At 61.6% G+C, this 55,758-nt stretch carries 56 protein-coding genes (2 of these 56 cut by a window edge); 24 read left to right on the top strand and 32 right to left on the bottom strand.

The genetic code is table 11. The annotated features are described in order from the left end of the window. Positions 1–261, bottom strand: partial view of a hypothetical protein gene (locus tag G6M89_RS06885; RefSeq protein ID WP_165161055.1) — the 5' portion only. It extends 30 nt beyond the left edge of the window; the window shows 261 of its 291 coding nt (coding positions 1–261); the start codon lies at positions 259–261; its stop codon lies off the left edge, out of view. Positions 262–392: 131 nt separating this feature from the next. Here G6M89_RS06885 and thrC point away from each other — a divergent pair, with 131 nt between their 5' ends. Both thrC and G6M89_RS06875 read left to right on the top strand, forming a co-directional pair. Further along, positions 393–1,658, top strand: coding sequence for a threonine synthase (gene thrC, locus G6M89_RS06880; RefSeq protein ID WP_165161054.1), 1,266 nt, complete (start codon positions 393–395; stop codon positions 1,656–1,658). A gap of 92 nt (positions 1,659–1,750) precedes the next feature. Beyond that, positions 1,751–2,071 carry a hypothetical protein gene (locus tag G6M89_RS06875; protein WP_165160533.1) on the top strand — a complete coding sequence of 107 codons (321 nt, stop codon included), beginning with the start codon at positions 1,751–1,753 and terminating at the stop codon, positions 2,069–2,071. A 23-nt stretch (positions 2,072–2,094) separates the two neighbouring features. Here the strand turns inward: G6M89_RS06875 and G6M89_RS06870 are convergent, their stop codons facing one another. The 4 genes from G6M89_RS06870 to G6M89_RS06855 all read right to left on the bottom strand — a co-directional run bounded on the left by G6M89_RS06870 (position 2,095) and on the right by G6M89_RS06855 (position 5,935). Continuing rightward, positions 2,095–2,850, bottom strand: coding sequence for a type 1 glutamine amidotransferase (locus G6M89_RS06870; RefSeq protein WP_165161053.1), 756 nt, complete (start codon positions 2,848–2,850; stop codon positions 2,095–2,097). 160 nt (positions 2,851–3,010) lie between these two features. Further along, positions 3,011–4,351: an AMP-binding protein gene (locus G6M89_RS06865; RefSeq protein ID WP_343162626.1), complete on the bottom strand. Its 1,341-nt coding sequence runs from the start codon at positions 4,349–4,351 to the stop codon at positions 3,011–3,013. A gap of 96 nt (positions 4,352–4,447) precedes the next feature. Beyond that, entirely contained in the window at positions 4,448–5,233 is a 786-nt protein-coding gene (locus G6M89_RS06860; protein ID WP_165161052.1) for an alpha/beta fold hydrolase, read from the bottom strand. A 69-nt stretch (positions 5,234–5,302) separates the two neighbouring features. Continuing rightward, a complete protein-coding gene (locus G6M89_RS06855) occupies positions 5,303–5,935 on the bottom strand; it encodes a DUF1684 domain-containing protein (protein ID WP_165161051.1) in 633 nt (210 codons plus the stop codon). A 236-nt stretch (positions 5,936–6,171) separates the two neighbouring features. On the opposite strand from G6M89_RS06855, the gene G6M89_RS06850 reads away from it, so the two are divergent. Both G6M89_RS06850 and G6M89_RS06845 read left to right on the top strand, forming a co-directional pair. After that, positions 6,172–7,170, top strand: coding sequence for a CPBP family intramembrane glutamic endopeptidase (locus G6M89_RS06850; RefSeq protein WP_394352362.1), 999 nt, complete (start codon positions 6,172–6,174; stop codon positions 7,168–7,170). An 86-nt stretch (positions 7,171–7,256) separates the two neighbouring features. After that, on the top strand, positions 7,257–9,641 hold the full coding sequence (locus G6M89_RS06845; RefSeq protein ID WP_165161049.1) for an ATP-dependent DNA helicase: 2,385 nt from the start codon (positions 7,257–7,259) through the stop codon (positions 9,639–9,641). A gap of 202 nt (positions 9,642–9,843) precedes the next feature. Here the strand turns inward: G6M89_RS06845 and G6M89_RS06840 are convergent, their stop codons facing one another. From G6M89_RS06840 to G6M89_RS06820, 5 genes are all read right to left on the bottom strand, one after another. Beyond that, positions 9,844–10,383, bottom strand: a complete 540-nt coding sequence (locus G6M89_RS06840; RefSeq protein ID WP_165161048.1) for an SHOCT domain-containing protein — start codon at positions 10,381–10,383, stop codon at positions 9,844–9,846. Between the two features lie 93 nt (positions 10,384–10,476). Beyond that, the gene (locus G6M89_RS06835; RefSeq protein ID WP_165161047.1) at positions 10,477–10,914 is read right to left on the bottom strand and encodes a GNAT family N-acetyltransferase; all 438 of its coding nucleotides are present in this window, start codon (positions 10,912–10,914) and stop codon (positions 10,477–10,479) included. A gap of 1 nt (position 10,915) precedes the next feature. After that, complete coding sequence (locus tag G6M89_RS06830) at positions 10,916–11,491, bottom strand: redoxin domain-containing protein (protein ID WP_165161046.1); 576 nt, start codon at positions 11,489–11,491, stop codon at positions 10,916–10,918. Between the two features lie 80 nt (positions 11,492–11,571). Further along, the gene (locus tag G6M89_RS06825; RefSeq protein ID WP_165161045.1) at positions 11,572–11,802 is read right to left on the bottom strand and encodes a ubiquitin-like small modifier protein 2; all 231 of its coding nucleotides are present in this window, start codon (positions 11,800–11,802) and stop codon (positions 11,572–11,574) included. A 58-nt stretch (positions 11,803–11,860) separates the two neighbouring features. Next, a complete protein-coding gene (locus G6M89_RS06820; protein ID WP_165161044.1) occupies positions 11,861–12,997 on the bottom strand; it encodes a polymer-forming cytoskeletal protein in 1,137 nt (378 codons plus the stop codon). A 168-nt stretch (positions 12,998–13,165) separates the two neighbouring features. On the opposite strand from G6M89_RS06820, the gene G6M89_RS06815 reads away from it, so the two are divergent. Next, positions 13,166–14,161 carry a replication factor C small subunit gene (locus G6M89_RS06815; protein WP_165161043.1) on the top strand — a complete coding sequence of 332 codons (996 nt, stop codon included), beginning with the start codon at positions 13,166–13,168 and terminating at the stop codon, positions 14,159–14,161. Between the two features lies 1 nt (position 14,162). On the opposite strand, the gene G6M89_RS06810 is transcribed toward G6M89_RS06815, so the two are convergent. Beyond that, positions 14,163–14,333, bottom strand: coding sequence for a hypothetical protein (locus tag G6M89_RS06810; protein ID WP_165161042.1), 171 nt, complete (start codon positions 14,331–14,333; stop codon positions 14,163–14,165). Positions 14,334–14,412: 79 nt separating this feature from the next. After that, the gene (locus G6M89_RS06805) at positions 14,413–16,758 is read right to left on the bottom strand and encodes a GAF domain-containing protein (protein WP_165161041.1); all 2,346 of its coding nucleotides are present in this window, start codon (positions 16,756–16,758) and stop codon (positions 14,413–14,415) included. Positions 16,759–17,173: 415 nt separating this feature from the next. Here G6M89_RS06805 and alaS point away from each other — a divergent pair, with 415 nt between their 5' ends. Beyond that, positions 17,174–19,948, top strand: coding sequence for an alanine--tRNA ligase (gene alaS / locus G6M89_RS06800; protein ID WP_165161040.1), 2,775 nt, complete (start codon positions 17,174–17,176; stop codon positions 19,946–19,948). Between the two features lie 159 nt (positions 19,949–20,107). On the opposite strand, the gene G6M89_RS06795 is transcribed toward alaS, so the two are convergent. Continuing rightward, positions 20,108–20,788: a class I SAM-dependent methyltransferase gene (locus G6M89_RS06795; RefSeq protein WP_165161039.1), complete on the bottom strand. Its 681-nt coding sequence runs from the start codon at positions 20,786–20,788 to the stop codon at positions 20,108–20,110. 280 nt (positions 20,789–21,068) lie between these two features. Between G6M89_RS06795 and G6M89_RS06790 the strand changes: the two genes are divergently transcribed. From G6M89_RS06790 to G6M89_RS06775, 4 genes are all read left to right on the top strand, one after another. Beyond that, positions 21,069–22,235: an extracellular solute-binding protein gene (locus G6M89_RS06790; RefSeq protein ID WP_165161038.1), complete on the top strand. Its 1,167-nt coding sequence runs from the start codon at positions 21,069–21,071 to the stop codon at positions 22,233–22,235. Between the two features lie 166 nt (positions 22,236–22,401). Beyond that, positions 22,402–24,024, top strand: coding sequence for an iron ABC transporter permease (locus tag G6M89_RS06785; protein WP_165161037.1), 1,623 nt, complete (start codon positions 22,402–22,404; stop codon positions 24,022–24,024). A gap of 86 nt (positions 24,025–24,110) precedes the next feature. After that, positions 24,111–24,689 (top strand): hypothetical protein, encoded by a 579-nt coding sequence (locus G6M89_RS06780; protein WP_165161036.1) that lies wholly within the window; start codon positions 24,111–24,113, stop codon positions 24,687–24,689. 26 nt (positions 24,690–24,715) lie between these two features. Further along, positions 24,716–25,033: a nucleoside triphosphate pyrophosphohydrolase gene (locus tag G6M89_RS06775; RefSeq protein ID WP_165161035.1), complete on the top strand. Its 318-nt coding sequence runs from the start codon at positions 24,716–24,718 to the stop codon at positions 25,031–25,033. A 12-nt stretch (positions 25,034–25,045) separates the two neighbouring features. Here G6M89_RS06775 and G6M89_RS06770 read toward each other — a convergent pair whose 3' ends face one another. The 4 genes from G6M89_RS06770 to G6M89_RS06755 all read right to left on the bottom strand — a co-directional run bounded on the left by G6M89_RS06770 (position 25,046) and on the right by G6M89_RS06755 (position 28,292). Further along, positions 25,046–25,828, bottom strand: coding sequence for a hypothetical protein (locus G6M89_RS06770; protein WP_165161034.1), 783 nt, complete (start codon positions 25,826–25,828; stop codon positions 25,046–25,048). Between the two features lie 164 nt (positions 25,829–25,992). Further along, positions 25,993–27,240, bottom strand: a complete 1,248-nt coding sequence (locus G6M89_RS06765; RefSeq protein WP_165161033.1) for a Zn-ribbon containing protein — start codon at positions 27,238–27,240, stop codon at positions 25,993–25,995. Positions 27,241–27,246: 6 nt separating this feature from the next. After that, positions 27,247–27,648, bottom strand: a complete 402-nt coding sequence (locus G6M89_RS06760) for a DUF2073 domain-containing protein (RefSeq protein WP_165161032.1) — start codon at positions 27,646–27,648, stop codon at positions 27,247–27,249. A 5-nt stretch (positions 27,649–27,653) separates the two neighbouring features. Then, positions 27,654–28,292, bottom strand: coding sequence for an Era-like GTP-binding protein (locus G6M89_RS06755; protein ID WP_165161031.1), 639 nt, complete (start codon positions 28,290–28,292; stop codon positions 27,654–27,656). 859 nt (positions 28,293–29,151) lie between these two features. Between G6M89_RS06755 and G6M89_RS06750 the strand changes: the two genes are divergently transcribed. Next, positions 29,152–30,879 carry an AAA family ATPase gene (locus tag G6M89_RS06750; RefSeq protein WP_165161030.1) on the top strand — a complete coding sequence of 576 codons (1,728 nt, stop codon included), beginning with the start codon at positions 29,152–29,154 and terminating at the stop codon, positions 30,877–30,879. Between the two features lie 142 nt (positions 30,880–31,021). On the opposite strand, the gene G6M89_RS06745 is transcribed toward G6M89_RS06750, so the two are convergent. After that, the gene (locus G6M89_RS06745) at positions 31,022–31,948 is read right to left on the bottom strand and encodes a S26 family signal peptidase (RefSeq protein ID WP_165161029.1); all 927 of its coding nucleotides are present in this window, start codon (positions 31,946–31,948) and stop codon (positions 31,022–31,024) included. A gap of 103 nt (positions 31,949–32,051) precedes the next feature. Here G6M89_RS06745 and G6M89_RS06740 point away from each other — a divergent pair, with 103 nt between their 5' ends. After that, on the top strand, positions 32,052–33,623 hold the full coding sequence (locus tag G6M89_RS06740) for a DNA-directed DNA polymerase II small subunit (RefSeq protein WP_165161028.1): 1,572 nt from the start codon (positions 32,052–32,054) through the stop codon (positions 33,621–33,623). Between the two features lie 31 nt (positions 33,624–33,654). Here G6M89_RS06740 and G6M89_RS06735 read toward each other — a convergent pair whose 3' ends face one another. Beyond that, the gene (locus G6M89_RS06735; protein ID WP_165161027.1) at positions 33,655–33,981 is read right to left on the bottom strand and encodes a winged helix-turn-helix domain-containing protein; all 327 of its coding nucleotides are present in this window, start codon (positions 33,979–33,981) and stop codon (positions 33,655–33,657) included. Between the two features lie 96 nt (positions 33,982–34,077). On the opposite strand from G6M89_RS06735, the gene G6M89_RS06730 reads away from it, so the two are divergent. Further along, a complete protein-coding gene (locus G6M89_RS06730) occupies positions 34,078–34,830 on the top strand; it encodes a DUF6293 family protein (RefSeq protein ID WP_165161026.1) in 753 nt (250 codons plus the stop codon). 2 nt (positions 34,831–34,832) lie between these two features. Here the strand turns inward: G6M89_RS06730 and G6M89_RS06725 are convergent, their stop codons facing one another. Continuing rightward, the gene (locus G6M89_RS06725; RefSeq protein WP_165161025.1) at positions 34,833–35,276 is read right to left on the bottom strand and encodes a hypothetical protein; all 444 of its coding nucleotides are present in this window, start codon (positions 35,274–35,276) and stop codon (positions 34,833–34,835) included. A gap of 143 nt (positions 35,277–35,419) precedes the next feature. Here G6M89_RS06725 and G6M89_RS06720 point away from each other — a divergent pair, with 143 nt between their 5' ends. Continuing rightward, positions 35,420–36,598 carry an aspartate kinase gene (locus G6M89_RS06720; protein ID WP_165161024.1) on the top strand — a complete coding sequence of 393 codons (1,179 nt, stop codon included), beginning with the start codon at positions 35,420–35,422 and terminating at the stop codon, positions 36,596–36,598. A gap of 252 nt (positions 36,599–36,850) precedes the next feature. Next, positions 36,851–38,203, top strand: a complete 1,353-nt coding sequence (locus G6M89_RS06715; RefSeq protein WP_165161023.1) for a tryptophanase — start codon at positions 36,851–36,853, stop codon at positions 38,201–38,203. Between the two features lie 23 nt (positions 38,204–38,226). Here G6M89_RS06715 and G6M89_RS06710 read toward each other — a convergent pair whose 3' ends face one another. Together G6M89_RS06710 and G6M89_RS06705 are read right to left on the bottom strand one after the other, a co-directional pair. Beyond that, positions 38,227–38,592, bottom strand: a complete 366-nt coding sequence (locus G6M89_RS06710) for a hypothetical protein (RefSeq protein WP_165161022.1) — start codon at positions 38,590–38,592, stop codon at positions 38,227–38,229. A 104-nt stretch (positions 38,593–38,696) separates the two neighbouring features. Further along, positions 38,697–39,938, bottom strand: a complete 1,242-nt coding sequence (locus G6M89_RS06705) for a thiamine ABC transporter substrate binding subunit (RefSeq protein ID WP_165161021.1) — start codon at positions 39,936–39,938, stop codon at positions 38,697–38,699. A gap of 88 nt (positions 39,939–40,026) precedes the next feature. On the opposite strand from G6M89_RS06705, the gene G6M89_RS06700 reads away from it, so the two are divergent. Then, a complete protein-coding gene (locus G6M89_RS06700; protein ID WP_206335455.1) occupies positions 40,027–41,190 on the top strand; it encodes an AI-2E family transporter in 1,164 nt (387 codons plus the stop codon). 54 nt (positions 41,191–41,244) lie between these two features. Beyond that, entirely contained in the window at positions 41,245–41,985 is a 741-nt protein-coding gene (locus G6M89_RS06695) for a DUF5518 domain-containing protein (RefSeq protein WP_165161020.1), read from the top strand. Here the strand turns inward: G6M89_RS06695 and G6M89_RS06690 are convergent, their stop codons facing one another. From G6M89_RS06690 to G6M89_RS06675, 4 genes are all read right to left on the bottom strand, one after another. After that, complete coding sequence (locus G6M89_RS06690; RefSeq protein ID WP_165161019.1) at positions 41,986–43,203, bottom strand: PQQ-binding-like beta-propeller repeat protein; 1,218 nt, start codon at positions 43,201–43,203, stop codon at positions 41,986–41,988. It abuts the gene before it with no gap. Further along, complete coding sequence (locus G6M89_RS06685; RefSeq protein ID WP_165161018.1) at positions 43,200–44,534, bottom strand: PQQ-binding-like beta-propeller repeat protein; 1,335 nt, start codon at positions 44,532–44,534, stop codon at positions 43,200–43,202. Before G6M89_RS06685 ends, G6M89_RS06690 begins: the two co-directional genes overlap by 4 nt. 66 nt (positions 44,535–44,600) lie before the next feature. Further along, the gene (locus G6M89_RS06680; RefSeq protein ID WP_165161017.1) at positions 44,601–45,929 is read right to left on the bottom strand and encodes an ABC transporter permease; all 1,329 of its coding nucleotides are present in this window, start codon (positions 45,927–45,929) and stop codon (positions 44,601–44,603) included. After that, positions 45,929–46,753 carry an ABC transporter ATP-binding protein gene (locus G6M89_RS06675; RefSeq protein WP_241175228.1) on the bottom strand — a complete coding sequence of 275 codons (825 nt, stop codon included), beginning with the start codon at positions 46,751–46,753 and terminating at the stop codon, positions 45,929–45,931. The genes G6M89_RS06680 and G6M89_RS06675 overlap by 1 nt, the downstream gene beginning before the upstream one ends. 85 nt (positions 46,754–46,838) lie before the next feature. Between G6M89_RS06675 and G6M89_RS06670 the strand changes: the two genes are divergently transcribed. Next, positions 46,839–47,558 carry a S26 family signal peptidase gene (locus tag G6M89_RS06670; protein ID WP_165161016.1) on the top strand — a complete coding sequence of 240 codons (720 nt, stop codon included), beginning with the start codon at positions 46,839–46,841 and terminating at the stop codon, positions 47,556–47,558. Positions 47,559–47,561: 3 nt separating this feature from the next. Here the strand turns inward: G6M89_RS06670 and G6M89_RS06665 are convergent, their stop codons facing one another. Then, positions 47,562–47,969 (bottom strand): DUF5788 family protein, encoded by a 408-nt coding sequence (locus G6M89_RS06665; RefSeq protein WP_165161015.1) that lies wholly within the window; start codon positions 47,967–47,969, stop codon positions 47,562–47,564. A gap of 102 nt (positions 47,970–48,071) precedes the next feature. Here G6M89_RS06665 and rpiA point away from each other — a divergent pair, with 102 nt between their 5' ends. Further along, a complete protein-coding gene (rpiA, locus tag G6M89_RS06660) occupies positions 48,072–48,779 on the top strand; it encodes a ribose-5-phosphate isomerase RpiA (RefSeq protein WP_165161014.1) in 708 nt (235 codons plus the stop codon). Between the two features lie 23 nt (positions 48,780–48,802). Here the strand turns inward: rpiA and G6M89_RS06655 are convergent, their stop codons facing one another. Both G6M89_RS06655 and G6M89_RS06650 read right to left on the bottom strand, forming a co-directional pair. Next, positions 48,803–49,702 (bottom strand): DUF5518 domain-containing protein, encoded by a 900-nt coding sequence (locus G6M89_RS06655; RefSeq protein WP_165161013.1) that lies wholly within the window; start codon positions 49,700–49,702, stop codon positions 48,803–48,805. Positions 49,703–49,756: 54 nt separating this feature from the next. Next, positions 49,757–50,164: a hypothetical protein gene (locus tag G6M89_RS06650; protein WP_165161012.1), complete on the bottom strand. Its 408-nt coding sequence runs from the start codon at positions 50,162–50,164 to the stop codon at positions 49,757–49,759. Positions 50,165–50,294: 130 nt separating this feature from the next. Here G6M89_RS06650 and fni point away from each other — a divergent pair, with 130 nt between their 5' ends. Continuing rightward, a complete protein-coding gene (gene fni / locus G6M89_RS06645; protein WP_165161011.1) occupies positions 50,295–51,350 on the top strand; it encodes a type 2 isopentenyl-diphosphate Delta-isomerase in 1,056 nt (351 codons plus the stop codon). A 157-nt stretch (positions 51,351–51,507) separates the two neighbouring features. Here the strand turns inward: fni and G6M89_RS06640 are convergent, their stop codons facing one another. After that, entirely contained in the window at positions 51,508–51,675 is a 168-nt protein-coding gene (locus tag G6M89_RS06640) for a DUF1931 family protein (RefSeq protein WP_004267503.1), read from the bottom strand. Between the two features lie 255 nt (positions 51,676–51,930). Here G6M89_RS06640 and larB point away from each other — a divergent pair, with 255 nt between their 5' ends. The 3 genes from larB (at position 51,931) to G6M89_RS06625 (ending at position 53,305) form a co-directional block, all read left to right on the top strand. After that, positions 51,931–52,704 (top strand): nickel pincer cofactor biosynthesis protein LarB, encoded by a 774-nt coding sequence (gene larB, locus G6M89_RS06635; RefSeq protein WP_165161010.1) that lies wholly within the window; start codon positions 51,931–51,933, stop codon positions 52,702–52,704. 94 nt (positions 52,705–52,798) lie between these two features. Beyond that, on the top strand, positions 52,799–52,948 hold the full coding sequence (locus tag G6M89_RS06630; RefSeq protein ID WP_165161009.1) for a hypothetical protein: 150 nt from the start codon (positions 52,799–52,801) through the stop codon (positions 52,946–52,948). A gap of 84 nt (positions 52,949–53,032) precedes the next feature. After that, positions 53,033–53,305 (top strand): GIY-YIG nuclease family protein, encoded by a 273-nt coding sequence (locus G6M89_RS06625; RefSeq protein WP_165161008.1) that lies wholly within the window; start codon positions 53,033–53,035, stop codon positions 53,303–53,305. Here G6M89_RS06625 and G6M89_RS06620 read toward each other — a convergent pair whose 3' ends face one another. Beyond that, on the bottom strand, positions 53,306–53,896 hold the full coding sequence (locus G6M89_RS06620; protein WP_165161007.1) for an NADPH-dependent FMN reductase: 591 nt from the start codon (positions 53,894–53,896) through the stop codon (positions 53,306–53,308). Between the two features lie 131 nt (positions 53,897–54,027). On the opposite strand from G6M89_RS06620, the gene G6M89_RS06615 reads away from it, so the two are divergent. Beyond that, positions 54,028–55,425 carry a phosphoglucomutase/phosphomannomutase family protein gene (locus G6M89_RS06615; protein ID WP_165161006.1) on the top strand — a complete coding sequence of 466 codons (1,398 nt, stop codon included), beginning with the start codon at positions 54,028–54,030 and terminating at the stop codon, positions 55,423–55,425. 33 nt (positions 55,426–55,458) lie between these two features. On the opposite strand, the gene G6M89_RS06610 is transcribed toward G6M89_RS06615, so the two are convergent. Continuing rightward, positions 55,459–55,758, bottom strand: the 3' portion of a protein-coding gene (locus tag G6M89_RS06610; protein ID WP_165161005.1) for a response regulator. The gene runs 159 nt beyond the window's last position; the window shows 300 of its 459 coding nt (coding positions 160–459); its start codon lies beyond the right edge, outside the window; the stop codon is at positions 55,459–55,461.

The following is a 55,758-nucleotide window of genomic DNA, read 5'->3' as shown; positions in this document are numbered from 1 at the left end:
ATCGCTCGAGACCCACGTCACGTCGCGTTCGTCCGCGAGTTGGGCAAACTCCCAGACAGAGAGTCCGGCAGTATCAGCAGCCTTCGAGAGTGTCGTCTCGCCCGCGGCGAGTCGCTCGAGTGCACGCTCGCGCCGCCAGTCGTCGAGGCCCTCCGAGAGCAGTTTTCGGACGGCTGTACTCCGGTCGAGTCGCTCCTCCTCGAGGTACTCCTCGAGTTCCGACTCGAGGTCATCAGGCACGCGGGCTGAAATCGTCCCCATGATGTATACATTGTGTACAACGCATACAAGTCTTTGCCCGCGGCGGGATGGATTGTCCTCTCGAGCAGGGGACGCTCCGAACGGGAACCAATCCACGTGCTTTTTGCCACTCGCCCACTTCTCGCTCGACAATGAGTCTCAATCTCTCGGCCGACCAGCCGACCGTGCCCGACGACGCCGACGACGGCGTCTGGCTCGAGTGCATCGAGTGCGGTGAAACGTTCGCGCCCTTCGACGACGTCCGTTACACCTGCGACGAGTGCGACGGCCTCCTCGAGGTCCGCTACGCCGATCTCCCCACGCTCGAGGACTACGAGGGGCAGGGCCAGGGTGTTTGGCGCTACGCCGACGCACTCCCGCTCGAAGAGGGCGTGACGACCCAGGAAGGCGCAACGCCGCTGTATGAGGTGCCACGGCTCGAGGAGGATATCGGCGTCGAGGCGCTGCGGATCAAACACGAGGGGATGAACCCGACGGGGTCGTTCAAGGACCGCGGCATGACCGTCGGCGTCGCGGTCGCGAAAGAACTCGGCGTCGGGCGACTCGCCTGTGCCTCGACCGGAAACACGAGCGCCGCGCTCGCGGCCTACGGCTCCCGCGGTGGGATGGAGACGCTCGTGCTCCTGCCAGCAGGGAAGGTCGCCGCCGGAAAAATCGCACAGGCCAGTTTGCACGGCGCGCGCATTCTCGAGGTCGACGGCAACTTTGACGCCTGCCTCGACATCGTCCAGGAACTCGCCCAGCAGGGCGAAGCCTACCTGCTGAACTCGCTGAACCCGTTCCGACTCGAGGGCCAGAAGACGATCGGCCTCGAGATTCTCGAGGGCTTTCTCGCGGACTACGACACCGTGCCGGATCGGATCATCCTCCCCGTCGGCAACGCCGGAAATACGTCGGCGCTGTACAAGGCCTTCCGCGAACTCGTCCAGGTGGGCTCGCTCGAAGAAGATGAGGTACCGAAACTGACGGGCGTCCAGGCCGAGGGCGCAGCGCCGATGGTCGAAGCAATCGAGAACGGCGCGGACGAAGTTCGGCGCTGGGAAGATGTCGAGACGCGCGCGACGGCAATCCGAATCGGGAACCCGGTCAACGCGCCGAAGGCGCTGCCGGGCATTCGCGAGACGGGCGGGACCGCGATTTCGGTCTCGGACGAAGAGATTACTGCAGCGCAGCGCGATCTCGCAGGCGAAGGGATTGGCGTCGAACCGGCCTCCGCAGCCTCCGTCGCCGGCCTCCGAAAACTGCGCGCCGAGGGCATCGTTGACGACGACGAGCACGTTGCCTGCCTGACGACCGGCCACCTGCTCAAAGACCCCGACGCTGCGGCGGCCGCTGGAGCCGATCCGGAGCCAGTTCCTGCAGAGACTGAGGGCGTCCTCGAGCACCTCAAACAGTAACGCGGCTGTCACTCGTAAACGTCTCCGCAGGCGTGTCTGACGCGTGACTGACTGAACCTTTTGTCACAGTCTCGCATACCATTGTGCTGTCCATGTCCGTCGACCAGCACCCTGCCCAGACCGACCGCCAAGCCGACACGCACGATGATTCCAGCGAGCCGACTGCTACCGCGACGACCGCAGCCAACGGCATCGAACTCGAGTTCGACGCATCGACGTCAACGGAGGCAAAACTCCAGGCACGCGTCACCGCCCTCGAGCGCGCACTCGAGGCGAGTCGCTCGCGCGAACAGGAAATCGTCGCCCAATACGAGCGAGTCCTCGACGAGCGGGAGACCGCAGGTGACTCCAGCGACGCCAACGAGTCCGAAAACGGGTTGCTCACACGGCTACTCGAGCGCTGGCGAGCCTAACAGAGACAAAATCAGCCTAAAACTCAGTCAGAACAGCCGACGTCCGTCTCGGCGGTCGCCCCAACAGGAGCGTCGACACTGGCCGCTGTCATCGCCGGTTCGGCTGCGACCTCGCGGACGAACTCAAGATAGTTGTCGAAGATGAGTTTTGCGGGGCACGCCTGTTGGTAGTTCTCTTCGGTGATTTCCGCGAGAATAGACTCGAGTCGTTCGTCGGATAGTTCCTTGCGGTGGACGAGTTCACGGGCGGTTTTCGTGTCGTATTCGGGGTGGAACTGCAGGCCGAAGACGTGGTCCTTGCGGAAGCCGTGGTTGGAGTAGTGGTTTTCGGCGAGCGGGTCGGCACCGGGTGGGAGGTCCGCGACTTCGTCGGAGTGGCTGGTGAACGCGCTAAACTCGCTCGAGATGCCATTGAACAGGCGGGACTCGCCGACTTGCTCAATATCGCTGTAGCCGACTTCGTAGGCACCCATATCGGAGACGGTGCCACCGAGAACGTGTGCAAGCAGTTGGTGACCCCAACAGATGCCGAGATGTGGTATGTCACGATCAATCGCTTTACGGACCCACTCAGCGGTTGTCGTGATCCAGTCGTCATCCCAGTACACTGACGACCGCGAACCGGTGACCACGACGCCGTCGAACGCAAAGTGGTCGGGGACCGATCCGCTCGTCACGTCGAATTCCGACAGCGAGGCGTCGAGTTCGCGCCGGAAGTTCCGCGTCGTGTTCTCGTCCTGGTGGGCGGCATTCAGGACGGCAATGCGTAGTTGACTCATCGTCCCCTACTGGAAACTCCATAAAGAAATGTTTTCTGTCCGGCGCGGGCGTTGCCGCAACCATGGACATGTGATTTCCAATATCGCCTATAATAAAACAGGTGCTGTTCGATCACCCACTCATCGTTTGTTTATGGGACAAAATCACCGCACGAGACTACTATTGGGCGATAGTGAACTGGCCATCGTTGTCACGTCGGCACAGATCAGTCGTCTCGAGCCAGCCGTTCGCGAATTGGGCGCGATCAGCCGTGTTAGTCTCGTGGTCGTCTGTTCGCTCATCGAGACGGTCCTGATCCACCGCAGGTTCGTTTGCAGTCCCAGCGTAGCCATCGGCAAGAACGGGGCCCGACAGAGCAAGCCGGCCCTCTGTGGCCCCTTCAATTCGGGACCCAGCACCGTCGCCATCATCAGCGCCACGCACTCGCACCCGACAGTCGAGTACCGGGTGGCCAACGTACCGGCGCTCGTCATCCGTTCCGGCAGCAGTTACCGCGTTCGTCTGCTCCGCTGGCTCCTGCGCGCACGCAAACGGACACTCGAGGCGGCCGTAGACGCGTGCAAGTGAGATGCCTGCCTCTCGATAGGGCTCGAGGGCGCTCCTCGGAACAGACACATCGGGCGCGACAAACGAGAGTGACTCGAGTGCGTCTGGGAAGTCGGATTTAGATGCGAGTCCACGGAGTGTTGCCGTTCGACCCGAAAGCAACGTTGCCTCCTCGCGCTCGATCGCAGTGAGCATATCGCCGGGATCGAACGCCCGGTCGAGTAGGAGCGTCCCACCGGCATACACCGTCGGCAGCGCGACACGAAGGAGGCCGTCGTACGCCGACAACGGCGTGATGAGCGGAACGGTATCTCCCTTGGAGAGCCCCCACGTCGTCATCGCCGCAATGCAGTTCCACTCGAGAGCCTGTGCGGAGTACGCCACAACCGGGTGGCCGCCCTCGCCATGCAAGAGAAGCAGTGGGTGCTCAGTCTCGGCGTCTTGATCGTCGCCGACTCGAGGTCGAGGAGTATCGAGCTGAGACTGTCGGTTGGCGTCGGTATCGCTGACATCGATGTCGGCCAGTTCCGAGAGCGTCAACACCTGGTCGTCTGCAATCGGAGCTGAGTGAACCAGGTCGCGCTGGGCCGTTTCCGCGATGAGGAGTGTCGGTTCAAGCACGTCGAACGGGTACTCGACGGTCACTGGCGTCAACAGGTGTGAAATCGGCGCGAACGTCGCCCCAAGACGGCGACAGGCAAACAACAGCGCGAGCGAGGCGATCCGATTTCGGGTGAGCAGACAGACTGTGTCGCCAGCGTCGATACCGATCGACTCGAGGCGCGCACCCGTCTCGGCCGTAATCTCCGACAGTTCTGCATAGGAGACTCGGTTCTCGTGGACGGTTTCTGCGGGCGCATAGCGGTAGTCCTCGGAGATGTCAACCACCGCCGTCCGGTCTGGAACGCGGTCGGCACGTCGCGAGAGCGAGAGGGTCACAACCGCGTGTCCCACGCTCGAGTCCGTAATACGACGGGGGTCGTGCGCAAGCAGCGATGGAGAGTAGTGGACAGGAAAGAGTGTATTGGCCAAATCCTGGCTAGTTGCAACTCATTGCTCGTCGGCGGTCTGGTCCTCGAGAAAGCCCACTAACAGATCATTGATCGTCCGTGATTGCTCAATCATTGCGAGATGGCCCGCGCCCTCGAGCGGGACGAATTCCCCCCGTGGCAGCCCGCGGGCGAGGGTTTGGCCCGCTGACGCTGGCACGAGCGCGTCCTCGGTCCCGTGGAAAACTCGCGTCGGCTGAGTCACCTCGACGAGCCAGTCGCTCGCGTCGAAGTCCTCGAGTGCGCCAACCTGGGCCTCCCAGCCCGCGCGGTCGGCGTCGCCGTCGGCGCGCCAGTCAGCCATTCCTGACACGGCATCGGGCTGTGCAGCAAGGAACTCGGCGGAAAAGCCGGCCTCGAGTGATGTCCGAAGTGCGTCCAAATCGTCCGGCGGGGCGAACAGCGGCTCGAGGTCGAACGCCGAGCCCTCAGCCGCGGTGCCGATCAGCGAGAGCGTTGCGACACGATTCGAGGAACGGGCGGCCTCGAGTGCAACTGCGCCGCCGAGTCCACAGCCGACGACGTGGGCGGTTCGGATGCTACAATCGGCGAGAACGGCCTCGAGATCAGCGGCGAGCGTCTCGAGGGCGTAGGGACCGGGCGGTCCATCGGAGCGGCCGGTACCACGGAGATCCCAGATGAGGGTTTCGTAGGGACCGGCGAGCGCAGTGTGTTGCCACCCCCATGACCAGCCGCCGAGGCCGGCCTCGGAGACGAAGACGACGGGTGGCCCATCGCCCTCGTGGGTGTAGTACAGCGAGACGGAGTCGGTCACAGCAGTCGGCATACTCGAACAACTGGGTGGAGCAAGGCGATGGTTTCGGTTCCTGACGAGTAAGTCAGCGGTCTCGGCGGCCTACTCGAAGCGCTCGCCCGCCGGAATCGTGACCTCGAGCCAGTTTTCCTCGGGTGGGAGCGGACAGTCGTAGGTCTCGCTGTAGCCACAGAACGGCGTGTACGCGAGGTTGAAGTCCACGACGAGGTCGTCGCCCGTCTCGAGGTCCCGATCCGGTGCCAGTTCCATGTAGCGCCCGCCCTCGTAGGTCTGCTGTCCGGTCGTTTTGTCCCGGAACGGGATGAACAACTGCTGTTCGTTCGGGCTCTCGAGTTGGTAGGCCGCTAGTTCGTAGGTGCCATCTTCGAGATCCTCTTCGTCGCGCTCGAGGTCGAACTCGAGGGTGACGAGCCGAAGATAGCGCATCTCCCGGCCCGCGGTTGTGTCCATCAGGACGACTTCGGGATCGTCGTGCACTGTCGCAGTCGCGTGGACGCGGTAGGTCGGGTCAGGATCGAAGTAGTCCACACCCGCAAAGTCGTCTCGCTGTTCTGGTGGGACTGGTGACTGGGGATGTTCGGCGAAGAACTCGTCCTTTTCGCCACGCTTGTCCTCGAGTTCGGCCCGCCACTGCTCGATGTCGATATCGCCCTCGAGGCCGTCATCGGCTGTGTCCTCGCCGCTGGCGTCGGTCGGCTCGCTGGAGTCGGTCATACAGTCGCTACCACCTCGGGACTGGAATGGGTTGCGCTTTGTGCAGTCGCCCTCGAGACGGCGGTGTGCGCCCCTCGCGGCGCTGACGCAAGGCTTTTCGAGTCTCACGACAACAACTCTCCGATGCGACACCTCGAGATCGTCGTGGGTGATACTGTCGGACAGAAGTCAGTGAGAAGCCGGTCGCGAATTCGCGACCGATCTTCAAATAGTTCTGTCCGACAGAATGAGTGGCCGTGATCGACCGTCAGTCACTCATCGTCTTTGTCGGCTCGCTCGTCGCGCTCGCAGGCGGCTTCGTCGCCGTCTCGTGGCTGACCGGCGTGAGTCTGATTCTCCTTGCGCCAGCGTACATGTTCACGCCGTTTTTCGCCGGGCTCGCGACCTATATCGCGGCCGGGAAGTCGTTCGAGCGAGCAGGCCTTCGGTTCCCGTGGAACCGCCTGCAGTGGCTCGCTCTCGCCGCACTCATCCCGATTGTGCTCGTCCTGCTCGGCACTGGACTCGCACTTGGCCTGCCAGGCGTTGAGTTCGTTCCCGACGCGAATCCGCTGACCGGCGAGGGGACGGATTTCGCACAGGTCCCAGAGGGTGCTGACGGCGAAACGCCCGACGGCCCGTCGTTCGACTGGCCGCTGAATCTCCTCGTGGCGCTCGTCGCAGCACTCGTCGTCGGCGCAACCATCAACGCCATCTTCGCGCTCGGCGAGGAGTTCGGCTGGCGCGGCGTCCTCCTGACCGAACTCGCGCCGCTTGGCTTCTGGGGAGCCTCAGCCGCTATCGGCGTCGTCTGGGGACTCTGGCACGCGCCGATCATCCTCGAGGGGTACAACTACCCGTCCTACCCGCTCGAGGGCGTCGCCGTGATGACGCTCGCCTGTCTCGCCATGTCGCCGGTCTACACCTACGTCGCCGTCCGCGCGAAGTCGGTCGTCGCACCGACGGTGCTTCACGGCGTCTTCAACGGCTTTGCGACGACGATGCTCGTCTTCGCACAGGGCGGCCACGAACTCCTTGTCAACCCCGTCGGCGGAATTGGAATCGCCGTCTTCGGACTCGCAGCCCTCGCGATTGCCTTGACCGGCACGCCGACGCTGACGGACGAGTGGGCGCTCGAGGAGGCAGACGAAGATTCCGAGGCTGAGTCCGAGACTGAGGCTGGAGACAGAACCGACGATTCCGACCTCGAGACGACCGATTCTGCTGATTCCGACCCGACAGCAGATTCCGAGTAGCCGCTCCGATCCGCGTCTTTATCTACCAGGAGGCAGCAACGTCGGTTCGTCAACGCTATGGACGACCGCCGACGACTCCGAACCCAATGACGGACTGGCGCTCGATCTTCGGCCACCCCCAGCCGTACGACCCACAGGTCGACGGCATCGAAACCGCCATCGAAACCGCTCGAGACGGCGGCTATACGGTCATCGAGGGAGCCTGCGGAACTGGCAAGACGATGATCGCACTCACTGCGGGGATCGACCTCGTGCGCGACCCCGACAGCGACTACGAGCGCGTGCTCGTGCTCACGAGCGTCAAACAGCAACTGCGCCAGTTCGAAGAAGACTTAGAGACGATCAACGCGAACCTGCCCGACGACTGGAACCCCGTCTCGGGGCTCACACTGGTCGGTAAGGCGGATGTCTGTCCGTACAATCGCGAGAAAACAGCAGGGTTCGACGACGGGAACGTCTACGACCGCTGTGAGACATTGCGGGATCGCACCCGTGACCTGACTGGCGAAGCCGGCGAAACGACCGCCCAGAATCTCGCCGCACGCGCCCGCAGTCAGCAGATCGGCCTCGCCGACAGCGGGAGTCAAGGCGGGGGCAGTGCAACCTTCCTCGAGAGCGCCGGCGAGCCATCGCCCTATCCGCGCGACCTGCCAGAGTATGGCGAAGGCGGCCCTGTCGGGGCCGAAACCGAGTACTGCCCGTTCTATGCGCAGTACCTCGAGGATCTCCCGGAGGAAGACAGTGACGGCGACGCAAGCGAGGCCGTTCCGTACGATTTCACGGAAGCAGGGATGATCACGCCCGAAGACCTCGTCGCACGCTCAGTCGCCCACGGCACCTGCCCGCACTCGGTGATGGGCGCGGTGCTCGGCCACGCCGAGGTCGTCGTCGGCAACTACTACCACGCGTTCGATCCGCGCACGACGGGTACCTTCACCGGCGCGTTGCTCGACGACTCGACGTTTGTCGTCTGCGACGAAGCGCACATGTTAGAGCCGCGCGTGCGAGATCTAGTCAGCGAGGGCGTCGGCGACCGGACGCTCCGAGATGCTGCCACCGAGATTTCCCGCGTGCTCCAGCCAATCAAATTCGAACGCGAGGGCCGACAGGCACAGGGTGGCTCGAAAACCGCCGACGCCGACCTCGTCCGATCCGAACTGAACGACAGCGACGTCACCTACGAGGAACTCAATCGCACCCTCGAGTTCATCGAGGACATTCGGATCGAACTCGACCGGCGTGTGACTGCCCATCTCGACCGGAAACACAGGGGATGGCAGTCGGATCTCACCGAGCTGTCGGACGACGAAATTCCGCTCCGTGACCCCTCGGATCCGGCCGAAGACGAGTTGACCGAGTGGGCGCGAAACGAGGGCTATAGCGACGCTGAGTGGGTTCGCGCCGAATCAGTCGGTGCCGTCGTCGCCCGCATCCTCAACGAGGCCGAAGACGAAGACCGAACCCGCTCCGCGCCCGCCGCGGGCCGCGTCCTCGGCGAGTGGTACCGCTGCGATCACACCGAGTACTTCCGCGAAATTGAACTCGAGCGCACCTGGGACGACACCGAACCCGGCGACTCGTGGCGACGCGCGTACAACGCCCGGCTCGCCCTGCATAACTGCGTCCCAAGCGACGCTATCGGCGAGCGCCTCGCCTCGTTCGGCGGCGGCGTCCTGATGAGTGCCACCCTCGAGCCGATGGACGCCTTCACCGAGGTGACCGGCCTCGAGTACCTCGCACGTGAAGACGACCGCCCGGTCGTCGAACGCCGCTACGGGCTGCACTTTCCCGCGGAAAATCGCGAGAGCTTCGCGGTCGCCGCACCGAAGTTTACGTACGACAATCGGGGGCGGCCGGGCGACGAGAATCGAACCCGCACGCACTACGCCAACGCCGTTGCGAAGATCGCTCGCCTGCCCGGAAACGTCCTCGTCGGCATGCCAAGCTACTCGGAGGCAAAGTGGATCGCCGGCGCACTCGAGGACCACCTCTCGAAACCCGTCCTGCTCGACGCCTCGAGCGACGACGAGGCGACCGAGTCGCTCAAAAGCGAGTTCTTCGCAGGCGACGGAAAGGTGCTCGTGACGAGTCTGCGGGGGACGCTCACGGAGGGCGTCGACTACAGCGGCGACCGCCTCTCCGCCGCCGTCGTCTGTGGCGTTCCACTCGTCAACACTGCAAGCCCGCGCACGAAGGCGGTTCGACGGGCCTACGACGACGAGTTCGGCGATGGCTTTACGTACGCACTGACGATTCCTGCCGTCCGCAAGGCCCGCCAGGCAATCGGTCGCGTGATTCGCTCGCCCGACGACGTCGGCGTGCGCGTCCTGCTTGACGAACGCTACGCACGCGAAAGTTGGGATTCCGTGCGTCCGTACCTGCCTGATGACGGCGAGTTCCAGACAGTCAGTCCGGACATGCTCGAGATGGGATTGGATCGGTTCCGATCGGAACTCGAGTCAGACACGTAGAATCACAGTGTTAGTGAGAATGCATGGCTAAGCAGCCACTATCGTTTAGGAGAGTGAGTGAGAATACCCAGTCGCTTCCATGCGGAAGCATGTATGTGAGAGGGTGGTTGTGGTAGGATCGCGCTCTCACATACCGCACCTTTCGGTGCAAGTCAGTCGTTTGCTCGGCGAGTATTTAGACTTTCTTCGAAACGAGTGAGCGTTAGTTGTGATCCGGAAGCCGGTCTCGAGTCGTCTCGTCGTCGGCCCCTCGAGTCGATGCGTCAATTTCATCGAGGCGAGCGTCCAGTCGGCGTTCAAACTCGTCTTCGGAGAGGTCGCCGGCTGCGTACTGGCGCTTGAGATCAGCGAACGGGTCAGACGAATCGACGTCGTCCTCTGAGGACGTTTCGCGCTGTGGCGTTTCGGCCGACAGGTTCGCGCGGGTGGGCGTCTCCGAAAGCGAATAGTCGGCTGCTGACTCGAGGTTGCCGATGAGCGAGAGATACAATGGCCAAAGTGTGAGCAGTCCCACGAGCACCATGGGAATGCCGACGCCGAGCAACACCGTCGTCCAGAACAGCATGGCAAGCGACAGCCCCCAGTAGATCACTTCGGCACCGAAGATCACGAGCATCCAAAATCCAAAAAAGCTACTCACCGAGCCAAGAAGCCACCGCCCGAGAGCGCCATCCGGCGTATACTGTTCGACGAGGGCGTGCCATCGGCGCCACGGCGACTCGTCCGGACGACGACTGGTCATACGTATACTCAGTGAAACTGACACATAATCGTATCGCTGTATGGTCACACTGAGGTGAGTGATGAGGCTCGAGGTCATCGCCCGATTGCGAGACTAAACGTGATCAGTAGCGACAGCCACACCGCGATGGCGCTTGCCGTCGATTGACTCAATCGAAAAGCCCAGTCGCTCGTAAAATGGCCGCACACCATCGTCAAAGCGCGCGGTGAGTCGCCCCTCGCGCTCGAGAGCGTGTTCGATCAGCGCACGGCCAAATCCGCGGCCGCGATGGCTTCGGCGCACGCCAATTGCAGCGATGTGAGCGCCGGCGTCGTCTGCGAGTGACTCGAGCACCATCGTGCCGAGGATGCGTTCGCGGCCGTGCTTGCCAGAATCGGCTGGTTGGGTCCCGCCGCGGTGGTCGCCCGCGACAAAGACGTCGCCAGTGTCGATTCGGGTTTCGACGTCGCCCGGCTCGAGCATGGCGGCATCGAGAATGCGCCGGACCTCGAGACTGTCATCGGCTGTTGCAACGCGAACGAAGCGGGCCATTTCACGTCTGTCGGTCGACCGTCGCCAACAAGTCGTCGATGTCGGGGCGATCCATGGTCGTTCGACCGCGGTGACTTGCAGTCAGCGTGAGTTGGGCCTCGCTCGAGTCCTGATCCGGGGCGCCCAGTCTGGCGACGTCATCAGATCGAACGTTGAAGACGAGCGCAGCTGGCATCCGCCCGACGAAGTCGAAGTATTCGCCGAGCGTTCCGAGGCGGACCGGCTGATCGAACGCCTCGCCAGCGACGGCGTCGGGGTCGGCACAGATCGGGAACGGGAGGTCGTAGGTCTCTTGCCACTCTTCGACGCGCTCTCTTGGTTCGGGGACGATTGAAACCACCTGACACCCGCGGTCGCGGAACTCGTCGTAGCGGTCGGCGACCGCCCGAACCTGGCGGCGACACTGCCCGCAGTGGTGATCGCGGTGGAGCAAGACGACAACCGCCTCGTAGGCTGGATCCGGCTCTTCCGTCGTCGTCGGATCCACCGGCTCGACCGGGTCAGCCAGCTCTGCGAGCGTGAGTGTATCCGGACCCGGTCCGACGTTCGCCAGGGCAACGCGGGCGCCATTAGTCATAGATGTCTATATCAGTTCGACTGTGAAAACCCTCGAGCTTTCATATCCCATGACCCCGGAACTCAGGAGGCCAGCCCGCTTCAATCGACGCAACCGCCCTTGATCAGTCGCAACACCGTCACGTGCTCGCTATCGACTGGCTGGTCCTCCGGCACCGGCCGCCCGTCGACGAGCACGCTCACCTCGTGGGGACTGAGGTCGACTGCGCGGAGCAGGTCGGTGTAGGTCGGCTGGCCGTCGACTCCGTCTGCAACCTCCTCGAGGTCGAACTCGTGGGTCCCCTCGCCTTTGACATCGACGGTGACGTGCATACGCGACGGTTGTGAGGGCGCGGACTTGAGCGCGTCGCTCGACGCTGTTGCGTGCGGATCAGTCCATTGGTGACTCGCTCGATCCAACCCCGCTCGGCGAGTCACGCTTCCGATTTCGAACCGCTCGCCGGTGGGCGTACAGCCCCCAGCCGAGTGCGCCTAGTCCGAGCAGGAAGACGACGAAATTGATCAGCCCGCCAGCGTAGGGGATCTGTGCGACAAGTGCACCGGCGACCAGTCCAACAATGAGCGCAAGCCAGCGGTTCTCGAGGCCCACCAGCCCGAGCAACCACGCCGCAACCGCAAAGCGCCCGTAGACGACGCCGATCCAGACGATCAGGGCAAACAGGAACGCGCCGATGAACGACAGTGGAATGCCTACAATCGTAATCGCGAGTGCGACGAGCAGGATTGGCACGCCGATGAGTAATCCAAGCCCGGCCAGCCCCGTCCGAATCGGATCGCGCGCAACGCGATTTGCAACACCCGCCGAAAAGCGCGGGAACAGCGCGAGCAACGCCGCGCCGAGCAACAGGTTCGCCACGAAGATGTACACCGAGAACACCCAGGAGGCAATCGGATCGAGCGTCGGCACTATGTCGCCACCCATGCCGAGCGAGGAATCCTCCGTAATCGTGCCCGCGACCGCGTCGGTGTTACCCTCGAGGTCGCCGCCGTAGCGCAGGTCACCCGCGATTTCTGCGTCGTCACCGAGACGAGTCGTGTCGGCACCGACCTCAGCGTTCGACGCGAGTGTGCCGTCGATAACGATACTCCCAGCGCCAGCCGAGAGGTCGCCGCCGATAGTCGCTCCCTCACGGATCTCGAGACTTCCCGTTGCGGCCTGAAGTTCACCCTCGACAGTGCCTTCGATGACGACGCTCCCGCCAGCCGCCTCGAAATCGCCGTCGATTTCGCCGCTCTCTGTGACCTGTATCGAGCCGGCAACGGCGCTTGCATCGCCTGTCACTGTTCCCTCGACGACGACCGTTCCGGCGAACGCCTCGAGGTCGCTGACGGTCTCTCCTTCTTCGATAATCACCGTGCCGCCGGTCTGTGCGTCAGTCTGGGCGACGGCCGCAGTCGGAACCAGCGCCAGCGTACAGAGCAGGGAAACGGCGACGACGGCGGCTATCCGGACCGACCGGGCGCGCGTCCACATCCGCATCCGTGATCGACTCGCTGTTCGTGTCATCTCACTCACCATCTCGAACTACCTCGAGCAGCGAGAAAAAGCTGTCACGCAGTTCAAGTGCAGCGGACTGCTCGAGCGGGTTGGTCGGCGTTCTGATGGAATTACCAACCAATTTGACGGAGCGGCCACCTTCGGTCGATTTATTTCCCGGCCCACCCTTGGACCGGTATGAGCGAGGCCGACGCCGAGGCGGCGGAATCCACACCCGGGAAGACCGAAGTCTGGATCGAGAAGTACCGCCCGCAGCGGCTCGACGAGATCAAGGGCCACGAGAACATCGTTCCCCGGCTAAAACAGTACGTAGATCAGGATGAACTGCCGAATTTAATGTTTTCGGGCCCAGCCGGAACGGGGAAAACCACAGCAGCCATCGGCATCGCCCGCGAAGTCTACGGCGATGATTGGCGAGAGAACTTCCTCGAGCTCAATGCCTCTGACCAGCGCGGAATCGACGTCGTCCGCGACCGGATCAAAGACTTCGCCCGGTCGTCCTTTGGCGGATACAACCATCGAATAATTTTCCTCGACGAGGCTGACGCGCTCACTTCTGACGCTCAGTCAGCGCTGCGCCGGACGATGGAGCAGTTCTCCAATAACACGCGCTTTATCCTCTCGTGTAACTACTCGAGTCAGATCATCGACCCGATTCAGTCTCGGTGTGCGGTGTTCCGATTCACTCAGCTTACCGAGACAGCCATCGAGGCGCAGGTGCGTGAAATCGCCGCCGACCAAGATATCGAAGTCACCGACGACGGCGTCGACGCACTCGTCTACGCAGCCGACGGCGACATGCGAAAGGCGATCAACGCCCTGCAGGCCGCGGCCGTGATGGGCGAAACCGTCGACGAGGAAACCGTCTTCGCGATCACCGCCACCGCACGCCCCGAGGAGGTCGAAGCGATGGTCTCCCACGCTATCGAGGGCGACTTCACCGCCGCCCGCGCCGCACTCGAGGATCTGCTGATGGACCGCGGACTGGCCGGCGGCGACGTGATCGACCAGCTCCATCGCTCTGCCTGGGAGTTCGACATCCCCGAGCAGGCCACAGTTCGACTCCTCGAGCGCCTCGGCGAGGTCGACTACCGGATCACCGAGGGAGCGAACGAACGCCTGCAACTCGAGGCGTTGCTGGCGTCGCTCGCGCTCGAGGGCGAGGGCGAATAAGTTACTCGAACTGCGGGTTTTTCAGCAGGTCGAGGACGACGAATATCGGGAGGGCAAACAAGAGGACAAAAAGCGGGAGTATTGCAAACCATATGTCTTCGCCGCCGTCGACGAACACCTGCACGATGAGCGTGTACGCGATGATCGCGAGGAACAGTTCTGTGCGGTTCATACTCTAACCAGTTGCGACATCTACATGAGTTTTTACAAACACCACACCGCGTAAGGACAACTCGAGCAACAGTGACCGGCTACACCCGATTCCGGTTTACGCTGATTGCGTCGACGCCGCGGAACGCGAACGCGGTTCCGTCCTCGTCCTCGGCGACGCCGACATCCCAGCCGTGCTGATCGGCGATTCGTTCGACCAATCCAAGTTGAACACCGGCACCGTCAGAGGCGGTGAGTCGACCGGGAGTCGGCGCTTCCTGGCGACCGTCGCTTTCAGTGCTCTCGCTGGCCGTCGGTCGGTCACCAGCGACGTAGAAACCATCGTCAGTTGCGCCAACCGTAATCGTCACGGTCGTCTCGTCGTGTGCTGGCTCGCCGTCTGCATCGATTGCTGCGTCAAGCACGTACTCGAACAGTTCCCGCAAGCCCGCTCTGTCCGCCTCGAGAATGAGGTCGTCCTCTGCAACCAGCTGTGCGCTGCCGGTGTCGAGATCGGTCCACGCGCGGCGGGCGACGTCCTGCAGCGCGATTGGTTCCGTCTCGTCTGAGGCATCGTCCCATGCAGCGACGGCCTCGAGATCCTCGAGTCGTGCCTCGAGTTGTTCGTGGGCCTCCGCGATCACGGCGAAGTGATCGTTGCTGCCAGTCTTGGCGGCCAGTTCGCGGTAGTTTCGGGCTGCCGACAGTGGCTGCTCAAGATCGTCGTCAATCAGATCGGCAACTCGCTCGAGACGGGCGTTCGCGGCGGCGAGTTCGAGTTCTCGTCGCTTGGATTCGGTGATGTCGTCGTAGACGAGCAACCCTTCGCAGTCGGCGGCCGCTGGCGCGTCGGCCGCTTGCTCGAGCGGGATGATCGTCAGCATGAAATCCCGTACGCCCTCGACGGTGTCGCGCTGGTCGAGAATCTGGTACTGCTCGGTTGCAGCCAGCGCGTCGGCAAGCGTTTCGGCTCGCTCCTCGAGACCATCGGGAACGACGTACTCCTCGACTGGCTGGCCACGAACGGCGTCGGGGTCGTCGCCGAAGACGGCTTCGACGGCCTCGTTGACATCGCGGATGATAGCCTGGCCGTCAGCGATGTCATAACGCAGCGTCGGTTTGGCAACGTCTTCGACGAGGGTGAGCAACTGGTCGCGTTCGGCCGCGATTCGGTCCCGCTCGCTTGCGAGTTGTTCCGCGGCGGCGGCGAACTGCTCGCGTTCGGACTCGAGGCGGTCGACCTCGCGTTCCAGACGGCTGCGTGCGTTGACGACACCCATCTCGTCCCAGTTGCGCTGGAGGACGGCTGCCGCGGCGTTACAGAGGCCCTGCAAGAGTGCGACGTCCATGTCATCAAACGCGGCCTCCGTGTCCGCGACGATTCGAATCACGCCGATATCGCCGACTGGAACGCTACACAGCGAGCGAGCGCCGTCAATCGGCAGCCGAATATCCGGATGCTCGCTGACGTCGTCGATACGAGTCGGCTGGCCCGTCTTGAACGCCGTTCCGAGCGGGCCATCGACGGCCGTCGACTCGAGGGCGTGTCCCGGAACCGCTGGCGACGCAGCGCGCGGGACCAGTTCGCCGAAGTGGACGGTCGAAAGCCAGCAGTGGCGAAAGCCAAGAACACCGACTGCGCCCTCGACGACCCGGCCGAATAAGAGTTCGCGGTCCCGGCAGTCGACGATTCTGGCGGTCGTCTCGAGCAGTGCAGTCGCCGTTCGCGGGTCAGCGCGCATTGCCTGCCGGTCGGTGCCGATGACGGTGGGCGTGTCAGCCCCATCTCCGCCGTCGATTGTCTGCTCGGGGTGGGCGACGGACTCCTCGAGGGCGCCAGCGTCTGTGTCGGCCACAGCGCCATCGTCATCGGTCTCATCCGCAGTCGCGGCTGCGTCGTCGTCGGCCGTCTGTGTCTGCTCCTCGTGGGCTGTGTCCTCGAGATCACGGTCATCGTCTTCGTCCTCGAGTACAGCCTCGTCTGTGCCCTGGTCTGCCTGCTCGAGTGGCGATTGTGCGCTGGGACCGCTGATAGCCTCGTTGTGACATACCTTCGAAATCTCGTCTGCGAGGTGGACAACGGCGTCCTCAGTGCCGCGGCGGACGTAGCCGTCGATGCCTTCCGCCGAACGCGTGACTGCAGAGGCATACGACGCGTCGGTAAAGAGCACGAGCGGGATCGGTCCACAGACAGAGACGACCTCGAGAACGCCGACAGAGACTTCCTCCTCGGAGGATTCGTGGATGACGACGCAGTCGGCCGTCGGCGCTAACTCCTGCAGTCGCTCGAGTGACTGGACTGCTTGGACGGTCGACTCGAGGTCGGGGTCCGTCTGTGCAGCGGTGCGCGCCAGTGTTTCAGCCCCGGAACGGGCTGTCCCGTCGGTCGGTGCGACGTAGAGGATCGTTCGTGCGTGTGTGCGTGAGCGAGGTGACGAGTGTGCCATCAGTGATCAGCGGTCGGTAAACGGTGGGTAAGCGGTGGGTGCGGTCGCAGCGTGTCGGTGGGGGTCCGTACTCGGAACTCGCCGGGAAACGGGTGTCACCACCCAGCCCATCCCAGCGAGGTTCGTCTATACATAGTGTGCTGCAGACCTGCGGTAAAGATTTGCTGGCCGAATCATAGCAATCGTGACGAGTACCCATCCAGCGTCTTCCGTCAGCCTCGAGTGCTCCACGCCCGCTCGAGGCCGCACGGACACGTCTCACGTGAAAACAATATTCATTTCCGAATGGTGATTTCCGAATCAATCTTGGCGCGGGCACTGGATTCGACGCCACTCGAGGCCGGTTGGCGGGCGAATTCTCCCGTGGTGAACGTTGCGGAACTGTTTTAGGCGCTGGCTGGCCAACACAGATATAATGACTGAACTGGCGGACGAGTACCGCCTCGAGTACTTCGAGGAGGAAGGATTCGTGCGCAAGGAGTGTCCCGAGTGTGGGGCACACTTCTGGACGCGCGACGAAGACCGGGTCACCTGCGGCGAACCGCCGTGTGAAGAGTACGACTTCATCGGGAGCCCCGGCTTTGCAGAGGAATACAGCCTCGAGGAGATGCGCGAGGCCTTCCTCACGTACTTCGAGGACCAAGACCACGACCGAATCGACCCCTACCCCGTCGCGGCGAATCGCTGGCGAGATGACGTCCTGCTCACGCAGGCGTCGATTTATGACTTCCAGCCGCTTGTCACGAGCGGCGAGACGCCACCACCAGCGAATCCGCTGACGGTGTCCCAACCCTGTATCCGAATGCAGGACATCGACAACGTCGGCAAAACGGGACGGCATACGATGGCCTTCGAGATGATGGCCCATCACGCCTTCAACACCCGCGAGGACGCTGACGACGACTACGCCTACGACGGCGAGGTCTACTGGAAAGATCGGACCGTCGAACTCTGTGACACCCTCCTCGAGGAACTCGGCGCGGACATCACCGACGTCACCTACATCGAAGATCCGTGGGTCGGCGGCGGCAACGCCGGGCCTGCAATCGAGGTCATCTACAAAGGCCTCGAGCTGGCGACGCTCGTCTTCATGTGCATGGAGCAAGACCCCAATGGCGACTACGAGATCAAAGGGGATCGCTACTCCTACATGGACACCTACATCGTCGACACCGGCTACGGCTTAGAGCGCTGGACCTGGATGAGCCAGGGCACGCCAACGGTGTACGAGGCGATCTACCCGGACATGATCGCGTTCCTCAAAGACAACGCGGGGATCGAACACACCGACGAGCAATCCGCGCTCGTCGCCCGCGCTGCCCGCCTCTCGGGCAACCTCGACATCGACGACGTCGACGACGTCGAAGAAGCCCGCGGCGAGATAGCCGACACACTCGAGGTCCCAGTTGAGGACCTTCGTGACCTCGTCGAACCACTCGAGGATATCTACGCTATTGCCGACCACTGCCGGACACTCGCATACATGTTCGGCGACGGCATCGTCCCGTCGAACGTGGGCACGGGCTATCTCGCACGAATGGTCCTCCGGCGCACCAAACGACTCTGCGATAATGTCGGGATCGACGCCCCCCTCGACGAACTCGTCGACATGCAAGCCGAGCGCCTCGAGTATGACAATCGCGACACCATCCGCGACATCGTCCGCACCGAGGTCGAAAAGTATCGCGAAACGCTCGAGCGCGGTGGCCGACGCGTCGAAAGTCTCGCTGCGGAGTACGCGAAAAAGGACGAGTCAATTCCAACTGAAGAATTGATCGAACTCTACGACTCCCACGGCATTCAGCCGGATATGGTCGCCGAGATTGCCGACGAGGCAGGAGCCGACGTCGACGTTCCGGACGACTTCTACAGCCTCGTTGCGGACCGTCACGACACGGCCGAAGCGGCTGAAGCCACGGCGGACGACGACGAAGACGGCCGCTTCGAGGACCTCCCGAAAACGGAGAAACTCTACTACGACGACCAGCAGCGAACCCAGTTCGAGGCCGTCGTCCTCGACGTCTTCGAGCGCGAGGACGGCTACGATATCGTCCTCGATCAGACGATGTTCTACCCCGAAGGCGGTGGCCAGCCTGCCGATACTGGGTCGCTGTCGACCGACGACACCGCAGTCGAGGTCACGGACGTCCAGATCGAAGACGGCGTCATCCTCCACCGAACCGACGACAGCCTCGGGAAAGGCGAGTTCGTCAACGGCCAGATTGATGCCGGACGCCGGCGCCAACTCATGCGCCATCACACGGCGACGCACATCATCATGCACGCCACGCGCGCCGTCCTCGGCGACCACATCCGTCAGGCCGGTGCCCAGAAGGGCGTCAACTCCTCGAGAATCGACGTTCGACACTACGACCGCATCTCGCGCGAACACGTCAAAGCAATCGAGGCCGTCGCGAACGACCTCGTGATGGACAACGTCAGCGTCACCCAGGAGTGGCCCGACCGCCACGATGCCGAGGCTGAACACGGCTTTGATCTCTATCAAGGCGGTATCCCGCCGGGTGAACAGATCCGACTCATCCACGTCGCCGAAGACGTCCAGGCCTGCGGTGGCACCCACGTCGCCCGAACCGGCGACATCGGCTCGATCAAGATCCTGAACACCGAACGCGTCCAAGACGGCGTCGAACGAATTACGTTCGCCGCTGGCGAGGCCGCCCTCGAGTCGACACAAGAAAACGAGGACGCCCTCTACGAGGCCGCCGACATTCTCGATGTTTCACCAGAGGACGTACCCGACACCGCCGAGCGCTTCTTCGAGGAGTGGAAGGCTCGAGGCAAGGAAATCGACGACCTCACCGAACAACTTGCCGAGGCTCGCGCCGGCGGTGGCGGCGATGCCGAAGAGATCGACGTTGGCGAGGCGACGGCCGTTATCGATCGCATCGACGCCGATGTCGACGAACTCCGTGCCACGGCAAACGCCATCAGTGACGACGGGACAATCGCCGTCCTCGGCAGCGGCCAGAACAGCGCACAGTTCGTTGTCTCCGTCCCCGATGGTGTCGGCGTCAACGCCGGCGAAGTCGTCGGCGAACTCGCAGCCAAAGTCGGCGGCGGTGGCGGCGGCCCGCCGGACTTCGCACAGGGCGGCGGCCCCAACGTCGACGATCTGGACGACGCACTCGAGGACGCACCCGACGTGTTGCGCCAGATTCAGGACGCCTGAGACGGGGTAATCGATTCCACTGATTTTGTCGTTTGAGGATCGTCTCGAGTGGAAACCAGGGGGTTCCACAGGGGAGTGAATCCCTCGAATCCCCGACAGACCGGTCGCTCACCACCTCGAGTCGAAACACTGGTTCGGTGAGCAAGAACGAGACGGGAGCTATGGCGCGACGCCAACAGTGAGCAGCGTGCCGAACTCACGGTAGCGTTCGACCATTGCCTCGCGGGTGTCCCAGTCCTCGAGTGGGAACTCGGCTTCGGCTGGAATCGTAATCTCTTGATCTGGAATGGTGTCCTGTTCGGCGACATGGAGTCCGGCCTCGCGGAAGGCCTCGCGATACTGCTGTCGGTCCCAGCGAGTCATCTCGATTTCGATGAACTCCTGCCATTCGTGGGAGTGGACGTTCTCCTCGTAGTAGTTGACCGCACAGTAGAACGTGCCGCCAGGACGGAGGATACGAGCAATCTCTTCGAGTGTGTGCTCGGGGTTGGCGGCGTAGTAGAACGCTTCCATCGACCAGACGTGATCGATTGCGTTGTCGGCAAAGGGCAGGTCGTCGAAGTCGCCGACGACGTAGCCCACGTTGGGGTCGTCAGTGTAGCTGGCGGCGTTACGGGCCATCTCCGGTGAGCCATCGAGACCGTACAGTCTTCCGGCGTCGTTGGTATCGCGAAGTGCACGCCCGGCGTAGCCGCTGCCACAGCCGAGATCGAGGACGGTCTCGCCGGGTTCGACCGGCATCCGCGCGAGTGCGTGTTTCGCGGTGTGCCAGTGGCGCTCTTCCATGCCTTTATCGCGGCCGCTCGTCGCCCAGTCGTCGAATTCTGCGCGTACGCTCATACTGAACCGATCGGCCTCCGCGGGCAAAGTCGGTTCGGCTTTCGACTCGAATAAGGATACCTGAGACGCGCGCGAGGAACCGGTCGCTCCTGGTCAACTGGAGTGACCGACAGGTTCTTTAGGATGGCCTAAAACATTCGCACTGAGAGGTTTAGGTCGGCCGAAATACCGTGGGCATCGGTCTCGGTCGAACGGACAGCCAACGCTGTCTCCCCCTCTCGACCATTCTCTCGAGGATAATCGGAAGGTATATGTGTTTTAGGTCGGCCTAAAACTAGATATGCAACAGCGCAACAGCGACCTGACGAGCCGATTCGGTCGACGAACATTCCTTGCCGCCGCGGGCGGTTCTGCGGCCGGACTTGCCGGACTCGCCGGCTGTCTCGGTGATGACAACAACGATAACACACCAATTGCAGAAGTCGAGCCGATGTCGGAACGTGTCGACTCGGGTGCCCTCTCGTGGGACGACCTGGGAGACCTCGAAGGGGAGATTTCCATCTACTCCGGTCGGACGCCCGACCAAATCTCCGCCGTTTTCGATGCGCTCGAGGACGAGTACGATGGCCTCACCGTAAGCGTCGATTACGACGACAACGACGTACAGGTTAATCAGATCCTCGAGGAAGAGACCCATCCGGCAGATTTGATGTACTCACAGGATCCGGGTGCGCTGAATGCACTTCACGACGACGGTGTCCTGCAACAGCTCCCGGACGACGTTATCGATGCGGTTCCCGGAAGCTACCAACACAGCGACGGCTACTGGACCGGGGTGACCGGACGGACCCGTTCGATCCAGTACAACAGCGATCGGTTGGACGAAACCGACTTCGACGACTGGGACGAGCTGCCGACTGACATTATGGAGTACGCGACCGACGAGCGTTTCGAGGGCATCATCTCGACCCGGCCGAACTCTGGAACGTTCCGCGGGTTCGTTCAGGCAATGGTTGAACGGAAGGGTGAGGAAGAAACCCGCGAGTGGGTCCGACAGATGGCAGACGATCAGGACGCCCAACTCTTCGAGGGTGGTTCAGATCAGGCGAACGATATCAATAGAGGTGGTGATGACGATCCGATTATTGGTCTCGGAAACAGCTACTACGCTGCTCGTATTCTCAACGAAGATTCCGACGCGCCAATCCGAACGACGTTTACCGAAAACGACGCCGGATGTCTGTTCAGCGTCGCTGGCGTTGGCGTCCTCGATCAGGTCGGAGATTCCGAACTCGTCGCCGAGTTTGTCCGTCACCTGCTCGCCGAAGAGGGTCAAGAGCTCATGATGGACGACAACGGCGAATACCCTGTTGTCGAAGACATCGAGTACGTCGGCCCACTGCCAGACCTCGACGAGATCAACCCGCCGGAGTTCGACCTCAGCGGGTTCGACATGGACCTGCAGGAAGCCGGCGACCTCATCGAAGAGGAGGGCATGTTCGCATAACAAGCGTGTAACTCGAGCCAGTTCTGGGAGAATCGAATTCGTTCCAATCCGCTGTTATTGATCCCGTTCGACATCGCCGCGTGGTGGGAAGCTTCGGAGGATTTAGGTACACCTAACTCAAAGCGTCCAACCAGATTCGCAGCCGACAACCTGATCTGACGCCTCTATGAAATCACTCACGAACTATCTCGATCTCTCACAGCAGTTGCCACTGATCCGCAAACGGCTTCGTGAAACGGACCGATCGACGGCCGCACTGGTACTGTTGAGCGCCATCGTCGCGCTGCTCGTCATCTCTCCGATGCTGTGGCTGTTCGTGCGAGCAGTGGAAGTCGAGCCAGCCCGCGCGTACGGGCTAATCGTCTCCCCTGACACGGGCTGGATCACGGTCAACAGTATCATCCTGATGGGAGTCGTGACATTCTGTTCGATCCTCCTCGGTGTCCCGCTTGCCGTACTCACAGCACGGACCGATATCCCCTATCCGCGTCTCTGGACTATCGTCGCTGCCTTGCCACTCGTTATCCCCAGCTACATCGGTGCAATCGCGTTCGTCGGCATGTTCGGCTCCGGCGGCGAAATTGATTCGGTCTTTGGCGTTTCGATTCCGACCATTGACGGCCTCCCTGGCTCCATTCTCATCATTACGCTGTATACGTATCCGTACGTCTTTCTGACCACTCGAGCAGCGTTGCTCTCGATGGATAGCTCGGTTGTCGACGCCGCTCGCACACTCAACGCTGGCCCATTCGAAGCGTTCAGACGGGTAACGTTTCCACAGATCAGACCAGGGATCGCCGCTGGCGCATTACTCGCTGGGCTGTATGCGATTTCGGACTTCGGGACGCCCGCATTTATGGGCGCAAACGTCTTTACAAGTCGAATTTACTGGGAAACGACTGGCTTCGGCCGCGAGTACGCTGCATTGCTCGCGTTACAACTCATCGCGATCGTTGCCGTCGTCCTCGTCATCGAAGCCGGAATCGGTCGCGACGAAGACGCCGGAAACAGTGGCGGTGGCGAAGGAAGTACGATCCGACTCGGCAACTGGAAATGGCCCGCGATGGGATTCGTCTCCGTCCTCGGCACACTCACCCTCATCGTCCCCGTTGCCATCTTCTCGCGATGGCTGATATACAGCGAAGGCGACCCAATCCCCGCCTACGAGTTCCAGTGGGAGTTCGCGTTCAACTCCGTGTATCTCGCCCTGTTGGCCGCACTCGTTGCCAGTCTGTTCGCCCTGCCCGTCGCATACTACTCCGGCCGGGCAAACTCTTTGCTCTCGCGCATTCTCGAGCGAGCGACCTACGTTGGCTTTGCTGTCCCCGGTGTCGTCATCGGCCTCGCGCTGGTCTTCCTCGGGAACCGAGCGCTGCCGTCGCTGTATCGACAGGGTGTGTGGCTGCTCGTGTTCGCGTACGTCGTCCGATTCCTTCCACAGGCAGTCGGCACCGTCCGGTCGTCCGTCCTACAGGTTGACGATAAAACAATCGAGGCTGCACGAACATTGAACGCCGGTCGATTCGAAGCATTTCGACGCGTGACGCTGCCGCTGATTATGCCCGGCGTCGTTGCTGGTAGTATCCTTGTCTTCCTGACAACGATGAAAGAACTGCCCGTCACCCTGATGCTTCGGCCGATTGGGATGGAAACACTCGTCAGCCTCATCTGGAACGCTCAGGACGCACTGGCGTATCGCTACGCAGCCATCCCCGCACTACTTTTGATCCTCATCTCGGGACTCTCAATGCTGGTCCTCCTCCGACAGGAAGGCGGCGAAATCAGCTAACAAACCGACGCAACGGCGACAAATCGGTCAGCCAACCTTGAAATATCCGCACTATTAAGTCGGTTCCCCCAGTTGTTGACGCCACCATGGAGTACACGCTCGAGATTGACGACACGCCGGAGACGATCACAGGTGGGACTGGTATCCTCTTGCTCCATCCCAGTACGGGCGAAACGGACCGCATCGATACCGACTTTCTGAAAGTCGATACGGATCACTTCCTCGTCGTCTCCACCCGAACCACCGCCCGCGAAGTCAAACAAAAACTCGAGTACTACGACGTCGACGAAGAGCGCGCCGAGATTCTGGATACGCTTTCCATCGAACGCGGCTACTCCCGACGCAAAACCGACACCGTCCACTACGTCGCCGCACCCGATGATATCGACGGCATCGTCGAACACATCGATGGCTTCCTCAGCGAACACGACGGCAAACTGCGCCTCAGTTTCGACTCCGTCACCGAACTCGCCTACTACGCCGGCGACGACGACGCACTCGAGGCCGTCGACCGAATTCTCGAGTTACTCGAGGAGTACGACGCTGTTGGGCTGTTCCATCTGTCGGAAGAACCGCACGACGACGAACTCGTCGAGTCGTTCCGCGAGCGCTTCGACGGGATTATCGACCTCGACGAAGACGGCAGCGTCGACGCCGACTTCTAACTCCGCTTCGACGACACTCCTGAGCGATGCCAACAGTATACGACAAACTCGTTCGCGACCGGATTCCAGCGCTCATCGAGGCAACCGACGAGCAGCCAGTAACACACACCGCCGACAGCGTCGAGTACGCAGACCGCCTCGCCGCAAAACTCCGCGAAGAAGCCACCGAGTTCGACGACGACCGAACGCTCGAGGAGCTAGCGGATGTCTTGGAAGTCATCGACGCCATACTCGCACACCGAGACAGCTCTCGCGCTGAACTCGAGCGGATTCAACAGGAAAAACGGGCTGAGAAAGGTGGATTCGAGGACCGAATCGTCCTCGAGCGAGTTGACGAACAGTAATTTCGTCGCCCCTCACTCTGCAAGTGAGTCGAACGTTTTCTCTGCCCACTGGACGGCATACGCCGGGCCGTGATCGAGATACGCGGCCGTGTCAAGCGCCGCAAACGGCGCTGGTAACTCGATCGCGTGTTTGATCGCTGCACACGCAAGTTCCGTGGCATCTGCAAACGACGTGTCGCCGCGTGCAACTGCCCGCGGGAGTCCAGAAACCCGATCCTCGAGACGCGTCCCTGCGTCTTGCCACGCATCGGCAAGCGCCGGCTGGTCGTCATGCCACGTCGCGAACGTCTCGCGCGTTTGCAGGCCAACCCACCCATCGAACAGCGCCGCCGCCACCTGATACGTGCCGTTCGGATCGAGTGCGACCGCGTCATCGAGATCGCGATACTGGTCCTCGAAGAAGCCGATGAAGTGCTCGGGAACCTCGAGGCCGACTTCGACGAGCGCTTCTGCGAGTAAGAAGTCCAAAAACGGCTCAGGCGTACCCTCGACTCGAGATTTGACCAGTACGACTGGGGGCGTCGTCTGACGTGTCCAGGCGATGCTGCCGTCGCCGGGCATCCCGACCGTGAACGCAGTCCCAGCGTAGCGCTCGAGTAACGTTGGCGCGTCCGCTGGGAGCCACGACGAGGGGTAACTCGCCAGATCAAGTTCGTTGACGAGGAGTCCGAGATCTTCCGCGCGCGCAGGCGCAAGTGTCTCGAAGTCCTGATCGCACTCGAGAATCATTGCGTCCGGCGCGTGCTTGTCTCGAACGGCCGTGACAGCGCTCGAGCAGTCTCGTTCGGTGAACATTCAGGCGAAGACGTTCTGGAAGACGAGCAAGACTGATAGGAGTGCTGAGACAGCGACCGTTGCGAGTACGATCTTGGTTGCAGTGCTCATACTCGAGAGCAATCACTACCGTCGCTTAAATCCATCTGTCTCCCGCTCATCGGGCCACGAAAACGCAAAACGTGCTACGCGTCGTCACCGTCGCCATCGCGCCAAGAGTCAGGAACATCGATGACGTATCGGCCGTCTTCTTGCAACGAGATAATGTACTCCTCGCGGTTGTACAGTTCCATCAGATTGAGTTCGTACTGGCCGGGCCGAACGATCTTGATGCTCTCGAACTGTTGGTTGAGTTCCTCTCGAAGGTCCTCAATCGATGGCTCGTCGCCAGTCGGTTCGCTGACGACACGGCCATGCTCCGGCGGCGCGTCGCTCGAGTCAGGCGCGTCCGGTGTCGCCGAGTCGGCTGGCGGTTGTGTAGCGGATTCTGCACTCGGAGTCTCCGGCTGCTCGACACTCGAGTTTGAGTGGACAGACAGTTCGTCCTTGGAGACGACACCGCTTCGGGCGTCTGCCTGCGCGTCGTTTTCGTCGTCCGCGTACGTGGTCGTCGGACGCGCCGTTGGCCCCGAGTTATTCTCGACCTGTGGGCTCGAGTCATCGGCGTCCGCCCGCGAGTCAGCAGTTTGTGGACCCGCGTTGTCGGAGGGAGACGTCGATGCAGACGGCGCCGTCGAATCGGCTCTCGGGCTTGCATCCGCTGGCGTCGAATCGGTTGCGTTCGTAGACGATGAATCGGTCGAGGGAGCAGATTCCGTCGACGAGCGATCTTCCGGTCTGCGAGCAGTTTCTGGCCACTCCGAAAACGCCCCTGTTTCGTCTGGAGCGTCGCTCGGAAGTGATTCGGTGGTCGCGGTTTCGGGCCACGCTCGGTCGTCTCCGTCTGAGTCCGAGGGGGAGTCGGTTCCACTCGAACTTGAGGGCGTCTCGGAATTCGATGAAGACGGTGGGGTGCTCGAGGATGTTTCGGAACTCGAGGGAGTACCCGAGGCGGCTTGCGAACTCGAAGCTGATGTGGCGCTCGAGGCCGTCGATGGGGTGTTCGAGCGAGTGGATTGTGCCGAGTCGGATTCAGAGGTCACCCAGTCACGAACGGTTTCTGCCGCGCGGGCGGTGACGCTCTCGCTCTCGGCGCTGGCTGTCGAAGCGTCTGCGTCGCTTCCAGTAGCGGCCGTGGCGGACTCATCAGTTGTGATGCCCGCCGTTTCGTTTGTCCCGGATGCCGCAGACTCGCTGGAACTGCCGGTGGCGGTTGCACTCGAACTCGAGGGCGTGAACTGAAACTTGTTCCCGCCACAGTCGGGACATCCTGACAGCATCTCTTTGGAGCCGTCAGGGAACGTCCGGCCGCAGTTCGTACATTGGTGTGGCATTAGTGGTCAGTCCCGGGAGACGAGCGCGCTGATCAGCGTTTCGTCCTTGTGAAGCGTTTCGATCTGGTTTGCCGGCCCGATGACCGTGAGTTTCGTATCCGCTTGCTCGCTCCCCATGATCCGGCCAAGCAGGGACGAATCGCGCGAGTCCGACTTGGGATACGTTTCGATTTCGATCCCGTTGAACTCGTCCGGGCTGATTTCGGCCATCGTCACCTCGATGAGGCGACTCTCCTCGTCGGGCGTCAATCCCTCCTCGAGGATGACGATGTTGCCATCGTGGACGCCATCGAGGATCATACGGATCTTCTCCATCGAGGCCATCCCTTCCATTCGCTCGCCGCTGATCAGATCGATCTGGACACCGTTTTCGGGCGACTCAGAGTCATCATTGGTTGCTTGTGGCATCGAAATCACCCGAAGTAGTCCGCGATGTTATCGTAGACTTCGTCCATGTTATCGCCTTCTTTCGCCGACAGCGGGACCGTCTTGTGCTGTGGGAAGGCGTCTTCGATCCGTTTCACGCTCGAGTCGTCCAGGTCAATCTTGTTCGCGAAGATAAGAACAGGGAGATCGCGAGATTCGATAATCCCGATCAACATGGTGTTGACCTGCGTGATCGGATCTTCCGCGCTATCTAGGACGTAGATGACGCCGTCGACATCCTCGCGCAGCCAGTGCATCGCTTCAGCGACACCTTCGGTGGCTTCTCGAGAGCGACGGATTGCGTCGTCTTCGTCCATTTCGTCGGTGAACTCTTCGTAGTCGACTTTCGTCGTCACACCGGGCGTGTCGACGATGTCGATCGTCACCGTGTTTCCGTCGCGTTCAATCTCGACGTTTTCTTTTCTACGTGCGCGACGTGTTTCGTGTGGAACGTGACTTTCCGTGCCGACGGCGTCACCAGTCCAGTCGCGTGCGATACGGTTCGCGAGGGTCGTCTTACCAGCGTTCGGCGGACCATAGATTCCAATACGTTTGGGTTCCTGTTCTGAGAACAGGCGATCCGTAACCCGAGAGACACTATCTTTGAGTTCTGTGAACAATCCCATCTGTAAGGGCCTCCAGCACCGCGGGGTGCATCTGCGCGTACTACTGACTGAATTCACTTAAGCTTATGTCTGTCCTATCGACTAACCAATAGGATAGAACTACCAGTACAGAGATGCGCTGTATAAGTGTTTGAAATCAGACCTGTGATAGTTGTGATTTGTTAGGGAGAACGATCGACGTCACACCCCCACCCCTTTGTTTCGACTGGAGACGCCAACTGCTGGGGAGGGGCATTGTTTCTCAGCTGGGTACAGGATGCGCTTTGTTCACCTCGAACCGGAGAGAGATGGCGTCTCCCTCATGAATCCAGCAGGTACGGGATGTCTAGTAACTCAAGATGCTCTAGAGACCTATTCTAGTAGGAACTAGTAACAATAGCAGATACATCTAGTAATCTATCTGCTTTGCTAGGACTGCGGATACTGTTTCTTACCCACCTACCTAAACCTTCCCGTTCTAGAAGCCATCGTTCCCCCACCCCCTCTCGTTCACCGTTCCACTCGAAACAAAGGGGTGGGGGGCATCCGGCCCGTTCCGAACACTCATGTCCCTTGGTAGCACACTCCAATACAACTCGAAGAAACAGCACACTCAGGAATGTGACAAATCCTCTAATCGAGATGGGAACAAGCCGGTCGTAACTTCGGGTCATCGTCGCCTATGCAGTCTACTCGTGACACCCGTCGTCTACTGAAGGGAAGAATTTAATACGTCCGTCTTCCTTTGTTTCGTTTGCATCAACTGGACCCGGACCAGGTTTCCACATTCGTAAATGGTGCTCTTTGGCCCATCTACACGCAATAATTCCTGTTCTGGGTTCGTGATTCCACCTGAAACCAGGGGGTACGTGTACGAGGAATGTCAAACGACGATACGGAACCACCACAGTCAGAGACGACCGAGATCGACAACCGAGATGGGTTTTCAGCGGACCTCGAGGGAACCGATCTTGGCGGCGATGAGCCCAAGCAGGGGCTGTTCGACGACCTCCTCAGCGGAGAGCCGATCTTCGAGAACAAGGAAGTGCTGCGCCCCTCCTATACGCCACACGAACTCCCACACCGGAGCGATCAGATCAACAAGATGGCGACGATCCTCGTTGCTGCCCTTCGCGGCGAGACGCCATCGAACATCCTGATCTACGGCAAGACCGGGACCGGCAAGACCGCGAGCGCCAAGTTCGTTAGTAAGGAACTCGAGAGCACGTCCCAGAAATACAGTGTCCCCTGTGACGTCGAGTACATCAACTGCGAGGTGACCGACACGCAGTATCGCGTTCTCGCACAACTCGCGAATAAGTTCATCGAGAAGAACAAAGCTCGGATCGACGACCAGGTTGACTCTCTCGAGACGCTTCGAGACGCACTCGAAGAGTACGAGGACGGCACAGACGAGTCAGTCGACCTCGAGGTCGACCCCGACGTGTTCGACGACGCCGACGAATCCGCCACCCCAGGCGTTTCTACTGGACCCGCCAATCAGCCGACGGAGCGCAATTCTCCAGGCGAAACAGGGGGGTCTGATTCGGGCGGACAAGCGGGTGAAGACGGTCGTGAGACTGGTCCCGATCACGACGGCACATCCCCCACCGGTTCGGATGCAACTGAGACGGATGACCACCCGCTTGCGTCGACGCCATTCGATTCGCGTGAGGAAATCGACGACCGAATCGAATCACTCGAGGACGACAAAGATTCCTTCGAGGACGTGCCGATGACGGGGTGGCCGACCGACCGCGTCTACAGCGTTTTCTTCGATGCCGTCGATTACGACGAACGGGTGGTCGTTATCATGTTAGACGAGATCGACAAACTCGTCGAGAAAAGCGGTGACGACACGCTCTATAATCTCTCGCGGATGAACTCCGAACTCAAGAATTCGCGGGTCTCGATCATCGGCATCTCGAACGATCTGAAATTCACGGACTTTCTCGACCCGCGCGTCAAGTCTTCGCTTGGCGAGGAAGAGATTGTCTTCCCACCGTACGACGCGAATCAGTTGCGAGACATCTTAGAACATCGCTCCGAAGTCGCGTTCAAAGGCGGGGCGCTTTCGGATGACGTGATTCCGCTGTGTGCAGCGTTTGCCGCGCAGGAACACGGCGATGCGCGCCGAGCGCTCGATCTGTTGCGGACGGCGGGTGAACTCGCCGAACGTTCGCAAGCCGAGACGATCATCGAAGAACACGTCCGCGAGGCCCAGGATAAGATCGAACTCGATCGCGTCGTCGAGGTCGTCCGAACCCTCCCCACGCAATCGAAACTCGTCCTCTTCGCGATCATCTTGCTCGAGAAAAACGGCGTTCACAGCATCAACACGGGCGAGGTGTTCAATATCTACAAACGGCTTTGTGAGGAGATCGATGCTGACGTACTCACCCAGCGACGGGTAACGGACCTCATTAGCGAACTCGATATGCTCGGGATCGTCAATGCTGTGGTTGTCTCGAAGGGGCGGTACGGCCGAACCAAAGAGATCAGCCTCTCGGTGCCCATCGACGAAACCGAAGCCGTTCTCCTGTCGGATTCGCGCCTCTCCGATATCGACGATGTTCAGCCGTTCGTCCAGGCTCGATTCGAAAACTAAGCGTGAACACCCTTCGATCGAAACGGCGATCATAACCTGACAGCGGCGGGCCTCCACAACAGCGCTATCTCTTTCCTCGAGATTACCATACCTGACTTGTGGTTCCCGTACTGGAGGGAGAGAACAATAGGGAGTGGAGATATCAGTCTCGAGTTCGACCTGCAGCAACGGCGAGACCGGTACTGACACTGGCGACGCCGGTTGCACCGAGGGCACTCACCGAGAGTGTCTGTGGGTCCATCACATCGACCGCACTGGCGGGGACGTCGATTACGGGTGCTGGGGCGGCCATTCCGGCAAAGAAGTCTTCGAAGGCCAGTCGAACGTGGCCGAGCCACGGGATGCGAAAGGAGGCTTTGCCAGTAACCCACTCGGGTTTGACGACATCGCTGACATGACCGCGGTGTTGGTCGTAGCCGCTGTTTGCATCGCCTTTCGTGATGAACCCGGCGTGCTCTGCGGGACAGGTGTTGACCTGTTCGCAGGTGGTGTCACCGATGATATCTTCGTCGGCTTGTGCAACCCAGTCGTCGCCTTCATCGACCCAGAAGTGTGCGCGATGGATGACGGGCGTCTGGTACTCAGAACCGTCGGGCTGGAAGATGATGACATCACCGTCCTCGCCGAACTTATCGTGGCCCTCGCTCGTCTCCATCGGAACAACACCTGTTCCGTCTACCGGCTCATCGCCAACGAAGCGGTCGTCGTCGACAACGAAGATCAGGTCACCACGTTCCATGTTCGGCTCCATACTGCCGCTCTCGACGGCGACCAGCGGCGGCCAGACACCGCTGACCGTGAACAGCAAGAGCCCGATCACGGCGACGATTGCGACACTGCTTACGATATCTCGCGTAATGGCGACGCGCTCGTCATTGGTGTTGAGAAACCAGCGAACGTATCCGTCGTCCGCAATCGTCACGTCGTTCGATTGGTCAGTTGCTGCTGGCGGTTGCTCACTACCGTGGCCGTCTTGGTCCGTTTCTACAGGCGGCTGCCGATCAGCGCCGTCGTCACGGTCTTCCCAGTCGTCATCGTCGTCGAACCTGCCGGCGTCGGGCCCGCTCATTGTCCCGTCCTTTGCTAGGGGCGAAAATCAACCTTCTGCTCATACGCACGAGTTTGCTCGAGTCATCGCTATTCTTTTTGCCACCCTCACGAATGCGAATCGTGTGCCTCTCGAGGACCACGCCCGAATCGTCAGCGAACTCACCAGCCGCGGCTACAATGCCGAACGCGAAGCCGTGACACAACTCGCGGCTGCAGACCAGCCCGCGGCCGTCCTCGAGTTCCTTCTCGACGAACTGCCGGCGGATGCGCTGGTCGTCCGCTCGACGCACGTCGAATCGGCGCGGTCGGCCCTCGAGACCGACGCCGCCGCGACGAATCCGGACCCTGCTCCCGACGCCGCCGCACAGGCTGACTCGACCCCCTCTGTTTCGACTGGAACGACCCAGCCCACGGCGGGTGGCTCTGGGGCTGAAACTCCAGTCGAAACGGAGGGGTCTCAGCCCATCGAACGGAGCGTCGATCACGACCTACGCGACCTCGAGATAACGGGGGATATGACCGGTCAGAGCACCGGCACGGGCGACTATTCGGATTTCGTGACGGTGTTTCGGGATCGCCTCGAGCGACTCGGATCCAAGCTCCGTGGGCGGATCAATCACCGACCGGCGACGGCGATACAGTCGATGCCCGGCGGGAGCGAGGTTGCGATGGTGGGTCTGGTCAACGACGTTCGCTCGACGGCCAGCGGTCACTGGCTGGTCGAACTCGAGGATGCCACCGGAACGTTCCCGTGGCTCGTGATGAAAGATCGGGAGTACGCTGATCTGGTGGGCGAACTGCTCTGTGACGAGGCGCTGGCGATGGAGGGGACACTCTCCGATGACGCCGGCATCGCGTTCGTCGATTCGATGTACTTCCCGGATGTACCGCGAACGCACGAGCCATCGACGGCGGATCGCCACGTTCAGGCGGCACTCATCAGCGATGTCCACGTCGGCAGCGACGAGTTCATGGCCGACGCCTGGAACGATTTTTCCGACTGGCTCCACACGGAGCAGGCCAAACACGTCGAGTACCTGCTCATCGCGGGCGATATGGTCGAAGGGGTTGGCGTCTACCCCAATCAGGACGACGAACTCGAGATCATCGACATCTACGAGCAGTACGAGGCGTTTAACGAACGGCTCAAGCAGGTACCCGGCGATCTCGACGTCGTCATGATTCCGGGGAACCACGACGCGGTGCGACTGGCCGAACCCCAGCCCGGATTTGACGAGAAACTCCGAGGAATCATGTCCGCGCACGATCCACAGATCGTGAGCAATCCCTCGACGGTCACGCTCGAGGGCGTGTCTGTCCTGATGTATCACGGGGTTTCGCTGGATGAGGTCATCGCGGAGTTACCCGAGGAGAAAGCGAACTACGACGAGCCACACAAGGCGATGTTCCAACTGCTGAAAAAGCGCCACGTCGCCCCGCAGTTCGGCGGACACACTCGATTGGCGCCTGAGGAGGAGGACTATCTCGTCATTGACGAGGTGCCGGACATTTTCCACACGGGCCACGTCCACAAACTCGGCTTTGGCAAGTATCACAACGTGCTTGCGATCAACTCGGGCTGTTGGCAGTCACAGACGGACTTCCAGAAGAGCGTCAACATCGATCCGGACGCTGGATTCGCGCCAATCGTCGATCTCGATACACTCGATGTGACCGTTCAGAAGTTCAGTTGAGAGCCGCCTCGATTGTGGGACGGGCGTCTGCTCACGCCTCGACCGTTGCTTCGAATCCGTCTCCGGTCAGCGAAATCGTCAGTTCATCGACGACGGCGCGGTACCGCTTGCAGTGATTTCCGTCGGGACTGATCTGTGGCTCTGAGTTGACGAGTCCGGCATCCGCAAGATCGTTCAGTCGCCGATAGATCGTCACCTTCGAGCCCGAACACCGATCCGTAATCTCTCGAGCAGTCGCTGGTTCCTCGCGAAGCACTGCAAAGATCTCTTGGACGTACTCGTCGCCAAGCAGTGTCAGCGCTGCTTCGACGTCGACGCTTGCCTCGAGTTTCTGTCGTCGATAGTGCTGTCGTGCCATATATCCCTCTATACTGTGGGGGTTATTCAGTAGTATCCTGAAACTATGGTTACAATCGATACTACTATAGTATCGGTACTAATTATACTATTTGTAATGACAGGTGATACGGAACTTCGCCCAATCGTCGAGGTCCACATCGCTCCACTTGGCTACGAGTACGATCGTATCTGCCAACCTGTCCTCCAGTACGGTGCTGATCTGCTGTACTTGCTCGCCGACGACGACAGCGAGGAGGTCCCCTATCACGACAATCTGGTTGAAGAACTCTCTGACCACGATGTCTCGGTTCATGTTCGCGAAATCGATCTAGGTGATATGTACGACGTCCTCGGCGAAATCACAACCATCGTCGACGAGTACCGAGAGGACATCGTCCGCGTCAACGTCTCGAGTGGCCCGAAACTGGCGGATATCGGTGCGGCGCTCGCGTGCATGGCGACGGACGCAAACGGCTACTACGTCCATCCCGAAGAGCGGGCCCACCCGGTCACCGATACGCCGCGAACGGCAGGCATGACGGTCGCTGAACAGTTACCCTCCTATCCGCTCGAGACGCCGACGGCGGATCAAGTTCGTATCCTGAACTTCATCGAAAACACGGATACGGCAGCCTACACGCCGAAAAAGAGTGACCTGATAGACTTCGCAGAGGAACACGATCTCACGTTTATCACGAAATCCCAACCGGCGAACGACAAGGCGAAATTCGCCCTGTTGAACAACCGGATCATCGACCCGCTGCTCGAGGTTGGCTATATTCGGGTCGAATCAGTCGGCCGGACCAAACAGGTATTGCTGACCGAGACTGGAGAGAACGCGCTGCGAGCGTTTCGCCACAAACTGTAACGCTACGCTGAGGGCTCGAGTCGAAACCGAACCGTCTGGGCTCCGTTGAATCGCGGCCCAAGGCCCTGGCGTTCGAAGCCGAGTTCTTCGGCGGCACCGATGATTGCGTCTGTTTCCGGGGAGACGAGCACTTCGACGGCCATCGATTCGCGCTCGGCAAAGCGGACTGGCTCGCCGAGCAGTCGCTTACACGCCTCGCCAGTTCCGTCGAGTTGGGTTATATGAACTGTTTCTTCGCGCGCGTCAAAACTGATGAAACCCAGCAGATCCTCGGGATTCGAACCGTCATACTGTGACTCTTCAATATCTGCGTTCGGATCGTGGGTGCCGTCTTCGGCGACGCGAACCGTCCGGTCATGGACGAGATTTCGCATCACGTCGGTCGGCGAATCAGCAATGGCCGCGAGCGCGTCCGCATCAGCCTCGAGGGCATCCCGTACGTTCATCGTGGTATGATAATTACTCCCACGACTATAAATCCCGCCCGCGGGTGGCACAACACGCAATGGGACACAGTTATTTGCACGCTCTGGTAACGACGGTGTATGAGCCACGCCACCGGTATGCGAACTGCGTGTGAGGTGTCAGTATGCGAGTTGTAGCCAAATTCGGCGGAACCAGTCTCGGCAGCGGTGACCGAATCGATCGCGCTGCAGACTCCGTCGCTGCAGCGGTCGAGGACGGCCACGAAATCGCCGTCGTCGCCAGTGCAATGGGATCGACCACGGACGACTTGCTCGAGGACATCACCTTCGAGACAGACGAAATGGACCGTGCTCAGATCGTCAGTATGGGCGAGCGAACATCCGTGCGGATGCTCAAAGCTGCTCTCTCCTCGCGCGGAATCGAGGCTCGATTCTTAGAGCCTGGTAGCGACGACTGGCCGGTTATCACGGACGAGTACGGCGAAGTCGATGTCGAAGAAACGCAGGCACGTGCACTCGACCTCGCTGCGGAGATGGACGGTGTCGTCCCGGTCCTTACTGGCTTCCTCGCGCAAGGTCCGGACGGTTCGATCACGACACTTGGCCGTGGTGGCAGTGACACGACGGCCGTCATGATGGGCAAGTACATGGACGCCGACGAGGTCGTCATCGTGACCGACGTCGAGGGCGTTATGACCGGCGACCCGAACGTCGTCGAAGGCGCTCGTAACGTTGGCGAGATTTCGGTTGACGAACTCCGGAACCTCTCGTTCCGTGGCGCCGAGGTCGTTGCCCCTTCCGCACTGTCGTATAAGTCCGGCAAGCTCGACGTTCGCGTTGTCCACTACCAGCATGGCGACCTCCTCGACGGCGGGACGAGTATCGAAGGCGAGTTCAAGAACCTCGTCGACCTGCGCGAGCGTCCACTCGCCTGCCTGACCGTCGCCGGTCGGGCAATCCGCAACGAACCCGGAATCTTCCAGCATCTCTCGGAAGCCCTCGGCGAGAGCAACGTCAACATCGACGCTGTCGCCAGTGGGATGGACACGATCACGTTCTATATCGACGAGTCCGAAGCCGAACGCGCCGAAAACATCCTCCACCGCGAGGTCATCGCCCGCGACGAACTCTCGAGTGTGACCGTCGATTCGCCAACCGCTGTCATCCGTGTGACGGGTGGGGAACTGCCAAATCAGCCGGGCATTATCAACGAGATCGTCAAGCCGATCGCCGAAGAACGCATCCACCTGCAGGATGTCGTCACCAGCGCAACCAGCGTTGCCCTGTTCGTCGAGTGGGACGACCGCGAGAAAACCCTCGAGTTGACACAGGACCTGTTCTAACCGTTCGCTCGAGTCCGTTCTCGAGTCCGTTCGTTCTCGAGCGGTATCCGACAGCCGACCGAGTTGTGCTACTGTTTTGCCTGCGGAGATCGGTTGTCCGCGAGCGATATCTGAGTCGGTTGGCGTCCCCTCGTGTCGGTGATCGTGCGGACGAGACAGCTTCGCCGGAACTGTCCGATCCCAGCCGAATCTCTCCGTTAGACGCCACATTCCGTCACTCAATTTCAACTATCTTGGCAGTGTGACGGCTGTATGGTGAGCTATAAATCGAAATCCGTCGAGCGCATCCAGTTGCCCTCGAGGGAGGAACGCGAGCGCAACTTGCAGCAGGCTCAGTATAATGTCTTCAATCTGTCCGCCGAATCCGTCTTCATCGACCTGCTCACTGACAGCGGAACGGGCGCGATGAGCGACGAGCAGTGGGCTGCGCTCTTGCGAGGCGACGAAGCCTACGCCGGCTCGCGCAGTTTTAAGCGCCTCGAGTCGGCGGTTGCGGACGTGATGGGCTTCGAGTACGTCATCCCGGCCCATCAGGGCCGAGGTGCGGAAAACGTTCTCTATGGGACGCTTCTCGAGGAAGACACTGCGGCCGTCGTTCCGAACAATACCCATTTCGATACCACTCGCGCACACGTTGCGAATCAGGACGCTGAACCGGTTGACTGTCCAGCCCCTGCGGCCCACGACCCAGATGCGACAGGGCCGTTCAAGGGGAACACTTCGCTCGAGGCGCTTCGCGCGCTCGTCGACGATGTTGGAGCCGACCGCGTTCCGCTGGTGATTCAGACGATTACGAACAATTCAGCGGCAGGCCAGCCGGTGAGCATCGAAAACACTCGTCAAGTTCGTGAGTTCGCCGACGAGATTGACGCAACGTTCGTCATCGACGCCTGTCGGTTCGCCGAGAACGCCTACTTCGTCGCCCAACACGAAGACGAGTTCGACGGAGCCGATATCGACGCCATCGCCCGCGAGCAACTCGGCTACGCCGACGCGATCGTCATGAGCGGGAAGAAAGATGGCCTGGTAAACACCGGCGGCTTCGTTGCAACCGACCTTCCCGATCTGTTCGACCGTTGCAAGCAGCGAGCGATTCTCTACGAGGGCTTTCCAACCTACGGCGGGATGGCCGGGCGCGACCTTGCCGCAATGGCTGTCGGCCTGCGCGAAGCCGTCACCGAATCGTACGTCGCCGACCGCGTCGAACAGGTTCGAACGTTTGGCTCGCTGCTCGCCGAGGTCGGCGCGCCAGTCTACACGCCGACCGGCGGCCACGCGGTCTATCTCGACGCGGCCGAAGCCCTACCCCATCTCGAGGCCACGGCATTTCCGGGGCAGGCGCTGGTCTGTGAACTCTATCGGGAAGGCGGCGTCCGCGGGGTCGAACTTGGGAGTTTTGCGTTCCCGGACGCCGACCGTCCGGAACTGGTTCGTCTTGCCGTGCCGCGTCGGACCTACCACCGCGAGCACTTCGAACACGTCGCTGAGACGGTCGAGACCGTCCTCGAGAACAGTGGTGCGATTTCGGGACTCGAGATTTCGACGGATCCTGCGATTCCGGAGTTGCGTCACTTTACGGCGGGACTCGAGCCGGTATCGCCCTGAGCGGGCGTGTCTGGAACCGGTCGTTAGCGACTCGAGACCATCCCGCGTGCCCGTTCGCGAAGCGTCGGATCGGGCTCGGGTTCTGATCGACTCTGGAGGCGTTGAGCGGCGGTTCGAACGCCGTGTTTTGCGGATTCGGAGCCGGCGAGGCTAATCGCCCAGTCGGGGACCTGTGATTCGATTTCGGCGCGTTTCTGTTCTTTTACCTGACTGTACTGCCGGAGGAGCAAGCCGACGCCGATGAACATGCCGGCGTCGAGTAGTTCTCGGCGGAACCGTTCCTGGTCGTTGCGTACCGCGATGGCCTTGACGAGCGAGAGGCCGCCAATCGCGAGGTAGAGTTTTGAGCTTCTCGATGGGTCGCTGCTGAGTAACCGTCCGAGTGCCATGCGACGCCACGTACCACGCTCGGGGCCTTAAAACTGCAACGCGAAGTCGCGTGTTGTGAGATGTAGGGTTCGAGTTCGATGGGAACTCTGCGTGTACTCACTGCTCATCCATCGGTTTCGTTCACCGACTGCGTGTCTGGTTCTGCCGCCATATCGTCCGTTGCATTATCGAACACTGTTTCGTCCGTCTCGTCGTCCGTCTCTGGTGGTTCCGGCGGCGTTACGTCCGCCCACTCGTCGCCGAACTCGGTCTCCCACTCCTCGAGCCAGGCCGGAAGTGAGACACTCAGATCATCGTAGTCTGCGGTTACTGCCTGTGTTTCGGTGGGTTCGTCACCCAGGTCGTCGAACGCCGCGGGTAACTCAACGTACGCCTCGTCGACGGCAGGATACTGGACGTTTCGAAGCGCGAGTTCAGCCTGTGCCGTCTCCGAGAGCACGAAATCAATAAATTCGTAGGCGAGTTCCGGCCGCGGCGTCGTCTCGAAAACGCCGATACCTTCGGTGACCTGGAAGTACTGGCCCTCGAGGCTGGTCGTCTGATGTCGGGTGAGATCGCGGCCGGCCTCGGCTGCGCCAACGGGGTCGCTCGAGTACGAGACGACCAGCGGGCGCTCGCCGGCGAGATACGTCCGATAGGCATCTGACCAGTTGTCGTGTACCTCGAGACCGTTGTCGGCCAGTGCTTGCCAGTACTCGAGGTAGTCATCGCCGTATTCAGCAATTGTCCACAGCAAGAATGCAAGTCCGGGGTTGGATGTCCGTGGGTCCTGTGCGAGCAGCGTCCCCGCGGTGTCTTCCTCGAGGAGTGCATCGAACGTTTCGGGTGGTTCCGACCCGAATTCGTTCTCATCGAAGATGAGCGAGAGATAGCCTGTCTCAAACGGCAACACTCGGTTAGCCGGATCGTCAAAGGCGAGGTCACTTCGAATTCGCTGGTCATGCTCGAGGACCTCGCGATCGATGCGCTCGAAGAGTGCGCCAGCACTGAGTGCGTCATCAATGCGAACGAGGTCGCCAGCAGTTAGTCCGAGATAGACGTCTGCACCGAGGCTGGTCTCGAGTTCGCCACGGCGGATGAAGTGATCAATGCCGGCCTCTGGGACGCGCCAGCGAAGATCGGCGTCGTACTCCTCCTCAAACGTTTCTTTGAGCCACGCGCCAGCAGATGTTTCGCCGGTAACCATCGACGAGTAGGTCGCAACACGCAGGGCGTCGTCGGCGGGACCGTTGTCGGTGTCTTCTTGCGGATCGTCGCTTTCCTCACGGGTGAAACACCCTGCAAGCCCGGCGACGCCGACGCTCGAGCCCACGCCAACACGTCGGACGAACGCCCGTCGGTTCATTGTACGCACATTCGCGTGGGATGGCTTAAGGCCGATGCTACCCCTTCGGTGGGAACAATTTTACGCCCTCAGTGACTGTCTTCTGTAGATGTCGAACGAGCGTGCCACCCCGGCTGCGGACCCTCCAACGCCGGGCGCGAAGCAATCATCCGACTCGAGCCGAAGGCGTCGATACGTGCTCGCCGGAATCGTCCTCGTGCTGGGGGTCATTACGGGTGCAATTTTGCTCGAGGTTCTCAGTACAATCTTGCTCGCGCTGACGGTCGCGTACGTCCTGTTGCCGGTTCACGCCTGGCTCGTTCGTCGTGGCCTCTCGGAGTGGCTGAGTGCGGTCGTCGCGACGATGATCGGTTTTGCCAGCGCGCTTGCGGTTTTTTCGCCGCTCGTTGGCACGCTCTACTTTCGACTCGAGGAGGTTATAGCACTCATCGAGGGGTTGCCAGACGAGATTCCGGTCACCGCCTTCGACGTGACCTACGTTATCGAGGTTGCACACGTTCAGTCACTCGCAGTCGACGCACTCACTAGCATCGGAGCCTCGGTCGCGCTCGCGTTGCCAGTGCTTGCGATCAAGTTCGCGCTGTTCGTTATTTTGCTGTTCGCGCTGTTGCTCAAAGGCGATGCCGCCGGTCGGGCCGCAATCGCGCCGGTCCCGCACGACTACCGGGACATCGTGTACGCACTCGCTCGGCGCACTCGAGAGACGCTGTATGCAATCTACGTTCTGCAACTTGCAACCTCGCTTGCGACGCTTGTCATTGCGTATCCACTGTTCTGGGGACTCGGCTACGAGATGGCTTTTACGCTCGCACTCATCGCTGCCATCCTCCAGTTCGTGCCGATCATCGGCCCGAGCCTGCTGATCGCACCGATTGCACTCTATCACGTCGCAGCGGGCGAACTCATGGCAGCAACGCTGGTTGGCGTCCTCGGCATCGCCTTCGTCGCCTGGCTGCCCGATATTGCGGTGCGACCTCGCCTCGCCCGCCGGTCTGCGGGACTGCCCGGCAGTCTCTACTTCGTCGGCTTCACAGGTGGCCTCTTTACGCTCGGGGCAATCGGCATCGTCGTCGGCCCGCTGATCGTCGCCGTCTTCGTCGAAGCCGTTGACCTCCTCGCGGACGAAGTCAACGGCGATGTTTCCCTCGAGACGCTCGCCGAGGACGCACTCGAGTCTGGGGATGCTCCTGAAGCCGACCCGAGCACTGAACCGCCTGAAACCCCGTCGGAGCCACCGATCGCCGACGATTAACGGCGTCGATACTGTCCACCCCGATTTTTGAGGCTGCCCATCGTTGAAACGGGTATGGTGACCGGCCGAACACTCGTCCACGCACTCGTTGGTGCACTCGTCGGCGTCGTCCTCTCGTTTATCCCATTCTCGACCGTCATCGGTGGCGCGGTCGCGGGCTTTCTCGAGGGTCCAGATGGTCGCGACGGGGCTGTCGTCGGGGCGCTTGCGGGCGCGATCACGTTCGTGCCGATTCTCGCGGGTGTGTTCCTCGTCGCGGCAGTGTTCGGAGTTGGTGTCGGCGTCGCCGCGATTCCGCTCGAGGGCGGCGCACTGGCGCTGGTCCTGATTGGGTTCCTGTCGATGATCGTCCTCCTCTATACCGTCGGGCTGGCGCTTCTGGGTGGCTATCTCGGTGCGTATCTCGCCAGCCAGTATCCCGAGCAGTATGCCAGCACACGCGAGTCACTCGGCAGTGGCTCACACACGTCCGCTGGACGCTACTCGAGGCCGGACTCGTGGGATGCCCACGACCGGTCGCCACGCGAGCGCGGCCGAACACACGAACACGAGCGTGACCGATGGGGGAGCCCGGATTCTCGAGACGACCGATCACGGTCCCGTTCGTGGTCGCACGACCACACTGGCGACGACCGTTCGAACAGCGGGCCAGACGGAGAGACGTTTCAGCCAGACCCGAACCACCGACACGACCCGGCGCGCTGGCTCGAGAGCGATGAGGCCAACGATAAGACTGGCGTGAACTCGGAGACGGAGCAACATCGCGAAACTGAACGCGAACGCGACCGCGAGTAATTAGGAGAATTTGGCGAGTGCTGAACGTCCGTCGTGTCGGCCTGTCGCATAGAGTGCCCCATCGATCACTGCGGGACCGTACGAGAGGCCGCCTCTATCGCTTTCCCACTCGAGCGAGCCACTTTCGCCGTCGAACGCAGCAATCCGATTCGACGTACCTGTCGTCGACGATCCGACCGTCGTGATGATCAGGCCGTCGCCGATGACGGGGCCACCGGAGTACATCGAGAGCACCCGACTCGAGCGCCAGACGCGGTCGCCCGTCTCGGGATCGAGAACGGTGATCGCGTCGTCGCTCGTTTCGGCACAGACGATGCCGTTGCCGACTGCAAGCGTCTCGACTTGGCCGTCTGTGACGCCAGTTTGCCACCGCTCGTCGCCGTCCTGGTCGATGGCGCTGACGCTGCCGGCGTCGGTGCCGACGTAAATCCGCGAGTCGGTCACGACTGGGCCGCCACCGATTGGCCCGTCGGCCTTTGCGTGCCAGCGCTCCTCGCCGGTGTCGCGCTCAAGGGCGTACAGGGTTGCATCGCCGCCGCCGACGTAGACGGTCTCTCCCTCGAGTGCGGCGACTGCAGTCGGCTGTAATCCGATCTGGTATTCCCACTCGCGCTCACCAGTCTCGAGTGAATGGGCCGCGAGACCGAGGGTGGTTCTCCCGAAAACGAACTCGTCGCCCGCGGTCGGGTTCGGACCGAGCGAACTGATCGAGAACGCATTCTCGAGTTGCCAGCGTTCGTCGCCGGTGTCGCGGTCGAACGCCCAGAGTGCCGACCGAGAGGCGATCAGGACGGCCTCGTCGGTGATGATTGGATTGCTTCGCGGTTCGAACTCGCCGCTCGCGATTTCATCGTCGACCGTCCACTCGCGCTCGCCGCGGTCGGCGTCGATGAGAAACAGCGAATCAACCTGGTTTGAGCCGACGACCGCTCCCTCGTGACCGACTGGCTGGGTGTGTCCGACGTGGGTGTCGTAGGCATCAGCCCACTCGAGGCTCGGGTCCTCGGGAACAGCGTCGGCTGGGACGGAGCGCGTGTTCGCGGGGTCGCCGTGGGTGACCATCCACGACGATGTATCTGCTGCGAGTGAGGGATCGACTGAGACGGAGCCGTCGAAGGTCTTGAGGCCCGGTGTGAGACGATCACTACAGCCTGCGACCGTGCCCACGACGCCCGCTGCCCCTGCCGAAAGCAGCACTCGGCGTCCGACTCGAGTCATGGTGCCACCTTCGCGATTCGTCCCTCACGCGTACTCGCGTATAGCGCGCCGTTTGCGATAGCGTGGCCCGCCATCGCTGGGCCGAACGTGCGCGTCCCCGGGCTGAAATACGCGCTTTCCTCGTGATTCCCAACCTCGCCCCACAGGTGCTCGCCGCTTGCACGCTCGAGTGCGCCGAAGCCAACGGCGACGAGGTCGCCCGCGACTGCGGGTGTCGTGGTTATCGGTACACGATCAGGTCCTTGTAACGAGGTCGATTCCGACGCGAGATTGACGTGTCGCCACCGGTGTTGCTCACTTTCGCTGTCGATGGCGTAGACGTTCTTTGCAGCGACATACACTGTGTTGTCGTCGACTGCGGGTGCGCTCGTCGTATAGCCCGTCGCAAACGTCCACTCGCGGGTGCCGTCTGCGAGGTTCACGGCGTGGAGCCGTTCGTCGCCGACGGCGTAGACAACTCCATCCCCGATGACGGGTGATCGTGGGGTACTCCGCCCCTCGAGGTCCATCGTCCAGCGCTCCTCGCCGGTGTCGCGCTCGAGGGCGCGTACGAGTCCACTGGACCTCGAGCCATCGTCAACCCCAGTCGTGACGACGACCGCGTCATCGGAGATAGCAGGTCGACCAGTGGCTTCGTACTCGTCGCCGAAGCCGACCCGCTCGCGCAGGCCGCCGGCCCGTGCGTCCCAGCAGCGCTCGCCGGTCGCGGCGTCAATCGCGTGGACGCGTCCGTCGTCAGTCTGGACGTAACACCAGCCGTCGGCGACTGCGGGCGTTCTGACCGCATCTCCGAGGTCGGTCGTCCACTCGGGTTCGCCGGTTTCGGCCTCGAGTCGCGCGAGCGTGCCATCGGCGCTGCCGACTAAAACGCCGTCACCAACGCGTACGGGTGCCCCACCGGCCCGTTCTGCGAGGGTGTACTCCCACTCGAGTTCGCCGGTCGATTCCTCGAGTGCTAACAGGACGCCGCCGTCGCTCTCACGGTTCCACCCACCCGGCAGGCCGTAGCTGACGTAAACGCGCTCGCCGTCGACGACCGGCGCGCTCGTGCCGCCGTTGATCCCGTCGTCGGCTTGCTCCCAGAGTTCGACGTGCCAGTGTTCGATGTCGTCGGGCTCGAGCGAGTCGCCGTCGCCATTGTCATCGTTGACGGCACTGCTCGGCTCGTCATCGGCCCCGATACTCGCGTTCGCAGCGTCGAAGCCCGCCATTGGCCAGCCGGCTGGCAGGGGTTCGGCATCCGCTCGGGGAGGGCACTCGTCCTCGAGACAGCCGGCGAGGGTGACGGTTCCCGTGCCGGCGACAGCCGCGAGGACCTGGCGGCGTCGCATACGCACAGATCTAACAGCGAAGATATATGTTTTGTCGTTACCGTCAGCCGAACAGACGGCACACAGTCACTCGTATCGGAGTGCGTCTATCGGGTCGGTTCGGGCGGCTTGCCAGGCGGGATAGAGTCCAGAGACGACACCGACGAGGACGCCGACAGCGATTGCGAGCGCGACGTACTCGTAGGGATAGACCAGTGGCAGGTCGATGTACCACGCACCCAGATAGCCCACTGCGAGCCCAAGCGCGGTGCCAAGCACCGCCCCGATTGCGCCGAGGATCACGGCTTCGGTCAAGAACAGTCCGAGAACGTCCCGGTTCTGCGCGCCAACGGCTTTCATGATCCCGATTTCGCGCGTCCGCTCGGTCACCGAGACCAGCATGATGTTCGCGATCCCAATCGAGCCGACGACCAGCGAGATAGCCGCAATGCCGACGATGAAGTTCTGTAGCAGATCCAGTATATCCTCGAGTTGCTGGAGCAGTTCGGTACTCGTCTGCAGCGTCATCTCGAGATCATCACCCAGCAGTTCGCCCGCATCGGAGTCTCCGCTCTCGAGATAGGCGAGTGCGCTTTCTCGAGCGGCGTCGATGTCGGCCTCGTCAGCCGAGTCGGCCTGGACGACGATGGCGAGAAAGAGCGCGTCGTCGCCGGTGTCGGTTTCATCGCCGTCTTCTGCACCGTCCGCTGTGTCATCGCCGTCTTCCGCACCGTCATCACCGCCCGGAACAGGGACCATGTCACCGCCTGCCTCGGTGTAGAAGGGGTCAGTAGGCACGTACACCCGCGGCGACGGCTCGAAGCCCTCGAACGGGCTCAGCCCCTCCGAACTGTCCGTAATTCCGACTACCGTGACGGTCGTCGTCTCGCCACCCTGAAGCGCGATGGTGAGTTCGTCGTCGACGGAGACGTTCTCCTCGAACTGCTCGGCGACGGCCGGGTTGATCACCGCCTCCTGTTCGCCCTGCTCGAACTGGCGGCCCTCCTCGAGCGTTCCCTCCCTGATATACGGCGGCCCGGCGGCGACGAGGGCGTCGCTCTGGGGCGAAATTTCGTCTTCGAAGACGAGTGCCTGCGTCGACAACGGCATGTAGCCGTAGGCCGCGTCGATGTCGGCCTCCCCGTCGAGCGTCTCGAGATCATGTTCGCTCACCACTGGCTGTGCGCCCGCGAGTGGGCCACCTTCGGTATCGGGATCGGACGCCCAGCCGTAGACGTTGCGCTGATCGTCTGGGCTAATGTCGCCGATAACGCCCGCCTGCAGGCTTGCACCGAGCGTGACGAAGGCGATGACGGCGGCGATGCCGATCACCACGCCAAGCGTCGTCAGCGCCGAGCGCAGTTTGTGTCCGCGGATCGACCGCCAGGCCAATCCCAGCAACTCGAGTGGTCCCATTACTTTTGCCCCGACTCCGGCGGGGTGTCATCGTCTGCAGTTGCGTCTCCCTCTGGTGTCATGGCCGCTCCATCGTCGAGCGACTCGATTCGCTCGAGTTCCCCATCGAGGACGTGGACGATCCGCTCGGCGCGCTCGGCGACGTGGCGCTCGTGGGTGACGACGACCATCGTCGTCCCAGCGTCATGAAACTCGGCGAAGAGATCGAGCACGTCCGCTTCGGTCTCGGTATCGAGATTACCCGACGGCTCGTCGGCCAACACGATTGCGGGATCGTTCACCAGTGCGCGAGCGAGCGCCACTCGCTGGCGCTGGCCGCCGGACAACTCGTTTGGCATATGATCGGTCCGGTCGCCCAGTCCCACGCGCTCGAGTAGCTCCCGTGCTCGGTCGTGGCGCTCACCGCGGTCAATCCCCTGAAACAACTGCGGCAGCGCAACGTTCTCGAGGGCGTTCAGTCGTGGCATCAAATTGAACGTCTGGAAGACGAACCCGACCGTCGTCCCCCGGAGCCGGGTCCGCTCACGGTCGCTCAACTGGCTTACGTCCGCGCCGTCGACGACGACGGTGCCCTCCGTCGGCGTATCCAGACAGCCCACGAGGTTCATCAGCGTCGACTTTCCCGACCCACTCGGCCCCATAATCGCCGTGTACGAGCCGCGTGGTATCTCGAGCGAGACGCCATCCAGCGCGTGGACCGGCTCGCCGAGCTGGTAGGTCTTGCGGACGTTCTCGAGGGTGACTGCGCTTCCCGTTCCCGTCGACTCCGCATTCGACGCGGGTTCTGCCGCCGGTCCCGACTGTCCGCCTGCACCCGATGTCATAGGTGTCGGACCACGGAGGCCGGGAAAAAGGTTCGCCGATCAATCCTCGAAAATATATAGTGTATCCTGCATAACACTCGAGACGATGCCCGAGTCCCCTCCCGATACGCCTCCCGACGAAAGCGCCCCTTCCATCGAGGACGACGGCCTCGTTCGCTGGTTTCTGCGGACTGATGACGCTCGCGTCGTTGCGATACGTGACATCGGCCAGGTTGTCGCAGTTGTGGCCCTCATCGGCCTGTTGCTGTTCGGGATCAGCGGTGTCTGGCCGCCGATGGTCGCCATCGAAAGCCCCAGCATGGAACCAAACGCGAACACTGGCGACCTCGTCTTCGTTGTCGACACCGAGCGCTTCGTCGGCGACGATCCGGTCGAGGGAACTGGCGTCGTTCCGATGACCACCGGCGAAGACAACGGCCACGAGAAATTCGGTCAGGCTGGCGACGTGATAATCTTCGCGCCCGACGGCGACGCCCACGAAACGCCGATCATCCACCGCGCACACTTCTGGGTCGATGAGGGTGACGACTGGGTTGCACAGGCCGATCCGGACATCATCGGCGACACGACCTGTGAGCAGGTCAGTACCTGTCCCGCAGAGCACGCCGGGTTCATCACGAAAGGCGACGCTACCGACGGCTACGACCAACACGGAAACCACGCCAGCGATGTCGTCAAACCCGACTGGATCACCAGCAAAGCCTCGTTCCGCATCCCATGGCTCGGCCACGTCCGCCTCGCGTTCGAGTCGCTCGTCTCGAGCGTCGTCGTCCTGTCCGCTCTCTCGAGTTCTCGAGTGCGTTGAGTCTTACCGACGAATTGTATCCACGAACTCGAGCCAGCGCTCGTGATCCTCGAGTGTCGCCGAGCGAGACTCAGACCCGAATCGGCCGCGCCGGAGACTCCGCAGGGCGTTCGCGGCGCGGTCGATGCCGGCGATTGCTTCGACGATTTCGTCGCCCTCCTCGCGGTCGATTGGGGCCGACTCGAGGCGCTGAACGAGGCGTTTGCGCTCGTTCGTGAGTTCCTTTCGCGTCTCGTGCAGCAGCGGTTTGGCCTCGTCAGGGATACCGTCGACCTTGCGCGTCTCGATGAGGAACTCTTCAAGTGGGAGTTCGTCGTCGCCAACGGTGATCGTCTCGGGAAGTTCCTGCCCGATAGTCGCACTCTGCCGGTTGGCTCGCTCGAGGAGGTTCCGTCGTTCCGCGGTGTCCATACCGGCGGCAATGAATGTAAGCGAAAAACCAATTTCGGTTGCTCGAGCGGAGTCGCGACCGAGAGATACACCTTTTTCCCGTCGCCCCGCACCCGTTGGAGTATGAAGACGGCAGGTGGCACCGACGCAGCGAAGCGACGGGCGGGCGAACGCGCAGCCGAAGACGTCGACAACGGCGACGTCGTCGGGCTTGGAACCGGGTCGACGACCGCCTACGCCATCGACGCCATCGGTGAAGCAGTCAGCGACGGCCTCGAGGTGCGTGCCATTCCGACCTCGTTTCAGTCACGCCAGCGCGCACTCGAGGCGGGGATTCCGTTGACGAGCCTCGATGCGGTCGAAACAGTGGATATCGCAATCGATGGCGCAGATCAGGTCGTCGACGACGCCGACTCGAGTGGCTACGGCGCGCTGATCAAAGGCGGCGGCGCAGCGCATACGCGTGAGAAACTCGTCGATGCCGCCGCCGAGCGGTTCGTCGTCGTCGCTGATCCCTCGAAACTCGCGGATCGACTCGAGCGGTCGGTGCCGGTCGAAGTCATCCCTGAGGCTCACACTGTCGTCGCTGACCACGTACAGGAGCTGGGCGGTGAGCCAACGCTGCGCGATGCCGAACACAAGGACGGCCCCGTTGTGACCGACAACGGGAATCTGGTGCTCGATTGTGCGTTCGGCCCGATTGGTGATCCGGACGAGCTGGCGACGCAGCTATCCAGAATTCCCGGCGTCCTCGAGCATGGTCTCTTTGTCGACCTCGCGGACGTGACCTACGTTGGCCTCGAGGACGGTGTCGAGACTCGAGTGTACTGATTTTGCTCGTCGAGTGGGCGTCGCTATGACGACGCGGTGGTACGTTGAAATCCGTTCGACTGGTAGCGACGCTTATTCACGAGGTAGACGACGATGGCGACCCACAGCGCTGCAAGAAACGCGTATTGGGCATAGCCCGGTGGATAGCCCCAGCCGCGAGCGGCGGCGAACAGGTAGACAAGTACGCCGACGCCTATCGGCCCGCCGACGTACAGCCACACGCGTGGGAACCACTCCGTGCGCGCATCTCGAGGCGCGGTCACGCCAACGAACAGGCCGATGACGGCTGCGACCGATAGAAGCACTGTTGGAAACAGCAGTAACAGCGCGACGAGCGCGGCACCATCGCTTGCAGGTTCGAACCAGAGCAGACTTCCGAACGTGATCGGTGCCAGAATCGCGTAGCCGACAATCGAGAGCCACCAGCCCAGCGCTCCCTCTCCTCGTTCGGCGGTTGCCCCCGATTCGGGATCGACGACGCGATGCTCTCGCTCGAGTCGTGTCAGTACCCAGTCCGTGCCAATCGCGACGAGGGCTGTGATGAAGACGGCGAGTCCGACGCCGATTGCGAGAGTGACGAGCGATCCCACGAGTGTGACCACGATCCACGGCCAGGACGTACCGGCAATCGTCGTCGCCGAGTTCGCGCCGAAGATGATGATCGTCGCGAGCGAGCCGGCGAGCCCGGTCCAAATGCCCGCCCGTCGAGCGCTCGTTTCGCGGCCGTGATAGTAGTAGCCGACGACGACTCCGGCGAGCAGCAGGGCACTGCCTGAGACGGTGCCACCGAGGGCAGACGCCTCGCCGGTGACCGACTCCCAAGAGTCGACGACAGTGATCGGGACCGTCGCCAAACCGATGAGAATCGCGACCCGCAGTGACTCGTCACTGAGTCTGTCGCGGAGAGAGCGAAACAGGGACATAGATCGTATGTGCCCCGTTTCGCACGAAAGCTCTTCAACCTATTGTTCTATTGACTATTTCGCCGTAGCGTCGTCCGTCGGCGCATCCGTTCGCCCGATGAACAGTCCGAGAATCACGTACAGCACGCCGATAACTCGAGCAGCCGGCACCACCCACGGCTTCACCTCGAGGTCGGTCGGGTTCTTGTAGGCGATGGCGAGGCCGTATGCGAGCATCTGCTGGGGAATCGCTGCGAGCATGAAGCCGAGGAGGGTAAGGGGCGCACGCAGCGGTTTCGGGAACTGCCCGCGCAGCGCGAACGCACAGAACGCCAGCCCCTCGAGTCGGGCTATCGGGAGCGTCCACGACCGCAACTGGCCGTCCGCGGGATTCTCGAATGCGGCCTGTTCGGCCGCGCCAAGGATTCTGTCGGGAAGGAGCACGTAGCAGAGCCCGAAGCCAACCGCGAGTGCGCGTTTCATCGATACAACAGGTACGACCCCATGGACCAAAAAACTCGAGTGCTGATGGTGGCGGTGTGCTCATCCGAGTGGCAACGGCGATGGACACCTTTTCAATGGCTGTCTTCCATTCTTCAGTAGAGACGATTCGATGCCTGAGACATCCGACAGGAAAGACGATCACATCCGCATCATCGAAGAGGAAGACGTCGAGACCACCGGCGCCGGGTTCGCCGATATCGACCTCGTTCACGAGGCACTGCCGGAACTTCATCGCGACGAAATCGACACAACGACCACGTTGTTCGGCCACGAACTGGCCGCCCCCATCGTCATCGAGAGCATGACTGGCGGCCACCCGAACACGACGAAAATCAATCGCGCGCTCGCCGAAGCCGCCCAGGAGACGAACATTGCCATGGGCGTCGGGAGCCAGCGCGCCGGGATCGAACTCGAGGATGAAGCCCTTCTCGAGTCCTACACCGTGGTCCGCGACGTCGCACCCGATGCGTTCCTCTATGGAAACGTCGGCGCAGCACAGTTGCTCGAGTACGACGTCGACGACGTCGAGCAAGCCGTCGAGATGATCGACGCAGACGCGATGGCGATTCATCTGAACTTCCTCCAGGAGGCCGTTCAGCCGGAGGGCGATGTCGACGCTCGAGGCTGCCTCGAGGCGATCGAACACGTTGCAGCCGACCTTTCGGTGCCAGTAATCGTCAAGGAGACGGGTAACGGCATCTCGCGGGAAACGGCGGAGCGACTCGCTGACGCTGGCGTCAACGCAATCGATGTCGCTGGCCAGGGCGGAACGACGTGGTCCGGAATCGAGTCGTACCGAGCGGCCGCCGTCGGTGCCGACCGGCAGGAAGCGATTGGCCAACTGTTTCGTGCGTGGGGCGTCCCAACCGCCGTCAGTACGGCTGAGGCGGCGTCGGCCCACGAGACAGTTATCGCGAGCGGTGGCGTTCGCTCTGGACTGGACATTGCGAAGGCAATCGCACTCGGTGCACAGGCGGGTGGCCTCGCGAAACCGTTCCTCCGCCCGGCAGGGCAGGGAACAGACACCGTTATCGATTTGATCGAGACGCTGTCGCTCGAGCTTCGGACGGCGATGTTTGTCACCGGCTCGGCATCGATTGCGGACTTACAGAACGCAGAGTACGTCGTCTGCGGTCGGACCAACGAGTATCTCGAGCAGCGATAGCGCAGGGGAACGCGGACTTTTTCACCACTCGAGTACGCCGACGGCCCTGTGAGACTCCCAGCCCACTCAGTGGATGGTCACTGTTCGTTTGAGTAATCTGTCCGTACCTGTCGGTGTGGACTGTAGCGTCAATAAAACGGTAGTCAACAGGCGTTCCTTACAGGTCGCGGGGCTGGACCGTCTTCCGGTCGTTTGCTTCGGCACGTCGGGCGGCGTCTTCGAGCAGCTCGTCGACTTCCTCGTCGAGTGCGTCATAGAAGTCCGAGGCGACGTTCTTGTCATCGAGCGCTTCCTTCACGGCGGCTTTGACGATAAGGTCTGCCATACGATGTATCCGTTTCCTTTTCCTCCATATAAACATTCTGGTTACGGCACGATATATGGGGTCCTCAGGGGTTGATTCGTCCGTTTCGATGGTTGTTTTCACCGGAAAGTATATGTCGGATGAATCTAGGTCGACCATTTTGCACCTCTCACGGCGGCGAATGGGGCTCGCGCGCGGTTCGGACGCTCTCGTGCGCACTTTCCTCGTGCCGAGGGAGGTCGACGCATTCGAGTGTGCACGCTCCCACCCTCGAGTATGCGCGAATTGCTCGAGGCCGTCGCTGACGGCTCGTTGTCCCCAGCACAGGCTGAAGCCGAACTCAACGGGTACGTCACGGGTGAGGCGGGCCGATTCGATGCGGCTCGCCAGGATCGGCGAGGGATTCCGGAGGCAATCCTGGCTGAGGGGAAGTCAGTCGAACAGGTCGTCGCTCTCGCTGAAACCGCCCTCGAGACGACTGACCGAGCACTTGTGACGCGAGTATCCGACGACCAACTCACAGCGCTCGAGTCTCACGTCGAGTCCCCAGCAGTCTCCTTTGAGCAGTGGGGGAGTTCGGTTCGACTGTGTACAGACGAGTACGAGCAGCCATCGCTCGAGGCGACGGTTGGGATCGTCACGGCGGGTACCGTCGATGGGCCGGTTGCAGACGAAGCGGAGGCGGTCTGTGTCGATTCGGGTGCGACGGTTGACCGCGTCGACGATGTTGGCGTTGCTGCGCTCGATCGCACGCTCGATCAGGTCGAACGATTTCGTGAGGCAGATATCTTGATCGTCGCCGCTGGTCGCGAGGGCGCACTCCCGACGGTCATCGCGGGACTCGTCGATACGCCAGTCATCGGCGTCCCAGTCTCGAGTGGGTACGGCTACGGTGGCGACGGCGAGGCTGCCCTTTCGGGCATGCTTCAGTCCTGTACCGTCCTGTCGGTGGTCAACATCGACGCTGGATTCGTCGCTGGTGCACAGGCTGCGCTACTCGCTCGCATGGTTTCCAACGCCCGAGCTGATGGACCACAACAGCAAAAATAATCTTCTGATATCAACAATACCTTACTGTGTTTGGCTAAGTCTTTTTAACACCTCGACTGCAAGAGCTATGTACCGGCCTTCGCCGGTGTGTCCAATGCCCACCTGTGACCACTGCGATGCCCACGTTTCCGAGCGCTTTGCACGCGTCTTCGCTGACGAGCACGGCAACATTCACGCTTGTGTGAGTTGCTCGGCGAACGCTGGTATCTCCGAAGCCGCGAGAAAGCGTGCTCGTGGCTCCTAACTCCACCTGAGAATCGCGACTGACGACCACCCAGGACCCCTGCGGACGAGTCGCTTTTTACAGCCGTGTTCGTATCCGTCTGCTATGGCTGACGAGCACATTGTCTACATCCTCGAGTGTGCCGATGGAACCCTTTATACTGGCTATACAACTGACCTCGAGCGGCGAGTCCGCGAACACAACGCGGGTGAGGGGGCGAAGTACACGCGCGGGCGCACGCCAGTCGAAGTTCGCCACCACGAGTGCTACGACACACAATCGGCGGCGATGTCTCGCGAATACGAGATCAAACAGTTCACGCGCGCGAAAAAGGAACAACTGCTTGAGCGCCCCTCAAGTACCGACTCGGGCGCGTAGTTAGTCGTTGACTGCTGTTCTCGGCGAAGTTACGTCGGGGTCGATGAAGGCGTACTCGGTAAGCATTCGGCCGAGCTTTCGCGTTCGGTCCTCGAGAGCGTCCTCGGTGAACGCACGACCGTCGATAGCGTCAGGATCGTCAACGAGTTTGCTCGAGGCGCTGCGGATGCCGACCTGGTGGGGGAGCACCCAGCCGTGGACGCCGCGAACCGTAATCCGGAGGTGATCGAGCGTTGAGCCGTAGCTGCCGCCGCCGGCGGTTGCGAGCAGGCCGACAGTGGTGTCTTCGTACTCGTCCCAGCCGCAGTAGTCGTGGAAATTCTTCAGCGCGCCCGAATAGGAGCCATGATAGACGGGCGTGCCGAGGGCGATGGCGTCGGCGTCTCGCATAATCTGTTTGACTTCTGCGCCGTCGCCTTGGTCGTCGATATCCGGATTGTAGACTGGGAGATCGTACTCGCGCAAATCGAGGAGTGAGGTCTCCGCACCGGCTTGCTTGGCCGCCTCGAGTGCGTATTTGAGCGCGGTTCTCGTGTAACTGTCCGCACGGAGGCTGCCGTTGACTGCGAGAACGGAGGGGGACTGACTCATGGCTCGAGCTAGTGACTCTGTCGATAAATCTCCGCCGTCTTGCGTAGTCGGTTCGTACTGCAGGGCTCGGTCTCTGGGCAGACACTGGCAGTCGGCGTCGGTTTTTTCGAGGAGGACGATAATGTGAACGTATGGAGACGATCCGTTTCGGTACCGATGGCTGGCGGGCGACGCTCGAGGAGTTTACTGCACCCCGTGTCCAGATGGTCGGGCAGGCGGTGGCGACGTACCTGACCGACGAGGGCCACGACGACCCTGTCGTCGTCGGCTACGACGCACGCGAAACCTCGCGTGGCTTTGCAGAGGACCTGGCGCGTGTGCTCTGTGCCAACGGATTCGATGTGCTCATTCCCGACCGCGACCGGCCGACGCCGCTCGTCGCCCATGCAATCGTCGAGCGCGACCTCGCGGGTGGCCTCGCGATTACCGCCTCGCACAACCCGCCGGAGTACAACGGTGTGAAGTTCATTCCCGAGGACGGCGCACCGGCCTTACCCGAGGTGACCGACGCAATCGCCGAGCGCCTCGCTGAACCCGATCCGCTGCCCGAGGACGAACACGGCAGCGTCCGTGAGGTCGACCTCATGACTCCCCACGCCGAGGCCGTCCGCGAGCGCGTCACTGACATCACTGGCGACGACATCGACCTCTCTGAACTCACTGTCGCCTACGACGCCATGCACGGCAGCGGCCGGGGAACGACCGATGCCGTCCTCGAGAACGGGGGTGCCTCACTCGAGTGTCTGCGCTGTGAGCGCGACCCTGACTTTGGCGGCGGCGCACCGGAACCTGCAGCCGAGAACCTCGAGGCGTTGATCGATCTTGTCACCGCCGAGGAGACGGCACCCGAGTTGGGAATCGCAAACGACGGCGATGCCGACCGCATCGCAATCGTCACGCCCGAACGCGGCTATCTCGATGAGAACCTGTTCTTTGCTGCCTGTTATGACTACCTGCTCGAGGATGACGCTGGCTCCGTCGTCCGCTCGGTATCGACGACGTTCCTGATCGACCGCGTTGCCGAGGCCCACGATGAAGTCGTCCACGAGGTGCCAGTCGGCTTCAAATGGGTCGCAAAAGCGATGGCCGACCACGACGCCCTGATCGGCGGCGAGGAGTCGGGCGGCTTTACCGTTCGCGGCCACGTTCGCGAGAAAGACGGCGTGTTGATGGCCCTGCTCGCCGCTGCGATGCACGCCGAAGAGCCACTCGACGAGCGCGTCGACCGACTGCTCGAGGCACACGGCACTGTCGTCCAGGACAAACGAAGCGTGGCCTGTCCAGATCACGAGAAAGCACGTGTGCTCGAGGACCTTGAAGATGAAATTCCAGAAACCGTCGCTGGGACCGCTGTTGAGGGGGTTAACACGGCTGACGGCTTCAAACTCCAACTCGCCGATGGGTCGTGGCTGCTCGTCCGGCCAAGCGGCACCGAGCCAGTGTTGCGCGTGTACGCTGAGGCGACTGACGACGACCGCGTCGAGTCGCTGCTCGAGGCCGGTACTGCGCTGGTCGAGCCACTCGTCTAACTCGCGACCGGCCGGCGTTCTATCGTGGCTGCGTTATGACGGCGTTGGGGGGTGATGGGCCGTCTCGATCCAGAACTCCTCGATTGCGCCGGCCATTTCGTTGTACTCGATCAGGTTGTCTGGCTTCGTGAGATACGCGTTTGCAGCGTTTTTATAACTCTTGACAATATCGGACTCGGCCGCCGAACTCGAGAGGACGAGCACCGGTGGCGGTGGGTAATCGAGTTTTGTATCCAACAACTCGAGGACGCTGAATCCGTCGAGTCGCGGTAAGTTGAGGTCCAATAGCACAAGGTCAGGATTCCCGTTCGAGAGTCCTGGCTCGTCGTCTCG

This window comes from Natronolimnobius sp. AArcel1 (assembly GCF_011043775.1).
Taxonomy (GTDB): Archaea; Halobacteriota; Halobacteria; order Halobacteriales; family Natrialbaceae; genus Natronolimnobius.
Note: the sequence above shows the minus strand (reverse complement) of the source record. Positions and strands in the feature narration are given on the sequence as shown.

Bases quoted from the DNA above. Each gene is read 5' to 3' on its own strand.
- thrC (WP_165161054.1), top strand. From the start codon at position 393: ATGAGTCTCAATCTCTCGGCCGACCAGCCGACCGTGCCCGACGACGCC.
- G6M89_RS06875 (WP_165160533.1), top strand. From the start codon at position 1,751: ATGTCCGTCGACCAGCACCCTGCCCAGACCGACCGCCAAGCCGACACG.
- G6M89_RS06870 (WP_165161053.1), bottom strand. From the start codon at position 2,850: ATGAGTCAACTACGCATTGCCGTCCTGAATGCCGCCCACCAGGACGAG.
- G6M89_RS06860 (WP_165161052.1), bottom strand. From the start codon at position 5,233: ATGCCGACTGCTGTGACCGACTCCGTCTCGCTGTACTACACCCACGAG.
- G6M89_RS06855 (WP_165161051.1), bottom strand. From the start codon at position 5,935: ATGACCGACTCCAGCGAGCCGACCGACGCCAGCGGCGAGGACACAGCC.
- G6M89_RS06845 (WP_165161049.1), top strand. From the start codon at position 7,257: ATGACGGACTGGCGCTCGATCTTCGGCCACCCCCAGCCGTACGACCCA.
- G6M89_RS06840 (WP_165161048.1), bottom strand. From the start codon at position 10,383: ATGACCAGTCGTCGTCCGGACGAGTCGCCGTGGCGCCGATGGCACGCC.
- G6M89_RS06835 (WP_165161047.1), bottom strand. From the start codon at position 10,914: ATGGCCCGCTTCGTTCGCGTTGCAACAGCCGATGACAGTCTCGAGGTC.
- G6M89_RS06830 (WP_165161046.1), bottom strand. From the start codon at position 11,491: ATGACTAATGGCGCCCGCGTTGCCCTGGCGAACGTCGGACCGGGTCCG.
- G6M89_RS06825 (WP_165161045.1), bottom strand. From the start codon at position 11,802: ATGCACGTCACCGTCGATGTCAAAGGCGAGGGGACCCACGAGTTCGAC.
- G6M89_RS06820 (WP_165161044.1), bottom strand. From the start codon at position 12,997: ATGACACGAACAGCGAGTCGATCACGGATGCGGATGTGGACGCGCGCC.
- G6M89_RS06815 (WP_165161043.1), top strand. From the start codon at position 13,166: ATGAGCGAGGCCGACGCCGAGGCGGCGGAATCCACACCCGGGAAGACC.
- G6M89_RS06810 (WP_165161042.1), bottom strand. From the start codon at position 14,333: ATGAACCGCACAGAACTGTTCCTCGCGATCATCGCGTACACGCTCATC.
- G6M89_RS06805 (WP_165161041.1), bottom strand. From the start codon at position 16,758: ATGGCACACTCGTCACCTCGCTCACGCACACACGCACGAACGATCCTC.
- alaS (WP_165161040.1), top strand. From the start codon at position 17,174: ATGACTGAACTGGCGGACGAGTACCGCCTCGAGTACTTCGAGGAGGAA.
- G6M89_RS06795 (WP_165161039.1), bottom strand. From the start codon at position 20,788: ATGAGCGTACGCGCAGAATTCGACGACTGGGCGACGAGCGGCCGCGAT.
- G6M89_RS06790 (WP_165161038.1), top strand. From the start codon at position 21,069: ATGCAACAGCGCAACAGCGACCTGACGAGCCGATTCGGTCGACGAACA.
- G6M89_RS06785 (WP_165161037.1), top strand. From the start codon at position 22,402: ATGAAATCACTCACGAACTATCTCGATCTCTCACAGCAGTTGCCACTG.
- G6M89_RS06780 (WP_165161036.1), top strand. From the start codon at position 24,111: ATGGAGTACACGCTCGAGATTGACGACACGCCGGAGACGATCACAGGT.
- G6M89_RS06775 (WP_165161035.1), top strand. From the start codon at position 24,716: ATGCCAACAGTATACGACAAACTCGTTCGCGACCGGATTCCAGCGCTC.
- G6M89_RS06770 (WP_165161034.1), bottom strand. From the start codon at position 25,828: ATGTTCACCGAACGAGACTGCTCGAGCGCTGTCACGGCCGTTCGAGAC.
- G6M89_RS06765 (WP_165161033.1), bottom strand. From the start codon at position 27,240: ATGCCACACCAATGTACGAACTGCGGCCGGACGTTCCCTGACGGCTCC.
- G6M89_RS06760 (WP_165161032.1), bottom strand. From the start codon at position 27,648: ATGCCACAAGCAACCAATGATGACTCTGAGTCGCCCGAAAACGGTGTC.
- G6M89_RS06755 (WP_165161031.1), bottom strand. From the start codon at position 28,292: ATGGGATTGTTCACAGAACTCAAAGATAGTGTCTCTCGGGTTACGGAT.
- G6M89_RS06750 (WP_165161030.1), top strand. From the start codon at position 29,152: ATGTCAAACGACGATACGGAACCACCACAGTCAGAGACGACCGAGATC.
- G6M89_RS06745 (WP_165161029.1), bottom strand. From the start codon at position 31,948: ATGAGCGGGCCCGACGCCGGCAGGTTCGACGACGATGACGACTGGGAA.
- G6M89_RS06735 (WP_165161027.1), bottom strand. From the start codon at position 33,981: ATGGCACGACAGCACTATCGACGACAGAAACTCGAGGCAAGCGTCGAC.
- G6M89_RS06730 (WP_165161026.1), top strand. From the start codon at position 34,078: ATGACAGGTGATACGGAACTTCGCCCAATCGTCGAGGTCCACATCGCT.
- G6M89_RS06725 (WP_165161025.1), bottom strand. From the start codon at position 35,276: ATGAACGTACGGGATGCCCTCGAGGCTGATGCGGACGCGCTCGCGGCC.
- G6M89_RS06720 (WP_165161024.1), top strand. From the start codon at position 35,420: ATGCGAGTTGTAGCCAAATTCGGCGGAACCAGTCTCGGCAGCGGTGAC.
- G6M89_RS06715 (WP_165161023.1), top strand. From the start codon at position 36,851: ATGGTGAGCTATAAATCGAAATCCGTCGAGCGCATCCAGTTGCCCTCG.
- G6M89_RS06710 (WP_165161022.1), bottom strand. From the start codon at position 38,592: ATGGCACTCGGACGGTTACTCAGCAGCGACCCATCGAGAAGCTCAAAA.
- G6M89_RS06705 (WP_165161021.1), bottom strand. From the start codon at position 39,938: ATGAACCGACGGGCGTTCGTCCGACGTGTTGGCGTGGGCTCGAGCGTC.
- G6M89_RS06700 (WP_206335455.1), top strand. From the start codon at position 40,027: ATGTCGAACGAGCGTGCCACCCCGGCTGCGGACCCTCCAACGCCGGGC.
- G6M89_RS06695 (WP_165161020.1), top strand. From the start codon at position 41,245: ATGGTGACCGGCCGAACACTCGTCCACGCACTCGTTGGTGCACTCGTC.
- G6M89_RS06690 (WP_165161019.1), bottom strand. From the start codon at position 43,203: ATGACTCGAGTCGGACGCCGAGTGCTGCTTTCGGCAGGGGCAGCGGGC.
- G6M89_RS06685 (WP_165161018.1), bottom strand. From the start codon at position 44,534: ATGCGACGCCGCCAGGTCCTCGCGGCTGTCGCCGGCACGGGAACCGTC.
- G6M89_RS06680 (WP_165161017.1), bottom strand. From the start codon at position 45,929: ATGGGACCACTCGAGTTGCTGGGATTGGCCTGGCGGTCGATCCGCGGA.
- G6M89_RS06675 (WP_241175228.1), bottom strand. From the start codon at position 46,753: ATGACATCGGGTGCAGGCGGACAGTCGGGACCGGCGGCAGAACCCGCG.
- G6M89_RS06670 (WP_165161016.1), top strand. From the start codon at position 46,839: ATGCCCGAGTCCCCTCCCGATACGCCTCCCGACGAAAGCGCCCCTTCC.
- G6M89_RS06665 (WP_165161015.1), bottom strand. From the start codon at position 47,969: ATGGACACCGCGGAACGACGGAACCTCCTCGAGCGAGCCAACCGGCAG.
- rpiA (WP_165161014.1), top strand. From the start codon at position 48,072: ATGAAGACGGCAGGTGGCACCGACGCAGCGAAGCGACGGGCGGGCGAA.
- G6M89_RS06655 (WP_165161013.1), bottom strand. From the start codon at position 49,702: ATGTCCCTGTTTCGCTCTCTCCGCGACAGACTCAGTGACGAGTCACTG.
- G6M89_RS06650 (WP_165161012.1), bottom strand. From the start codon at position 50,164: ATGAAACGCGCACTCGCGGTTGGCTTCGGGCTCTGCTACGTGCTCCTT.
- fni (WP_165161011.1), top strand. From the start codon at position 50,295: ATGCCTGAGACATCCGACAGGAAAGACGATCACATCCGCATCATCGAA.
- G6M89_RS06640 (WP_004267503.1), bottom strand. From the start codon at position 51,675: ATGGCAGACCTTATCGTCAAAGCCGCCGTGAAGGAAGCGCTCGATGAC.
- larB (WP_165161010.1), top strand. From the start codon at position 51,931: ATGCGCGAATTGCTCGAGGCCGTCGCTGACGGCTCGTTGTCCCCAGCA.
- G6M89_RS06630 (WP_165161009.1), top strand. From the start codon at position 52,799: ATGCCCACCTGTGACCACTGCGATGCCCACGTTTCCGAGCGCTTTGCA.
- G6M89_RS06625 (WP_165161008.1), top strand. From the start codon at position 53,033: ATGGCTGACGAGCACATTGTCTACATCCTCGAGTGTGCCGATGGAACC.
- G6M89_RS06620 (WP_165161007.1), bottom strand. From the start codon at position 53,896: ATGAGTCAGTCCCCCTCCGTTCTCGCAGTCAACGGCAGCCTCCGTGCG.
- G6M89_RS06615 (WP_165161006.1), top strand. From the start codon at position 54,028: ATGGAGACGATCCGTTTCGGTACCGATGGCTGGCGGGCGACGCTCGAG.